Raw genomic sequence first — 57,671 nt, 5'->3', positions numbered from 1 at the left:
AAACGCGAAGTAAGGATGTGGCCGACCTTTTATGAGGTCGGCCCATTTTTTTGAGGAGGCATAACAATGGAATGGTTATACGTAGGTAAGATCGCCAATACCCATGGCTTGAAAGGGGAACTGAAGTTGCTCGCCGCGACCGATTTCCCGGCCGAACGCTTCAAGAAAGGCGAGACGCTCTATTTGGACGTCGATGGCAAGAAGCTCCCGTTCGAGGTGACGACGTATCGTCCGCATAAGCAGTTCCATCTCGTCACGTTCAAAGGACTTGAGCATATCAATCTCGTCGAGAAGTATAAAGGGATGAAACTATACGTTCACGTCGAGCACGTCCACGAGTTACCGGAGCATGAGTTTTACTATCATGAGATCATCGGTTGCGAGGCCGTCGTCGACGGTGAGGTCATCGGTGTCGTCGACGATATCTTCGAGACTGGTGCGAACGACGTCTGGGTCATCAAACGCCCTGGCAAGTCGGACGCCCTCATCCCGTACATCGAATCGGTCGTGAGCGACATCGATGTCGAGGCGAAACGTGTCGTCATCACCCCGATTCCGGGAATGATCGACGATGAAGATTGATGTTTTAACGTTATTCCCCGAGATGTTCGCCCCGCTCGATCATTCAATCGTCGGACGGGCCCGCACGCTCGGACAAGTCGAGATGGCGTTCACGAACTTCCGTGATTTCTCGACGAACAAACACCACAAAGTAGACGATTACCCGTATGGGGGAGGGGCGGGCATGTTGCTCACTCCGCAGCCGATCTTTGATGCGATGGCGTCACTTGATGCGATGAAACCTCGTGTCATTTTGACGACACCGACCGGAAAACCGTTTACGCAGAAAATGGCAGAGGAGTGGGCGAAGGAAGACCACCTCATCTTTTTATGCGGCCATTACGAAGGATTCGACCAACGGATCCATGACGAGCTTGCGACGGACGAAGTGTCAATCGGTGATTTCGTCATGACCGGTGGTGAGCTCGCGGCGATGGTCATGATCGATGCGACGGTGCGGCTCATCCCGGAAGTGCTCGGCGATCAGGCGAGCCATGAGGATGACTCGTTTTCGACGGGGCTCCTTGAATACCCGCACTACACGCGGCCGGCGGACTTCCGTGGCTTTAAGGTACCTGACGTCCTCTTGTCTGGCAATCACGCAAACATCGAGACGTGGCGTCGTGAACGGTCGCTCGAACGCACGTATCGCCGGCGGCCGGAACTGCTCGAGCGGATTGACCTGTCGAAGGCGGATAAAAAATTCATTGAATCATTGCGCGATTGACCAAATTATGCTATGTTTGAGCATGTGGGTTAACCCCACCGATTACCGATGTTCCGCTATTGGATGCTTGGGCAGATGAAGATATGAACATTGAAGAAAAAGGAGAACAATTCATGAACACACAAAAACTGTTCCGTGAAATCACAGAAGAACAATTCAAATCGGACGTACCTGCTTTCCGTCCTGGTGACACAGTACGTGTCCACGTTAAAGTCGTAGAGGGAACGCGCGAGCGTATCCAGATCTTCGAAGGCGTAGTCATCAAGCGTAAAGGTGGCGGCATCAGCGAAACATTCACAGTCCGTAAGATCTCTTACGGCGTAGGTGTTGAGCGTGCATTCCCGCTTCACTCACCGCGTGTCGCGCAAATCGAAGTCGTTCGTTACGGTAAAGTCCGTCGTGCGAAACTCTACTACCTCCGCAACCTTCGCGGTAAAGCAGCACGTATTAAAGAAATCCGTCGTTAAGATGGGGATTAAGCTTGTCGCTTGCGACAAGCTTCTTTTTTTCTAGTACAATAAGTTCAAACGGACAGAGGAGTGAGGCAAGTTGAAAGAAGTGTTCAGTTGGCTTAAGGCGATCGTCGTGGCGCTCGTCATCGCGTTCGTGATCCGGACGTTCATCTTTGTACCTGTCATCGTCGAGGGAGAGTCAATGATGCCGACGCTCCAAAATGCCGATCGCATGATCGTTAGCAAAATCTCGAATTACGTCGGTGAGCTCGACCGGGGCGATATCATCGTCTTCCACGCGACGGAATCGAAAGACTATATTAAACGCGTCATCGCCATTCCTGGCGACACGCTCGAATATCGGGACGATACGCTTTATTTGAATGGTGAGGCGGTCGAAGAACCGTATTTAGAAGATTTTCAGGCGCAGATGAACGGCTTTCCTCTTACCGAAAACTTTACGCTCGAACAAGTGACGGGCGAAACGGTCGTCCCTGAAGGTTCATTCTTCGTGATGGGTGACAACCGACAAAACTCGAAAGATAGCCGAGAAATCGGTTTTGTCCCGAAAGAGGACGTCGTCGGCAAAACGAACTTCGTATTCTGGCCGCTCGGCGATTTCGGGACCGTACAAGAATAAGGTGGTGTTTTTTTGGCAATTCAATGGTTCCCTGGCCACATGGCCAAGGCACGAAGACAAGTAACAGAAAAGTTAAAGCTCATCGACGTCGTCATCGAACTCGTCGACGCACGCGTCCCACAATCGAGCCGTAACCCGATGGTCGATGAGATCACGGAAGGCAAACCGCGTCTCATCGTCTTGAATAAAGCCGATATGGCCGACCCGGTCGTCACTGACGCCTGGCTACGCGCCTTGAAGCGCGATGACATCGAGGTCGTCGCCGTCGACGCAAAACATAGCAAAGGCTTGAAACAGCTCATGTCGGGCGCCGAGAAGCTCATGCAAGAGAAGCACGACCGTATGCGTGAGAAGGGCCGGAACCCCGGTCCGATCCGCGCTCTCATCATCGGCATCCCGAACGTCGGCAAGTCGACGCTGATCAACCGTCTCGCCGGACGCAATATCGCTGTCACAGGCGACCGTCCGGGTGTCACGAAGCGCCAGCAATGGATCAAGATGAAGGGCGGCGAAATGGAATTGCTCGATACGCCTGGGATTCTATGGCCGAAGTTCGAGGACCAGATGGTCGGCTATCGCTTGGCGGCGACCGGTGCCATCAAGGATGATATCTTGAACCTTGACGATATCGCGCTCTATACGGCCCGTGAGCTGTCGGCTCGCTATCCGGAACAGTTGAAAGAGCGATTCAAAATCGATCAACTGCCGGAAGATGCCGTCGAACTGCTCGAATTGATTGGGAAAAAACGTGGACTCGTCAGCGGCGGCTACGTCGATTTCGAGAAAGCGAGCGAGTTACTATTGAACGAACTGCGTCATGAGAAAATCGGACGAGTCTCCCTCGAGACGCCGGCCGACCATGACATGGCGTGAAGTCCTGTGCAAACAGGGCTTTTTTGAATAGGAGGAACGGAATGACGATTCAAGCGATTAAACAACGGCTACAGACGGTCCGATATGAAGAGTGGGAACAAGTCCGAGACGAGTTGAAAGACGACCCACGTGCGGGCGTGCGGACGCTCATCCAACAACGAGAGCGGCAGTTCGAACAAGAACGTGCCTTACGTGCCGATTATATGGCCCGTCACGCGTTTGAGAACGATTGGAAGGCCCAAGGGTTCCATCTCATCGGTGGCGTCGATGAGGTCGGCCGAGGGCCGCTCGCGGGTCCGGTCGTCGCGGCGGCCGTCATCTTGCCGGAAGGATTTTATCACCCGGGCCTGAACGATTCGAAAAAAATGTCGAAAGGGGCGCGGGAAGTCGCGTATCGCGCCCTCATGGACGAGGCAGTAGTCGGTGTCGGCATCGTTGACGCTGACGTGATCGACGAGGTCAATATTTATGAGGCGACGAAATTGGCAATGGTAGAAGCGGTCCGGCAACTCGGAGCGGTCGATGCGCTGTTGATCGACGCGATGCGGCTCGACCTCGATGTTCCGCAACAGTCGCTCATCAAAGGGGACGCGCGGAGCGTCTCGATCGCGGCGGCGAGCGTCGTCGCCAAAGTCATTCGCGACAATATGATGGAAGATTATGCCGTCCTCTATCCCGGTTACGGGTTCGAGAGGAACGCGGGATATGGTACGAAAGACCATTTGGCCGGGCTCGCGGAACACGGGATCACACCGATTCATCGGAAATCATTCGCGCCGATTAAACATATGTAGGAGGGGAAACGATGCGTATCGATCACCAAGGCGTTCTGCCGTTCAAAGTCACCGAACAGAATTCACGGCAACTGCTCGTCGGCAATACGGTCGTCGGTCGGGTGCTCCAGCTGTTACCGGGCGGGGAGGCGGTCATGCAACTGCCGCAAGGCATGTTTCGGGTTGGGGTGAACGCGGACGTCAAAGAGAACGTGACGTACAAAATGGTCGTCACCGAGCTTGAACCGAAGCTCGTCTTGAAAGTCGTGCCGCCACAAGCGGAGTCGCTCGCGCAGGCAGCACGGTCACCGCTCGTCCTTTTAGGCACAGAACTCGGGCGGCTCGCCCGTCAGCCGTTCGACACGCCCGAATCGCTGCAAGCGCAAGGCCGTCAACTGCTCGAGAGCGGAGCCGGGTCGGATGTGAAACAACTCATCGGCGAGTTGTTCAAAGCGAAAGGAGACCCGAAATTCGAGCAGTTCGTTCGGGCTCAGGAGACGTTCAACGCCCTCCAGACCTCGCCATATGTCGCTCAAGCATTTCACATACCGCATTTAGGACCGTTTGAACAAGTACGGTTCCGTCTCGAGGCACCGAAAGGCGAAATGATCGACGCCGACCACGCACGCATCGTCTTATTTCTAGAGACTCCGAAGTACGGCGAGACGGGCATCGACCTGCTCGTCCAAAAGCGGCACGTATCAATCAAAGTGTTCAACGAGCGGCATGACCTGAGCCCGTTCGTCAACGCCTACGAACCACTGCTCGGCAAGGCGCTTGCAACGAGTGGTTATGAACTGTCGCGCTTCTCGTTCGAACCAAAACAGGAAGCAGTGATACCGGACACGTTCGCCCCGCTCGGAAAGGTGGACCAACGCGTATGACTGATCGTAAACAAGCCATCGCCTTGTCCTATGAGCAATCGATGGAGGCCCCGCGTGTCGTCGCCAAAGGAGGGGGCCTTGTCGCCGAGCGCATGCTCGCACTCGCCCAGGCGAACGGGATACCGATCCATGAGGATCCCGCACTGTTATCGCTATTGTCTGCTTTACAGATCGAAGAGCACATCCCGGACGACCTGTATCAGGTCATCGCCGAACTTTTCGTGTTTCTTTATCAGATGGAACAAGGAAAAATCGAGGATGTCTAGGGGTAGATGTGAAAAAAAGATGAAAACTTAAAGCAAGAACGATAGACAGCGCTTTCAGTTTTTCGTTACAATAGACATGCCGATATTAAAGGGGACTAAGGGGGAAACGAAATGAATATCCATGAGTATCAGGCGAAAGAATTGCTTCGGGCGTTCGGAGTGGCCGTACCTACGGGCTATCCGGCGTTCACGGTTGAAGAAGCAGTCTCAGCCGCCGCCAAGCTAGACGGTGAACTAAAAGTTGTCAAAGCCCAGATCCACGCAGGGGGCCGCGGGAAAGCCGGCGGTGTCAAACTTGCGAAGACGGATGAAGAAGTCAAACAGTACGCGTCAGAGATTCTCGGCAAGACGCTCGTCACGCATCAGACTGGACCTGAAGGGAAAGTCGTGCAACGCCTATACATCGAAGAAGGTTCTGCGATTGACCAAGAATTTTACTTAGGACTTGTGCTTGACCGTTCGATCGGCCGAATTGTCATCATGGGTTCATCAGAGGGCGGTATGGACATCGAAGAAGTCGCTGAACATACACCTGAAAAGATTCATAAAGAAGTCGTCGACCCGGTCGTCGGACTCCGTCCGTTCCAAGCACGCCGTCTTGCCTTCAAGATGGAAGTGCCGACTAAGCTCGTCAATAAATTTAGTGACATGGTCATGAAGCTATACAAAGTATACGTCGAGACGGACTGCACAATCGCGGAGATCAATCCGCTCGTCACGACGAAAGACGGAAACGTCATCGCGCTCGATGCGAAACTCAACTTCGACAGCAACGCGCTCTATCGTCATACAGACATCGTCGATCTTCGCGATACGACGGAAGAAGACCCGCGTGAAGTCGAGGCGTCGAAACACGATCTCAGCTACATCGCACTCGACGGCAATATCGGTTGCCTCGTCAACGGAGCCGGCCTTGCCATGGCGACGATGGATATCATCAAGCATTACGGCGCCGAACCCGCTAACTTCCTCGATGTAGGCGGCGGTGCGACGAAAGAAAAAGTGACGGAAGCGTTCAAATTGATTTTGTCAGATGACCAAGTCAAAGGCATCTTCGTCAACATCTTCGGTGGTATTATGAAGTGTGATATCATCGCTGAAGGAATTGTCGCGGCGACGAAAGAAATCGGTCTCGATTTACCGCTCGTCGTCCGTTTAGAAGGCACGAACGTGGATGCGGGACGACGCATTCTCGATGAATCTGGACTTGCGATCACTTCGGCGAGCTCGATGGCTGACGGTGCAGAAAAAATCGCGGCACTCGTTCGATAAGGGGGAAACGACATGAGTATTTGGGCGAATCAAGATACAAAAGTGATCATTCAAGGGATCACGGGGAAACAAGGTCTGTTCCACGGCGAACAGATGCTGGCGTATAACACGAAGTTGGTCGGAGGCGTGACACCTGGGAAAGGTGGCACGACCGTACTTGACGGCGTACCGGTCTTCAACACGGTGTCTGAAGCCGTTGAAGTGACTGGTGCGAACGCATCGATTATTTACGTACCACCGGCCTTCGCGGCTGATTCGATCATGGAGGCGGCCGATAGCGGGATCGAACTCATCATCTGTATCACAGAAGGTATCCCGGTTATCGACATGATTCAAGTGAAACGGTACCTCGAGGACAAGCCGGCCCGTCTCATCGGACCGAACTGCCCGGGGATCATCACACCAGGGGAAGCGAAACTTGGGATCATGCCAGGCTATATCCACACGAAAGGCCACGTCGGGATCGTCTCGCGTTCAGGGACGCTCACGTATGAGGCGGTTCATCAGTTGACGACGGCCGGAATCGGTCAATCGACAGCGGTTGGAATCGGTGGCGACCCGGTCAACGGGACGAACTTCATCGATACGCTCCAAGCGTTCAACGAAGATGAGGACACGAAAGCGGTCATCATGATCGGGGAAATCGGCGGAACGGCTGAAGAGGAAGCCGCTGAATGGGTGAAAGCGAATATGACAAAACCGGTCATCGGATTCATCGGTGGACAAACCGCTCCTGAAGGGAAACGGATGGGCCATGCCGGTGCCATCATCTCTGGCGGAAAAGGAACGGCTGCCGAGAAAATCAAGACATTGAACGCCAACGGGATTGAAGTCGCCGAGACGCCAGCCGTCATCGGGGAGACGCTCATCCGGGTGTTGAAGGAAGAAGGTTTGTATGAAGCTTGCGTGACGGGTCAACCGACCACGTAAACCATTCGGAATGAGGGATGCATGCCATCCCTCATTTTTTTAGAGGTGATTGTGATGAATCAAACAATCGCTCGATTTGCGGCTGAACGCTTGCCAGTCGAGTTCGTCCATCATTACTTGTCTCAACCTGGTTTAAGCTCTCGTCAGTTTTCTCCGTACGTCTGGAACAAGGCGAAACGGGCGCTTCGTTCAACGGTCACGTATGACCGTTTTTTGACGTGGGAAGACGAGGCGTTCCCGCGCGCATTGCTCGACATTCCGAATCCGCCATATTGTTTGTTTTACCGAGGTGATTTAGAGGTACTACAACAACAAACGACCGCTTTGGTCGGAAGCCGCGAATTGAACCGGATCAGCCATCGGCTCGTCGAGCATTTCTACCCTTTAATAGAAGAAACTGTATCGGTGTCGGGCGGGGCACTCGGCATCGATGGGCTCGTCCATGAGTTGTCACTGCGACACAACCGTCCGACGATCGCCGTCCTCGGGGCGGGTTTTTCGCACATGTATCCTCGAGCACATCATCCGTTGTTCGAACAGATTTCGAGACACGGGTTACTCCTCAGTGAATATCCGCCGGAAACACCTGTCAAAAAAAATCAATTTTTAGAACGGAATCGTCTCGTTAGCGGACTCGGCGATCAGCTCGTCGTCATCCAGGCTCGTCAGAAAAGTGGGACGATGAACACGGTCGGACATGCGCTCGAGCAAGGAAAGACGGTGTTTGCGGTGCCCGGAAGCCCGCTTGATCCACTCGCGGCAGGTCCGAATCAATTGATTGAGGACGGGGCGATTCCTTTGACGACTTCCGATCAAATTCTAATACGCTCAAGGATTGGACGTTGACAAACGAGCGACAACATGAATATTATGGTAGGGATTTAAATGACCTCTAAAAGGGGAGCAGATGTATGGCAAAATATTTGGTGATCGTCGAATCACCGGCGAAAGCAAAAACAATTAAACGTTATTTAGGATCAAATTACACGGTCAAAGCGTCAATGGGTCACGTCATCGATTTACCGAAGAGTCAACTCGGTGTCGACGTAGACCATGACTTCGAACCGAAGTACATTACGATTCGTGGAAAAGGTCCCGTTTTGAAAGAATTGAAGACGGCAGCTAAAAAAGCGACGAAAATCTTTCTCGCGGCTGACCCGGATCGCGAAGGGGAAGCGATCGCCTGGCATCTAGCACGTGCGCTCGGTGTCGACGAAACGACCGAATGTCGGGTCGTCTTTAACGAGATCACGAAAGATGCGATCAAGGAGTCATTCAAACACCCACGTAAAATCAATCACGATCTCGTCGATGCCCAACAGGCACGACGAATTTTGGACCGTCTCGTCGGATACGGGATGAGCCCATTATTATGGAAGAAAGTCAAAAAAGGATTATCGGCCGGACGCGTTCAATCCGTGGCCGTTAAAATGATTATCGACCGGGAGCGAGAAATCAACGCCTTCGACCCAGAAGAATATTGGACGATCAAACTCATGCTTAACCATGAAGGCGAATTGTTCGAGACATCGTTTTATGGGAAAGACGGGAAGAAACTGGAGCTCAAGAGCGAGGCAGACGCCGACGCGGTACTCAAAGCGATCGACGACTCGTTCAAAGTCATCGATGTCACGAAGAAAGAGCGGAAGCGGAACGCCTCGCTCCCGTTTACGACAAGTTCGCTCCAACAGGATGCGGCGCGTAAGCTCAATTTCCGTGCCAAGAAGACGATGATGCTCGCGCAACAACTTTATGAAGGGATCGACCTCGGGAAGAAAGAAGGTACCGTCGGTTTGATCACGTATATGCGTACTGACTCGACGCGGATCTCAGATTTGGCGAAAGAAGAAGCGAAATCATACATCGAGTCCACGTTCGGAGAAGAGTATGTCGCCTTGCAGAAACAAAAAGAGAAGAAGGCGGCGAACGCACAGGACGCCCACGAAGCGATTCGTCCGACGTCGGCGTTACGTGACCCGGCCTCGGTCAAAGCGTACTTGTCACGCGACCAACTTCGACTGTACAAGTTGATTTGGGAGCGTCTTGTTGCGAGCCAAATGGCGCCGGCCATTCTCGATACGGTAAAAATCGACGTCGAGTCGAACGGCATGATTTTCCGTGCCAACGGATCGACCGTCAAATTCCCAGGTTTCATGAAAGTGTATATCGAATCGAAAGATGAAGATATCGAAGATACGAATCCAGAGAAAGAAGGATTACTGCCACCACTTGAAGTCGACGACCTCGTCAAGTTCGACACGATCGAGCCGAAACAGCATTTCACCCAACCGCCGCCGCGTTACAGCGAGGCACGGCTCGTTCGGGCGATGGAAGAACTCGGAATCGGTCGTCCGTCGACATATGCACCGACACTCGATACGATTCAAAAGCGTGGATACGTCGTCCTCGAAGAGAAGAAGTTTGTACCGACGGAGCTCGGTGAACTCGTCATCGAGATGATCGATGAGTACTTCAACGATTTCATCACCGTGCAATTCACGGCCGACATGGAGACGCTCCTCGACTCGATTGAGAATGAGGAAGTCGCTTGGACCGATGTCGTTGCCCCGATTTATCGCAGTTTCGAGAAACGATTGAAACGGGCCGAGTCCGAAATCGAGAAAATCGAAGTGAAAGACGAACCGGCCGGCATCGATTGTGAAGTATGCGGCGCACCGATGGTCATCAAGATGGGCCGCTACGGGAAATTCATGGCGTGTTCGAACTTCCCGAACTGTACGAACACGAAACCGGTTCAAGTCGAGATTGGCGTCCCATGTCCGAACTGTAAAGACGGACAAGTTGTCGAGCGACGCAGTAAAAAAGGTCGTCTGTTCTATGGTTGCTCGAACTATCCAGATTGTGAGTTCGTCTCTTGGGACAAGCCGGTCGCGAAACCATGTCCGGAATGTGATAAGATGATGGTCGAGAAAAAAATCAAAGACGGCGTGAAATATCAATGTACGAACTGTACCCATGCCGAGGTACATCAGTTAGAGGAGGATTAACTTTGCAGCAACGTGTAACTGTGATCGGAGCGGGCCTCGCCGGCTCCGAGGCGGCTTGGCAACTCGCAAAACGCGGGATTCAAGTCGATTTGTATGAAATGAGACCGGTTCGAAAAACACCAGCACACCATACGGACCAATTTGCGGAATTGGTCTGCTCGAACTCGCTCCGGGCGAACGGGCTTCAAAACGCGGTCGGTGTCTTGAAAGAAGAAATGCGCACGCTCGACTCGCTCATCTTGAAAGCGGCGGATACGGCAAGTGTACCGGCTGGCGGCGCTCTCGCCGTCGACCGTCACGATTTTGCTGGATTCGTAACAGACACGTTGAAGAACCATCCGAACGTGACTGTGCACAACGAAGAGATTACGGCGATTCCGGACGGGATTGTCATCATGGCGACCGGGCCGCTCACATCACCGGACCTCTCGGCTTCGCTCAAAGCGTTCACAGGTGAAGATTACCTGTACTTCTACGACGCGGCCGCTCCAATTTTGGACGGCGAGACGATCGACCGGGACAAGGTGTACTTGAAATCACGTTACGACAAAGGTGAGGCGGCGTACCTCAACTGTCCGATGACAGAAGAAGAGTTCGACGTGTTCTACGACGAACTCGTCAAAGCCGAAGTCGTTCCGCTCAAAGAGTTCGAAAAAGAGATTTACTTCGAAGGCTGCATGCCGTTTGAAGTCCTCGCCCAACGCGGGAAGAAGACACTCTTGTTCGGACCGATGAAGCCGGTCGGCCTCGAAGATCCGAAGACGGGCAAACGTCCGCATGCGGTCGTACAGTTGCGGCAAGATAACTCGGCCGGGACGCTCTTCAACTTGGTCGGTTTCCAGACGCACCTCAAATGGGGCGAACAGAAACGAATCATTCAGTTGATTCCAGGTCTTGAGAACGCCGAGATCGTGCGTTACGGTGTCATGCACCGGAACACGTTCATCAACTCACCGAGTTTGTTGAAACCAACTTACCAGGCCCGTACACGCGACACGTTGTTCTTCGCCGGTCAGATGACCGGAGTCGAGGGCTACGTCGAGTCGGCGGCGTCAGGACTTCTCGCCGGGATTAATGCAGCGAAGCTGATTGCAGGTGAAGAGCTCGTCGTTCTTCCCCGAGAGACGATGCTCGGTTCAATGGCACACTACATCACGACGACGGACGGCAAGCACTTCCAGCCGATGAATGCGAACTTCGGTCTCGTCCCGTCGCTTGAAGATGCCCCGAAGAAGATGAAGAAACAAGAACGGTACGAGCGCTATGCGAACCGTGCCCTCGAAACGATTCAACAGTATAAAGAGATTTAAAGGGAAAAGAGCCATTTTTTGGCTCTTTTTTTATGAATCTAAATTTCAATTGTGTAATTTGTACAACACTTTGAAAATTTTCAGATTATTGAAGAGGTATCTATTGTCACCTCTGACTGTGTATGCTATGCTAATTTCGATTTGACGGGAACATGCGTTTTTAAGCTGAAAACGGGGAGGCGAGAGGATGGGATTCGTTGTCGATCAACAATCATTTTTACGCTATTGCCAAGTCGAACGCCGACTGTCTCCTCATACGAAACGCTCTTACGAGCAGACGCTCGACCAGTACGCCGCTTATTGCCAGACGACACATCAAGATCCATATGATGTGCAGTCGGCGCGGCGTTATTTATATGCCCTTTATGAGGCAGACACCGCCACGACGACGGTCGCCCAAAAAGTATCGTGCCTCAAACAATTCGGGAAATTTGTGGCACGTGAAACGGGCGGTGAACCGTTGTTTCATGGGCTGACGTCACCGAAACGGCGCAAGACGCTACCAACGTTCGCCGTGCCGAGCGAGGTCGAACAGCTCCTAAAGGCAGCAGAGGGACAAGACGACCCATTCTTGCGGGCCCGCGATGTCGCCATCGTCGAGATGTTATACGGGACAGGCATGCGTGTCGCCGAGTTGTGCGGCATGGACGTGTCGTCTTATGATGCGGGTCTTGCGTTCGTCCATGTCGTCGGGAAAGGGAAGAAAGAACGTTACATCCCAATCGGACAGTTCGCCATCGAAGCGCTCGACCGTTACTTCAACGTGCGGCAAACGTGCGCAACGCCTCAGGAAACGGCATTATTTCTCAGTCAAAAAGGGAATCGGGTGACAACGGACCAAATTCGCTACGTCATGAAGCGTCTCCGGAAGCTCGGGGGCCTTCACAAGCCGTTGACGCCTCACTCGCTGCGTCACAGCTTCGCGACCGACATGCTCGAACGCGGGGCGGACCTGCGCGCCGTGCAGGAACTGCTCGGGCACGAGTCGCTCTCGACGACGGGGCGTTACACCCACGTCTCGACCGAGCGTCTGCGAGCGGTCTATCAAGCTACACATCCGAGAAAGTAGGAGGTCATCAGATGTTTCATGCAACCACGATTTTCGCGGTCCGTCATAACGGACACGGCGCGATGAGCGGAGATGGACAAGTCACGTTCGGGAACGCCGTCATCATGAAAAATAAGGCCAAAAAAGTAAGGCGTCTTTATGGTGGTAAAGTCGTCGCCGGATTCGCCGGCAGTGTCGCCGACGCATTCACGTTATTCGAAAAGTTTGAATCGAAACTTGAGATGTACAACGGCAACTTGCCACGTGCGGCCGTCGAACTGGCCAAGGAATGGCGCGGAGATAAGATGCTCCGCCAACTCGAGGCGTTGTTGATTGTCATGGACAGTGACCACTTATTGCTCGTCTCTGGGAACGGAGAAGTGATTGAACCGGACGACGGCATCTTGGCCATCGGTTCGGGCGGGAATTACGCGCTCGCCGCCGGCCGTGCGCTCGTGCGCCATTCACCTGAGAAATCAGCTGAGGACATAGCCCGTGCCGCACTCGAGATTGCCGGGGAGTTATGCGTCTATACGAACGACCAAGTTATCGTAGAAACGATCGGAGGCGATTCTGAATGAAACGTGAACTGACACCACGCCAAATCGTAGCAGAGTTAGACCGCTTCGTCATCGGACAAAAAGATGCGAAGCGCGCGGTCGCGATCGCACTCCGCAATCGTTATCGTCGGCAAAAACTGAGCGCCGATTTACGCGATGAAGTGACACCGAAGAATATCTTGATGATCGGACCGACCGGTGTCGGGAAGACGGAAATCGCACGACGGTTGGCCAAACTTGTCGGCGCGCCGTTCGTCAAAGTCGAAGCGACGAAGTTCACGGAAGTCGGTTATGTCGGCCGTGACGTTGAGTCGATGGTCCGAGACCTTGTCGAAGACTCGGTCCGTCTCGTGAAGGAAGAGAAGAAAGAAGGCGTGAAAGAACAAGCCGAGGTCGCAGCGACCGAACGCATTCTAGACGCGCTTCAAGGGAAAGCCAAAGTCGAGCCGACTGCATCGAACCCGTTCGAGGCGCTGTTCGGGGGACAAGGTCAAAAGACGGAGGAACCAACGAATACGCAAACTTCTGATCGCGCGCAACTGCGGCGCTTACTTGATCTCGGTGAACTCGAGGAGCGGTTGATCGAGGTCAACCTCGAAGAAAAACAGACCGTCGACTTGTTCCAAGGCCAAGGTATGGAAGGGTTATCGAATCTTCAAGACATGCTCGGCCAAATCGTTCCGAAGAAGCGGAAAAAGCGGAAGCTCCCAGTTCGAGAAGCTCGACCGCTTATCGTAGCGGAAGAAGCGGAAAGTTTGCTCGACATGAATGAAGTGCATGATGAGGCGGTACGACGTAGCGAACAGATGGGTATCATCTTCGTCGATGAAATCGACAAGATTGCGACGAAATCGCAAGACCATGCCGGCGTCTCGCGGGAAGGGGTGCAACGTGACATCCTCCCAATCGTCGAAGGGTCGACCGTCGTCACGAAGTATGGACCAGTCAAGACGGACCACGTACTCTTTATCGCCGCCGGTGCGTTCCACATGGCGAAACCGTCCGATTTGATTCCTGAACTACAAGGTCGTTTCCCGATTCGCGTCGAATTGAGCAGCTTGACCGAAGAGGACTTCGTCAAGATTTTGACCGAGCCGTCACAGGCGCTCATCAAGCAGTACACGGCTCTTCTCGAGTCTGAAGAGATCAGTGTCGAGTTCACGCACCCAGCCATCGAAGAGATCGCGCGTATCGCCACGCACGTCAACCGAGAGACGGACGACATAGGGGCCCGCCGCCTGTATACGATTATGGAACGCGTGCTCGAGGACTTGTCGTTCGAGGCGGCCGATATGCCGCAGACACACGTGCAAATCACACCGGCTTACGTCAAAGAAAAAGTCGGATCGATCGCGGAAGATCGAGATTTGAGCCAATTTATACTATAAGATTCTGTATGCACATACAGGGAGGAAAATAAGAATTATGAACTTACTAGACAAAACACGCCAATTGAACACGATGCTTCAACAAGAGGCAAGCGCACACGTTGATTTTAAAGAAATGGCGGACAAAATGCGCGAAGTACTCGAAGCGAATACGTTCATCGTGAGCCGTCGCGGCCGCTTGCTCGGTTTCGCAATCAAACAACAGATCGAGAACGAACGGATGAAGGCGTTTTTAGTTGATCGCCAATTTCCAGAGCCGTATGCCTCAAACTTGTTCAACGTGAAGGAGACGACAGAAAATATCGGGATTGACAGTGAATATACAGCTTTCCCGGTCGAAAACCGTGAATTGTTCCTCGACTCGATGACGACGATCGTTCCAATCATCGGGGGCGGTGAACGCCTCGGCACACTTGTCCTCGGCCGTCTCAACAACGAGTTCACAGAAGATGACCTCGTCTTGGCAGAATATAGTGCGACGGTCGTAGGGATGGAGATCCTTCGTGAGAAAGCGGCGGAAGCCGAAGCGTCAGCGCGGAAGAAAGCGGTCGTCCAAATGGCAATCAACTCGCTCTCTTATTCGGAACTCGAAGCGATTGAACACATCTTCGAAGAGCTCGGTGGAAATGAAGGGTTGTTAGTGGCTTCCAAAATTGCCGATAGAGTGGGAATCACTCGTTCGGTCATCGTCAATGCTCTCCGCAAGCTCGAGAGTGCAGGCGTCATCGAATCACGGTCGCTTGGTATGAAAGGAACATATATTAAGATACTGAATGATAACTTCTTGTTTGAACTTCAAAAGTTGAAATCGAATTGAAATATAGACAATTCAGTATATGAATCATAAGAAAGTCTATTAAGTTAGGACTTTCGACTTACAAAGTCGCTTCCGTTATGTCGGAGGCGACTTTTTTTAGTACAAAAGTAATTATTTTCAGAATTCGCCGTAAATTCGACAAAAAGAGAAGATAGCATTTACCTGTTTTAACAAAAATATCTTTCAACACTGTTACAGATTTGTTTCAATGTAATAGTAGATTTTCCAAATAAGGTATATACATGCATTCTTTTGGTGAAAGTGAGTGAAACGCATGAATTGGATTGGCAGCGACTATCAATTAATGAAACAAGCGATCAATCATTCGGTCGTAAATCAAAAAGTCATCAGTCATAACTTGTCAAATATCGATACCCCGAACTTTCGAGCGAAACAGGCGGTGTTCGAGCAGACGTTGAACAACGAGATGCGTCTGAAACTGGCGGGTGGCCGTCCGAGTGAGCGCGCGGCGACGACGATCACGGACCGGGCTGGAGGGGCGATGCGAAGTGACGGGAACAACGTCGACCTCGACTATGAAATGAGCGAGTTGGCCCGGAACCAACTCCAATACGAAGCGATGATGGAACAATTGAACCGCCGGCTCGGCGGACTCAAGACCGTCATTAGAGGAGGACGTTAACGATGGGGATGTTTGATAGTTTTCATATCTCGGCGACGGCATTGACGTCACAGCGGCTTCGGATGGACACGGTATCCGCAAACATCGCGAACGCCCAGACGACACGAGGCAAACTCGTCGACGGAGAGTGGCAACCGTATACGCGGAAAATGACCGTCTTGCAGGAAGCACCGTTTCGACAACAGTTGTCCGCCGTCAGCGGCGGCGTCGAAGTATCACAAATCGTGGAAGACGAGAGTCCGTATAAGCTAGTCTATGACCCAAGCCATCCAGATTCGGATGACCGCGGCTACGTTCAAATGCCGAACGTCGACTTGTTGAAAGAAATGGTCGACTTGATGGGGGCGACTCGGTCGTACGAGGCCAACATCGCAGCAATGAACGCCACGAAGGCGATGCTCGTCAAAGCGATGGAAATCGGTAAAGGATAAGGAGTGACACACGATGCAGATTAACCCGATACAGTTTATGGGTACACAACCGACGGTCACGCCGACGGTGAAAGAGACACCGTCCCAGTTCGGCACGTATTTGAACGAGGCGATGCGATCGTTGAACGATGTCCAACAAGCGACGAGCACAGCACGCGCTGACCTTGCTGTCGGTAAAGCGGATTTACATCAAGTCATGATTCAAAGCGAAGAGTCGTCGATTGCGATGCAACTCGCCATTGAGGTGAGGAACAAAGCGGTCGAGGCCTATCAAGAAATGATGCGAATGCAAGTTTAAAGTAGAGGATGACGAGTTGCGATGAATGAAAAGTTAAAAGAACGATTCGGTTCACTGACCGGTTCCCTTCAGACGATGAAGACAAACCGTAAAATCTTTTGGGGCCTCATCATCGCCGGCGTACTTCTCGTCGCGGTGGTCTTGACCGTCTGGCTGTCGCGCCCGAACATGGCTCCGCTTTATACGAACCTGTCCGCCCAAGAAGCGGGCGAGGTGACGGAAAAGCTGACAGCTGACGGTGTGAAAGCTGAAATTAAAGCGACATCGAACGGCGTGAGTGTATACGTACCGAGCGAACAAGTCGATCAATTGAAAGTCAGCCTCGCAGCAGCGGGCATCCCGAAATCAGGAGCGATCGATTATAGCTTCTTCAGTGAGAACGCCGGCTTCGGGACGACCGATCGCGAGATGGCCGTCATCGAACGGAGTGCGATGCAGACCGAGCTCGAGCGGTTGATCACACAAATCGAAGGAATCAATCAGGCGAAAGTCATCATCTCGATTCCTGAGAAATCGGTCTTCTTGGCAGAAGACCAAGGGGAGCCGACGGCTTCGATTGTCTTAAATTTAGGAGCAGGTACGAATCTAGAACCGGCGACGGTAAAAGGGCTCTACCATTTGATTAGTAAGAGCGTACCGAACTTGAAACCAGAAAACATCTCGGTCATGGACCAATATTTCACATATTACGATTTAGACCAAACGACGACGGCAGGAGGATCATCCACCGATCCACTCGTCTTGAAGCGCCAAGTCGAAAAAGATGTCCGTCAACAAATTCAACAGATGCTTTCAGTCCTCTTAGGTGAACGGAGCGTCCTCGTCTCGGTCACGGCCGACATCGACACGACGCAATCGGCGGAAGAGCAAAACCTCGTGACACCCGTCAACGAGGAGAGCATGGAAGGGATCGTCACATCGGCAGAACGAATCGCTGAAGCGTACACCGGTGGTACCGGCGCGGCGACCGCGGCGGGCACGGCCGAGAACGACACGGTCAATTTCCCGGCCGCCACTGGCACCGGGGAAGAAGAGAGCGAAAAGAATCATGAAATCATCAATTATGAAGTCAACCGCATCACGAAACAAATTCAAAACGCACCGTACTCGATTCGCGACCTCGGTGTTCAATTGATCGTCGAACCACCGAACGGGGCAACGACAATCGACCCGCAACTCGAGGGTGACCTTGAGACGATGATGTATTCGATCATCCGGACGTCGCTCGCCAAAACCGGTGAGGCGCTCACCGAGGCGGAACTTGAACAGAAAGTTGTCGTCGTATCGCGTCCGTTCGCGGAGACGGAAGAAGCGGCTGCGGTCGAACAACCGACCCAGTGGTGGATGTATGCGGCAGCAGCAGGTGCCGTCGTCTTGCTCGCGCTATTGTTCTTCGCCATGCGTAAACGCAAACGGGAACCAATCGCCGAGTCGAATGAATGGGAAGTCCCATATGAGGACGAAGTACCCGACCTCGACCTTGAAGAACGAGGCGAAGGGGCCGTCAAGAAGAAACAGTTGGAGAAATTGGCAGAGAGCAACCCTGAAGAGTTCGCCAAACTTCTCCGTACATGGATGTCTGAGGAGTGAGTACTGTGAATTACGCAAAACAAGCGAACCGGGAAAAAGCGGCCATGCTCATGATCTCGCTTGGACCTGAGGTGGCTGCGAACGTCTACAAACATCTGTCGGAAGAAGAGATGGAACAGTTGACGTTACAAATCTCGGCCTTGAAGAAAGTATCATCCGAACAAAAAGAAGCAATCATGGGCGAGTTCCACGAACTCGCCATGGCACAGAGCTATATCACGCAAGGCGGAATTGGGTTTGCAAAAACGGTGCTCGAGAAAGCGGTCGGGGAAGAGAAGGCGATGGCCCTCATTCACCGGCTCACATCGACGCTCCAAGTCCGACCGTTCGAGTTTGCCCGCAAGGCCGATCCAAAACAGTTGCTCAACTTCATCCAGAACGAGCATCCTCAGACGATTGCCTTGATTTTGGCGCATCTTGAACCAGTCAAATCAGGACAAATTTTATCGGAATTACCGCCGGAGATTCAATCGGAAGTCGCCAAGCGGATCGCGACGATGGACCGGCTCAACCCTGACGTCATTCATGAGATCGAACAGATCCTTGAGAAAAACTTGTCCCAGACCGATATGCAAGACTACGCCCAGTCCGGCGGGATCGAAGCGGTCGTCGAAGTGCTCAACGGCGTTGACCGTACGACTGAACGCACAATCCTTGATGCTCTTGAAATCGAAGATCCGGAACTGGCCGAGGAGATCAAAAAGCGGATGTTCGTCTTCGAAGATATCGTTACACTCGACTCGCGGGCCATTCAACGCATCATCCGCGAAGTGGCAAACGACGACCTACTGCTTGCCCTCAAAGTATCGTCCGAAGAAGTCAAACAGATCATCTTCAAAAACATGTCACAGCGAATGGTCGAAACGTTCAAAGAAGACATGGAATTCATGGGGCCTGTCCGGTTGCGTGATGTCGAAGAAGCGCAAAGCCGTATCGTCGGCATCATCCGTCGCCTAGAAGACGTCGGAGAGATCGTGATCAGCCGCGGCGGAGGAGATGACATCGTTGTCTAACGTAATCAAACGCCACTATGCGACACCGCTCGAGCCGCAACGGATCGACTCGAAGCCGTTCCTTGAGCCAGTATCGTTGGAACACTACGACCAAGAAAGTGACCAGTTGGAACAAAAGCGTGAACAACTCCGTTTAGACGAAGAAGCGCTTCGTGACCGCCGTGCCGCGATGGAACAACAACTCGCGGTGCTGCGGGAGGAAGTGTTGACGTCAGCCAAGCAAGAAGGGTTCGACGCTGGATTTGACCACGGTAGACGAGAAGGCAAGGCAGAGTATGACGAGTTGACGACGCGGCTGAACACCGTCGCAGTTGAACTTGAACAGCTGTTCGATGCGAAGTGGCGGGACGCGGAGCGGCAACTCGTCGCCCTCGCCCTCGAGGTCAGCGCCCATGTCACGACCGAGCTTGTCCGAAAAGATGAGGCGCTATTCGCCGATCGGATTCGAGAACAGTTGCTCCGTCAGCTCGATGCCGAATCATTGACGGTGTATGTCCATCCGACCCGCCTCGCTTCGATTCAACGTTTCGAAGCGGAGTGGGTGACACCGGACGGCCCACCGTTGAAGTACCGGGCAGATGCCGGTTTAAGCGAGACGAGCGTACGCATCGAGACGCCGTACCACGGTGATGAACTTGATTTGAATTACAGTTTTGAACGCATCCAGTCCAAAATCGAGGAGGTTTTGGCCGATGGCGCTTATTGACCACGTCCTTGAGACGATCACAGCGTCCGCCGAGGACGAATATGTTCGGAAAGTCGGACGGGTGTGTCGTGTCGTCGGGCTGATGATTGAATCGACGGGGCCGAGTGCCTTCATCGGAGAGAGGTGTTTGATCGCACTTCCCTCGGGCCAACACGTCGAGGCGGAAGTCGTCGGGTTCAACGAGGCGCGTGTGCTCCTCATGCCCTACGGGGAGACGACGCAAATCGCGCCGGGATGTATGGTCAAAGGCACGGGACGGATGCTTCAAGTACCGGTCGGTGACGAGCTGATCGGACAAGTACTCGACGGTCTCGGCCGTCCTTTGTCCGGCGAAACAGCCTCTCCGGGAAAACGTTATGATGTTCTTCGGAAGCCACCCAATCCGCTCGAGCGACCGCGGATTTTAGATGTCTTGTCGACGGGTGTCCGCGTGATTGACGGCCTGTTGACGGTCGGTAAAGGACAGCGGGTCGGATTGTTCGCCGGTTCCGGTGTCGGAAAATCGACACTGCTTGGGATGATCGCCAAACGCTCGTCGGCCGATATTAACGTCATCGCCTTGATTGGCGAGCGTGGTCGCGAAGTGAAAGAGTTTATTGAGAAAGAACTCGGACCGGAAGGAATGGCCCGCTCGGTCGTCATCGTGGCGACGAGCGACCAACCACCGCTCGTCCGATTGAAAGGAGCCTATACGGCAACCGCCATCGCCGAGTACTTCCGGGACCAAGGCAAGGAAGTCGTTCTCATGATGGACTCGGTGACCCGCTTTGCCATGGCGCAACGGGAAATCGGACTCGCCACCGGTGAACCTCCGACATCAAAGGGTTATACCCCATCCGTGTTCGCGATGTTGCCACAACTGCTAGAACGAAGCGGAACAGCCGTGACAGGCTCGATTACTGCTTTTTATACCGTCCTCGTCGACGGTGACGATATGAATGAACCGATTGCGGACGCGGTGCGAGGTATATTGGATGGTCACTTCGTCATGGACCGTTCGCTCGCGAACCGAGGCCAATTTCCAGCCATCCACGTCTTAAAGTCGATCAGCCGCGTCATGAACCAAATTGCTGCGCCGATGCACCGCGAGGCCGCTCAAACGTTCCGCGGCTGGTTGGCGACGTATTTGGACGCCGAGGACTTGATTAATATCGGGGCCTATAAAAAAGGGACGAACCCGGCAATCGATACCGCCATCGAACAGTATCCGGACTTATTAACATTTTTAAAGCAATCCATCGAAGAAGAGGCCCCGCTCGAGCAATCGCTTGAACGCTTGGCCAAGATCGTGCGAGGTGAACCATGAACAGACTATTGTTAGAACGCATCATGCCAATCGCGGAACATGAGAAAGAAGAGTCCGCGACGGAGATGAGACAACAGAAGGCAAGGTTCGAGACGGAGATGGAGGCGCTCTACCGGCTCGTGCTGACGTACGAGTCGCTTATGAAGAGTCAAGATGAACAAGACGGTTTCATCGACCTGCTCATGTCGCAATATCGTGAGCAGACGCGCGAACGGTTGAAACGTCAAATCGAGACGCAACAGCTCGTCGTCCAGCAGGCACGAAATCGATATCATTTGTCGCAGGAGCGCCTGCTTGGAAAAGTCGTCGAGGAAAAGAAATATGTAACGTTGCATGAAAAAGTAAGTCAACATGAAGTGGCTGCGACAAAGCTCAGCGAGCAACATTTCATCGATGAGCTAGCAGTGATTCATCACGGGAAAGGGAAGTAAACCGATGGAAAAAGACAACTCGAAGCGGGGAAGACAGCTACTGGTCGCGCTCGTTCTCGTCCCGGCCATCTTTCTGCTTGTTGGAGGGATTGTCGTCATGAACTACGCGATGGACCGTCCGTTGTTATCGGTCCCGTTTCTAGAGATCGGTGCGAAACAAGAACCGGAAGAAAAAGTGAAAACGAATGTGAACGTGACCGGAATCGATACCGATGCCGCGAATCGTTTGAAAGTGGCGAACGCCGAGATTGAGAAGCTTCGGGCGGACAACGTCGAGTTGACGAATGAAGTGAAGGCGCGCCAAGAAGAAGTATCAAAGTTGATCAAAGAGCGAGACCGGCTCGTTGCGGAATTGGCGTCGGCAAGTGCGGTGGAAGAAGAAACATCGGACGTCTCTCGCGTCTACGAAGAGATGTCGGCCAAACAAGCCGCTGCTATTATGAACGAGCTCGAAAGCCCACAAGTGGCCAACTTGTTGAAAGAATTGTCGCCGAAGCAACAAGCTGACATTTTAGGACGGATGGATGCCCAACAGGCCGCTGTCGTGACCCAGTTGCTCCAGTGACAAGAAAGGAGGACATGATGATGAATATCGCCTTACTCGCCCAATCGGTACAAGGGACAACTCAGAAAAGCGGGGAAGCGAGTGCGACCCCGACTGGACAGTTTTTGGAGTTACTCTCGACGATGCTCGGGACATCGACGCCATCCCCTGAGATGACAGTCGCTGCGGAAAACGAGGAAGCCCTCCCGCTCGAGAATGTGTCGAACCGATTGGAACAATGGCTCCAACAGCCCGATAGCCTGCATTGGTTGAAGTCGTTGCCTGCAGATGCGTATCGGAAGTTTATGGATGCATATATCGCCATCTTGAATCAAGTCGCCCCGGAACAGTCGGCAGGAACAACCGATGCCGCATCGGCCGTGACGCCTGCGCTCCTTAACGGTCAAGTGGCAGCGCCGTCGATTTCGTTCACGCTGACGAAGAAGGAGACGGAAGCACTCATTAAACCAGTGCCGACCGACCAAGTCGAAGAGAACGTGCGCATCATCCAGCAAGTCGTTGCGCAGTTTAAAGGAACGCTCGGACAGACCCCAAAATCTATACCCGGTCTTACTCAAACCGAAACAACGGTTGCACAATTGCAACCGCCGGTGAAAGAGAGCGACTGGATGCCAAAAGGAATGACCTGGTCGAAACCGCAAATCGATTCGGAAATGGTGATGTATGCCTCGAAAGGTTCATTACCGGAAAATTTGCAAGCCCGAATCGAAGCCGCTTTGCAACGTGCGCCGTTCAAGAGCGGGGCCGATGGGTCGAAAGTGTTCACGGTCCGGCTCTATCCTGAACAGTTAGGCGAACTCGTCGTTAAACTCGAACGTCAAAATGGGGAACTCGTCGTCAAACTGTTCGCGAGCAACCAAGAAGCGAAGCAGTTGCTTCAGTCACAAGTCCAACAGTTGCAACAGACGTTACAACCGCTCACACAAAACGTCCGTGTCGAGATCAACTTGACACAACAGGCGCTCGAGGCGAAAGGATCTGGCTTCAACGAGTTTGACCAACCGGAACCAGAGCAACAGGAACAACCGAAAGGAGAACAAGAAGATGACGACCATCCAGCCGAAGACGAGTGACTATACGTTGCCGGATCAATCGATGCCGAAAGCCACGAACCAATATGATCAAAGCATGTTCTTGAAACTGTTGCTCGCGCAACTCGCCAACCAAGACCCGATGTCACCGATGGAAGATCGTGAGTTCATCTCTCAGATGGCCCAGTTCTCTTCTCTCGAACAGATGCAGACGATCTCGAAACAACTCGATTCCGCGCTCGTCGATCGGCAAATGGCTTCGATTTCGGAATTCAGCAATATGATTGGTCAAACGGTCGATTATACGACGGAGACGGAAACCGAGACAATCAAAGGCTCGGGTCGTGTCCTCTCGATCTCGAAGACCGAAGCCGGCTATGTTGCCGATCTTGAAGACGGGACGTCCGTCAACGTGTATAACATCACTTCCATCAAACAAGCATAGGAGGATTCATCATGTTAAGAGCAATGTACTCAGGAATCAGTGGTTTAAAGAACTTCCAATCCAAGCTTGACGTCGTCGGGAACAACATCGCCAACGTCAACACGTTCGGCTATAAAAAAGGGCGCGTCACGTTCAAAGACCTCGTCAGTCAGCAAGTCGGTAGTGCGACAGCGGCCAACGGGGTCAGCGGCGGGGTCAACCCGAAAGAAGTCGGTCTCGGGGGCACGATGGCGACCGTCGACAACGTATATAACCAAGGAGCCATGCAAAACTCAGGGCGAGCCCTTGACGTCGGGATCTCAGGAGAAGGGTTCTTCGCGTTAGACGTGAACGGTCAGACACAATACACACGGGCCGGTAACTTCTATACGGATAACACGGGCGATCTCGTCAACGGAGACGGTGCCTACGTCCTCAGTACGACGGGTGCACGGATCAACATCCCGGCCGGTGCGAAGTCACTCTCAATCGGGAAAGACGGACAAGTCAGCTATGTCGATAATGCCGGAGCCTCGACGGTCGTCGGTCAAATCCAAGTCGTGACGTTCGCCAACAACGCCGGGTTATCGAAAGTCGGCGCGAACAACTTCATTCAATCGCAAAACTCAGGTGCGCCGAACGTTGGTATTCCTGGACAAGATGGACGCGGAGAACTCGTCTCGGGCGCACTCGAGATGTCAAACGTCGACTTGTCGGAAGAGTTCACAGAAATGATTGTCGCCCAGCGTGGGTTCCAAGCGAACACCCGCATCATCACAACATCGGACGAGATTCTCCAAGAACTCGTTAACTTGAAACGCTGATGATTCGCGTCACGACACTCCGGGGTGAAGAACTCGTGCTGAACGCCTTATTCATCGAGACGATCAAGGCCGAGCCTGATACAATCATTCACTTGTATAACGGAAAAACGTATATCGTCAGTGAGACGAAACAACAAATCATCGATCGCACGACGGCATTTTATGCCTCGATCGGTCTGATTGGAACGACAGGCATACGAGGTGAAGAAGATGAGTGAAGAAAAACAAAAACAAAAAGGCGGCGCCATGAAGATGGTGCTCATCTTGCTAGTCGTCCTGCTCGTCATGGGCGGGGCCGGGTTCATGACTTATAAATATTTATTCGGTGACAACGTGACGGCGAAGACAAAGCCGGTCACCGCCGAAGAATTAGCTGAACGAAGCTTCACAACGGACGACATGACGACGAACATTCAAGATGAACGTTTCATCAACGTCCAGTTCACGATCGTGACCGATGCCGCCGAAACGAAAGAAGACCTCGAACTTCGGAAGTTCCAAGTGCATAACGTCATCCTCGGTGATTTGGCCGGTATGACGAAAGCCCAGCTCACGACAAAAGAGGACATGCAGAAGTTTGAGCAGTCGCTCCGAAAACAACTAAACGGACTGTTGGAGTCAGGTGAGGTCCAACGAGTCTATATGACGAAGAAAATCATACAGTGAGGTGGCATCATGGGAGAAGTCTTATCTCAACAAGAAATTGATGCCTTGCTATCAGCGTTAAGCAGCGGCGATGTCGAAGCCGACTCGTTTTTAAATCAAGAAGAAGAGCGCAAGGTTCGGCAATATGACTTTAAACGGGCGGTCCGCTTCTCGAAAGACCAAATCCGCAGTCTGACCCGAATCCATGAACACTTCACACGCATGTTGACGACGTTCTTTTCGGCCCAGCTCCGGACGTACGTGCAATTCACAGTCAACTCCGTCGAACAGCTCCCGTACGATGAATTCATTCATTCCATCCCGAGTATGACGATGATCAACTTGATCGAGGCTCCGCCACTCAACGGCCGCTTCATCATCGAGGTCAATCCGAATATCTCATACGCGATGCTCGATCGCCTGCTCGGTGGTCCCGGGGTCGAAATTGAAAAAGTCGAGAGTTTCACAGAAATCGAGATGCGTATCTTGACCCAGTTGTATAAACGAGCGTTTGCCGGATACGGGGAGGCATGGGAATCGATTGCCGAGATTAAGTCAGAGATGACCGCGGTCGAAGTCAATCCACAGTTTCTTCAACTCGTCTCGCCAAACGAGACGGTCGTCCTCATCTCAATCGGGGTCACCATCGGCGAAGTGAGCGGTACCATCAACGTCTGCTTGCCGTTCGTGACGATTGAGCCGGTTTTATCCAAACTGTCAAGTCATTACTGGATGCAAGAGGCCAACCGCCGCAATGCGAGCGGCAACAGTAAGGAACCGCTCAAAGCCCAATTGATGAACTCGACGGTTGAAGTCGTGTCCCTGCTCGGAGAGACGACGATCACGTTCGGTGACTTGTTGCATTTAGAGGTCGGCGATTGTTTGACGCTCGATCAATTAGTGAAAGACCCGTTATCCGTCATGGTAGGGGAAAATAAAGTGTTCAAAGGGCAAGTCGGTGTGAGCGGGAAACGAATGGCGGTTCAAGTGCTCCACCGGGTGAAGGAGGAAGAGCAATGAGTGAGATGTTGTCACAAGATGAGATAGACGCGTTATTGCGAGGGACGAGCGAGTCGTCGCAACCAGAGGCGAAGCCCGAAGAGCATCTTGACTCGATGGAGAGCGACGCTTTAGGAGAGATCGGGAATATCTCGTTCGGAAACTCGGCGACGGCGTTATCGACGTTACTGCAACAAAAAGTAGAAATCACGACCCCGATCGTCAGCGAAGTCACGATCGATGCGCTCCGTGAGCGTTATCCGACACCGCACGTGGCGCTTCGCGTCGGTTACACAGAAGGCTTGAAAGGCGAAAACGTCCTCGTGTTGACACGTGAGGATGCCGCCATCATCTCGGACTTGATGCTCGGCGGAAACGGGATCGATGTCGATCCAGAAGGGTTGGATGAAATTCGACTCTCGGCCGTACAAGAAGCGATGAACCAAATGATGGGGGCAGCAGCGACGTCATTGTCGACTGTGTTCTCAAAAAAAATCGATATCTCACCGCCGCTCGTCGAAGTGTTCGATGCGACGAAGACCCAGACGATTATCGATCGTCTTGAACTTTGGGAAACGATGGTGTTGATTGAGTTCAACTTGAAGGTCGGCACGTTAATCGACTCGAAAATTGTTCAAATTGCACCGATTCAATTTGGCAAGCAGCTCGTCAATGAATTGATGACGGCCACCTCCCCTCAACCGGTCGCACCGGCTGCGGCCGCACCGAAGCCAGAGGCACCAAAAACACCGGCCGCTGCGGCTCCACAGCAACAACCTGTACGTCAGGAAGTGAAGTCGGCTCCTGAAGTCGCTGTCAGTCAAGCCGAATTTATGCCTCTGCACGCACCGTCGACGAACGACTCGATTCCGGCGAACCTCGGTCTGTTATACGACGTTCCGCTGAGCGTGACGGTCGAACTCGGACGGACAAAACGTTCGGTCCGTGAAGTGCTTGAATTGTCGCAAGGCTCGATTATCGAACTCGACAAGCTGGCCGGTGAGCCGGTCGATATTTATGTGAACCAACAGCGGATCGCCCGCGGCGAAGTCGTCGTCATCGAAGAGAACTTCGGGGTCCGTGTAACAGAAATTATCCAACCGCACGAGCGGATTGGCATCGTTTAAGGAGGAAGAACAAATGAGTGCAAAAATTTTAGTGGTAGATGATGCGGCGTTCATGCGCATGATGATTAAGGATATCTTGACAAAGAATGGATTTGAGGTTGTCGGCGAAGCAGAGAACGGCGTCGATGCGGTCGCAAAATATCGCGAACTTATGCCAGACCTCGTCACGCTCGACATCACGATGCCGGAGATGGACGGGTTGGCCGCGTTGAAAGAAATTCGTGGCTTCGATTCGAACGCGAAAGTGATCATGTGTTCTGCGATGGGACAACAAGCGATGGTCATCGATGCGATTCAAGCAGGCGCAAAAGACTTTATCGTCAAGCCGTTCAATGCGGAACGGGTCGTCGAAGCAGTTTCGAAAACGGTCGCACAATGAACAAGTGGTGGTTGATTATCCTTCTCGTGGTCGGGCTAAGCGTCCCGACCACGGTCGAGGCCGCCACCGTCGATCAACAGTTCGAGCAACAACAGCCAGACACGAAAGAGGAACCCGTCAAATCGGCCGTCTCAACGGTCGGGACAGCGATCAAGCTCATCTTGAGTCTGGTCGTTGTCATCGGCGGTTTTCTCGTTCTCGTTCGTTGGTTGAACGCACGTACGCAAGGCGTCAAAACAGCTCAGCATTTGACACATCTTGGCGGGGTCCCGCTCGGCAAAGACCGATCGGTTCAACTCGTCAAACTCGGTGAACAAGTTTACGTGCTCGGTGTTGGCGACTCGATTCAACTGCTAGACCGGCTCGATGCCGAAGCGATGGATGAGGCGACACACGATGCGCCTGCCTTAAACAACTCGAACACGTCGGCTTTTCTCGACACGTTCAAACAGCAATTGGCCCAGATTGAAGAAGTGAGGAAGAAACGATGACGACGATTGAACAACTGATCAACCTAGAGACGCCAGACAGTACATCGACCTCGATTAAACTATTGGTCGTGTTGACACTGCTTACGCTCGCGCCATCTTTCCTTATCTTGATGACTTGTTTTACACGCGTCGTCGTCGTACTTTCCTTTATCCGTCCGGCGCTCGGTACGCAGCAAACGCCACCGAACCAACTGATTATCGGTCTTGCCCTGTTTATCACGTTGTTCGTCATGTCGCCGGTGCTAACGGAGTTAAACGATAAGGCACTCTCGCCATACATGGACGATCGAATCAGTCAAGACGAGGCGTTCGAAGAGGCGGGGAATACGATGAAACGGTTCATGGCCCAATATACACGCCAAGAGGATTTGCAATTATTCATTAAATATGGGAACTATGAGCAACCAGAGTCGGTCGAAGACGTCCCGCTCCTCGCGATGGTTCCGGCCTATGCGATCAGTGAGCTGAAGACGGCGTTTCAAATCGGATTCATGATCTTCTTGCCGTTTTTGATCATTGATATGGTCGTGGCGAGTGTCCTCATGTCGATGGGGATGATGATGCTTCCTCCGGTCATGATCGCTTTGCCGTTCAAACTGTTATTGTTTGTGTTGGTGGATGGATGGCACTTGATTGTGGAGTCCTTGCTTAGAAGTATGTAGGAGGAACGAATATGACGCAGGAAATGGTCATCTATTTGGCGACGGAGAGTGTGTGGACGTTATTGAAAATCTCGATGCCGCTCTTATTGATTTCACTCGTCGTCGGTCTCGTCATTTCGATTTTACAGGCGACGACACAAATTCAAGAGCAGACGCTATCGTTCGTCCCGAAGATCGTCTCGGTCTTTATCGGGCTTGTCATCTTTGGGCCTTGGATGTTGCAACAGATCGAAGGGTTCACCCGATTGATTTTTGAACTGATGGTCGAGGTCGCCTCGAAATGAATGCGGTCGATTTTATTAGTCTATACGGTTTGACGTTCGCACGTCTGTCCGGTTTCTTCGTGAGTGTCCCGTTGTTTTCATCTAGACAGCTGCCGGTCATGCATCGCGTCGCCTTCAGCGCCTTTTTAGCGTATTACGCGATGTTCACGGTGACGGAACCGCTCGAACTCGGTCAAGCGTACATCTTGCAAGTATTGTACGAAGTCTTGATCGGCTTGGTACTCGGTATTTTAATCAATATCTTATTCTTTGCTCCCCAAATCGCGGGAGGGGTCATCGATTTGCAGCTTGGACTCGCGATGGCATCGGCTTACGACCCGATGTTCGGAGGACAGTCGCCCTTGATCGGACGATTTTATTACATCTTTACATTGTTTATCATGTTGTCGAGCAACTTGCATTTATTGCTGATCGATGGCATCTATTACAGCTTTCAAATTTATCCGCCAGGCCAGCCGATCATCGACTTCAGTGAAGCATCGCTCATGATGGCCGTGAAAGTCGTCACGATGACGATGATGGTCGCCTTGCAGCTCGCCTTTCCGCTCATGGCGTCGCTCTTACTCGTCGACATGGCGCTTGGGTTCTTGGCAAAATCGGCCCCGCAGTTCAATATTTTTGCAATCGGGTTCTCTTTCAAGCTGATTGCGGGATTCTCGGTCATGGTCGTCATGATGGGGCTGACCTTAAACGGAATCAGCCAGTTCATCCCGGTGTTACAAGAAGTGTTACGTGATTTTATGACTTTGCTAGGAGACGCCTCATGAAGCCTCTATACACCTTATCGGTCGATCTTCAATTTTTTGCAGGAGAAAAAACCGAAAAAGCGACCCCGCGTAAGCGGGAGGACTCGCGCAAGAAAGGACAAGTCGCCAAGTCAGCCGATTTGACCGGCGCCTTCGCCTTGTTCGCGATGTTTCTCATGTTATCGTTTTTGGGACCATATCTCGGCAAGCAACTATTCGGCTTGACGAAAGATTTGCTTGGTACGAGTTACTTGTTATTCGATCTATCAAACGGATTGTCTGGAATGCTCACCGATTTGTTGCTTCGAGTCGGCCTGATTGTAGGTCCATTCTTCGTCGTCGCGGTCGTGTTCGGGGTTTTGATCAACTACCTTCAAATCGGGACGTTGTTCTCGGCAGAGGCGATTCAACCGAAACTCGAACGCATCGATCCCATCAAAGGGGTCAAACGGATTATTAGCATGAAAGCGGTCGTCGAATTTTTAAAGTCCTTATTCAAATTATTGATTATCCTGACGACTGCTGTTGCCGTGCTCTGGCAAAACCAAAAAGAGCTGTCCCGGATGGCGGTCGAACATGTTCGTGAATCGGTCATCGCGCTCGCGAGCATCACGATTGAACTCGGACTATGGGTGAGCGTCGCCTTGCTCGCACTCGCTCTGCTCGATTTCTTCTATCAACGATTCGATTTTGAAAAATCGATTCGCATGTCGAAACAAGACGTAAAAGACGAGTATAAAAACAGTGAAGGTGACCCGCTCATCAAGTCGAAAATCAAACAACAACAACGGGAGATGGCGATGCGCCGCATGATGCAAGAGATTCCAAACGCGGACGTCGTCATCACAAACCCGACCCATTATGCCGTCGTCATTCGCTATGACGATACGAAAGACTTTGCGCCGCTCGTCGTCGCGAAAGGCGTCGACCAAGTCGCCTTCAACATCCGCGATGTGGCCAAAGAACATGACATCCCGATTGTGGAAAATAAGCCGTTGGCCCGTGCGTTGTACGCCCAAATGGAAATCGGAGAAGTCGTTGACGAGTCGTTTTATCAGGCGATCGCCGAAGTGCTCGCGTTCGTCTATCAATTGAAACAACCGTCTTGAGGAGGAGTATGTGTTGGCTGTAAAAGCGAAAGATTTCGCGGTATTGATCGGCGTTCTCATGATCGTCGTCATGCTCGTCATCCCGTTACCGGGGTTCATATTAGATTTTTTAATCATTGTTAATATACTGATCGCCTTGATGATTCTACTCGTCGCGATGAACGCCCGCGAGGCGCTCGACTTCTCGGTCTTTCCTTCTCTTTTACTGATTGTGACGCTGTTCCGGCTCGGATTGAACGTGTCGACGACACGTTCGATTTTATCGACCGGATACGGCGGGGAAGTCATCGAGACGTTCGGGAACTTCGTCGTTGGCGGGAACGTGCTCGTCGGGTTCGTCGTCTTCCTCATCCTCGTCATCATCCAATTCGTCGTCATCACGAAAGGGGCGGAACGTGTATCGGAAGTCTCGGCCCGCTTCACGCTTGACGCGATGCCTGGTAAACAGATGGCGATCGATGCCGACTTGAACTCAGGATTGATTGACGACAAGGATGCTCAAATCCGCCGAAAAAAAATTCAAAGTGAAGCGGATTTCTACGGATCGATGGACGGGGCCTCGAAGTTCGTCAAAGGGGACGCTATCGCCGGAATCATTATTGTCGTCATCAACTTGATTTTCGGAATCATCATCGGAACCGTCCAAATGGGCCTTCCGGTCGGACAAGCGTTCCAGACGTTCTCGCTCATGACGATCGGGGACGGACTCGTCGGTCAAATCCCGGCGCTCCTCATCTCGACAGCAACCGGGATTATCGTCACGCGTGCCGTGTCAGATGGAAACTTAGGGGAAGACGTCGTCGACCAACTCGGTCAAAATCCAACGCTTCTCTACATCGCTGGCTCGATTGTCATCATGCTCGGGTTTATCTCACCGAGCCTGCTCCCGGTGACGCTCATCATCGCAGGTGTTGCTTTCTACGGGGCATACACGATGCGTCGCAACATGAAACGGGTGATCGATACACCGTTGCCGGAAGAAGAACCATCGGCGCCGACAGAGACCGTTGTGTCGCTCTTACAAATCGATGCCATCGAGTTCGAGTTCGGTTACGGGCTCATCCCGCTCGCCGATGAATCGCAAGGCGGTGATTTGCTTGACCGGGTCGTCATGATTCGTCGTCAACTCGCACTTGAACTTGGCTTCATCTTGCCAACGGTTCGAATTCGAGATCATTTACAGCTGTCGCCGAACGCATACCGGATCAAAGTGAAAGGGAACGTCGTCGCCGAAGGGGAGCTCTTGCTCGATCATTACTTGGCGATGAGCCCTGGCATCGAGGATCCGGAAGTATACGGGATCGAAACGACGGAACCCGCGTTCGGTCTCCCGGCCCTTTGGATTGATGAAGAGACGCGGACGCGTGCTGAAATGAGCGGATACACCGTTGTCGATCCGCCTTCGGTCGTCGCGACGCATTTGACCGAGACGCTCAAAAAGCACGCGGCCGACCTTCTCGGCCGCGAAGAGACGAAGCAGCTGGTCGAACACTTGAAAGAGACGCATCCGGTGCTCGTCGAAGACGTGACGCCGTCGGTCCTCTCGATCGGGGACATTCAAAAAGTACTTCGTCATTTATTGAAAGAGCATGTCTCGATTCGCAATTTGCCGCTCTTGTTCGAGACGATGGCCGACTATGGCAAGGTGACAAAAGATGCCGACATCCTCGGCGAGTATTGCCGCCAAGGCTTGTCTCGTCAATTGACAGACCAAGTCAGCCCGCCGGATGGACCGCTCTACGTCGTGACGCTCGGTGGCCAGACCGAACAGCTCATTCAAGACGCCGTTCAAAAAACCGAGTTCGGCAACTATTTGGCGCTCGACCCAGAACAGGCACGTGAAATCATCGAACGCTCCGGTGAGCAACTGTCGATGTTCGAACGCTACGGGGCCTCGGCCGTCATTCTCTGCTCGCCGACGATTCGCCTGTTCGTGAGACAACTGCTCGAACGGTATTATCCGGACGTACCGGTTCTCGCCTACAACGAACTGCTCAGCTCGATTGAAGTGAAAAGTATTGGGGTGATTTAAATGCAAATCAAAAAATATACCGGCAAGACGATGACGGAAGCGATGGCGAAAGTCAAACAAGAATTTGGCGATGAAGCGGTCATTTTGAACTCCCGTCAAGTGAAAAAAGGATGGTTCGGTCTGTTCGCCTCACAACACGTCGAAGTCATCGCCGCGCTTGAAAAAGCACCGCTCGCCGTCAAACCGCGGGCCGCGACGAAGCCTGTCGAACCATCGAAGCCGGTGAAGGCTCCAACGCGTCCACCGCAGCAAACGAACGAGTCTAGTCAAGCGGCGGGCGTGTCGACGTCGAGACGGTTGCCAGCTCCACTAACGCATGTCGAATCACTGCTCGCCTCCGAATCGTTCCTCGGTGAGACGTGGGACGAAGCGATTAACGAGCTGTATTACACGACAAAATCGGTCGAAGTCGTCGAACGCTTCGTGCGTGATCAAATCCGGGCTTCCTTCTTGCCTGTACCTCAACCGAAACGGTATATGATGCTCGTTGGTCCGACCGGGGTCGGCAAGACGACGACGCTCGCGAAACTTGCCGCTCACTACAAGCTCGAGCACGGGCTCTCGGTCGGTCTCATCACGACGGACACGTACCGGATCGCGGCAATCGAACAATTGAAAACATACGCCGAGATTTTAGACATCCCGGTCGAGGTCGCCTACGATTTCGATGACTTCAAACGGGCGAAGCAACTGTTCGCTCGCAAAGACATCATCTTGATTGATACGGCCGGTCGCAACTTCCGCGACGAGGCGTACGTCGAGCAGTTCGAGCGGCATCACGATTTCTCGGAGACGAGCCTCTCGCTCGTCCTCAGCTTGACGTCGAAGATGCGGGATATGGAGATGATTTATCGTCAATTCGAGCCGTTACCGCTCGGGTCGCTCATTTTCACTAAAGCCGATGAGACGAGTGACATTCACGCGATGTATCGGATGGTCCGCGCGAGTGGGCTGCCCGTCGCTTGGCTGACGGACGGACAAGAAGTACCGGATGATCTCGTCGTCGGCGAGCCAGACCGATTGACGGATCGTTTGCTTGAGAAAGAAGGGTGGACCCAATGGACCAAGCAAGACGTCTAAGGGCGAAAACGGAGACCGCACCGACGACGATCGCTTTTGCGAGCGGAAAAGGTGGGGTCGGCAAAACGAACGTCTGCGTCAATACGGCCATCGGTCTCGTCGAGCTCGGGAAACGCGTCTTGATCGTCGACCTCGACATCGGGATGGCGAATGTGCACATCTTGTTGAACGCGTCGCGGTCACGGACGATGATGGATTCAGTGAAAGCTCGAATTCCGCTCGCTGCCTCTGTTCAGAAAGACGTGTTTGGTGTCGATATATTACATGGGGGAAGTGGGCTCGACGAACTAGTCCAATTCTCACATGCAGATATGCAATTTTTTATGCGTGAACTCGAAGTGCTGACCGAATACGATTATGTCTTATTCGACATGGGTGCCGGGGCGACAGACACATCGCTCCAGTTCATCGAGGGCTGCGATGAGATGTTTCTCATCTTGACGCCCGAACCGACCTCGCTCATGGACGGATACGCCTATACGAAGCTCGTCCATCGTCAAAGTCCGGACTTGCCGCTCGGTGTCATCGTCAATCGGGCCCAATCGGGTGAAGAAGCGCTGCAATGTTTTGAACGAATGGAAGTTGCATGTGAGCAGTTTTTAAAGAAATCGATTCGATTCCTCGGGTATTTACCAGATGACGCCACGGTCAGACGAGCGGTCATCGCCCAAGTCCCGTTTTACCATTTGGACCGGAAGAGTGACATCAGTTGGCGGCTTGAACGGATTTTAACGACATTGACCGGGACGCCACCGAAACCACGTCATTTCATGGACCGTTTGATGGGAAACTTGAAACGTCAGTGGAACCGAGTTTAACGACAGGGAGGCATTATAGATGGACGTGAACGAATACTTAGGGTTGTTTTTAGACGAATCTCAAGAGCATATTCAATCGGTTAACACCCAGCTGTTGAAACTAGAACAGACGGGCAGTCAGGAAGCGATTCAAGAGATTTTCCGCTCGGCACACACGCTCAAAGGGATGTCGGCGACGATGGGATACGAGAGTGTTGCCAACTTGACGCATGAGATGGAGAGCGCGCTCGATTTGGTGCGGGCTGGAAAGAAAGAGAGCAACCAATTGTTGCTCGACACGATGTTCTCGGCGATGGAGCAAATCGAAGAGATGATCGCGGATATCGAGACGGGGGGGAGAGGTGCAAACGTTGATGTCGCGGCGACGGTGTCCGCGTTCCAGTCGTTCATCGGTAGCACGCCGAAAGCCGTCGAGACGGTCGAAGAAACGGTCTTCACAGCCGACCTTTATACCGATTCTGTCATCACGCAAGCAAAAGAGACAGGCTTCGAAGCATTTCAACTTCATGTGAAGCTATCGGATGCCGTCGTCTTGAAAGCGGCTCGCGCCTATATGGTGTTCGATCGTCTCCAAGAACTCGGAGAAGTCGTCCGAACCGTTCCGGAGACCGAGGCAATCGAGCAAGAACAGTTTGATCTCTCGTTTGACGTCTTATTCGTGACTCAAGAGTCGGCAGACGTGATCGAGCATGCCGTGTCCCAAGTGTCTGAAGTCGAGCACGTCCACGTGACGCCTTACACAAGTGCGGAAGCCGGTGCGAAGGAAGTCGCTGTCAGTGCCGAGAGCGTCGCCGTGGCCGAAGTGAAACCGAAAGCGGCAGAGACGGACGAACCGAAAGAGCAGGCCGTCGCGCAAGCGAAGACGATTCGCGTCAACTTAGAACGGATCGATCGTCTGATGAACTTGTTCGAAGAATTTATTATCGATCGTGGTCGTCTCGAGCGGCTCGCTGATGAAGTCGGCCAGCCTGAACTGAATGAGACGGTCGAGAAAATCAAACGCGGCACGAACGAACTCCAATCGCTCGTCCTGACACTTCGGATGATGCCGATCGAGCAAGTGTTCAACCGCTTCCCGCGCATGGTGCGTTCGGTCGCGAAAGATATCCATAAAAAAGTCCAACTCGATATCACCGGTGCTGAGACCGAACTCGATCGTACGGTCATCGATGAAATTGGGGATCCACTCGTCCATTTGATTCGTAACGCCATTGATCACGGGATCGAATTGCCGGAAGTCCGCCTCCAAGCTGGAAAACCGGAACAAGGACGACTCGCGCTTCGCGCTTACCATGGCGGAAACCGTGTCTTCATCGAAATCGAGGATGACGGGGCAGGGATCAACGTCGATAAAGTCCGCTCGAAAGCACTTGAGCGTGGCGTCATCACGACTGAAGAAGCGACGACGATGACGGACAACGAAGTGGCCATGCTCATCTTCGCACCTGGATTCTCGACAGCAGACGTCGTCACCGACCTTTCGGGTCGCGGCGTCGGACTAGACGTCGTCAAAAACAAGATTGAATCGCTCGGTGGGGTCGTCACGCTCGAGACGGTCGTTGGACAAGGGACGAAATTCCAAGTCAGCTTACCGCTCACACTCTCGATTATCTCAGCGATGCTCGTTCAAGTCGGCGATGAGACGTACGCCGTCCCGTTGTCATCGATTCTCGAAACGACGCTCCTTGACGAGGCCGACATTTTAACGGCTCATCGTGAACGCGTCTTCGACTTCCGAGGTCAGCTTGTCCCGCTCGTTTACTTAAAAGAAATGTTCGCGATTGAAACGGAAACGAAGACGCAATTCCCGGTCGTCGTCGTCCGCAAAGGAAACAAACTCGTCGGTGTGGTCGTCAATGACTTGATTGGCCAACAAGAGATCGTCATGAAGCCGCTCGGAACATACCTCGAGGGCATCCCGGCTATCTCTGGCGCGACGATACTCGGAGACGGGCGTGTCGCCTTGATTGTCGACAGCAACGATCTGTTCTAAGGAGGAAGAAGGATGGAACAAAAATGGGTAGTCTTTTCATTGGGATCGAACACATACGGGATCGACGTTCAATCGGTCCGCTCGATTGAGCGGGTACAACCGGTCACACGCGTACCGAACGCACCTGCTCACGTCAAGGGTGTCATCAATCTCCGTGGCGTCGTCACGCCGGTCATCGACCTTCGACTCCGTCTCGGTTATGAAGCGGTCGAACCGACCGAAGAAACACGGATTTTGATTGCTTCGCTCAATCAAGGCGATGCCGGCTTTATTGTCGACCGGGCCAACGAGGTCGTAGAAAGTGAAGACGTTCGCATCGAGCCGATTCCGGAGTCGAGTCGGGACATGTTATCGGCTCACTTGACGGCGATCGCAAAAGGTGAGGACAAACTGTTCTCGCTGCTCGATGCTAACGCATTGTTCGAGGAACAGCATGCTGAGTGAGTTCGAGCAAGATTTATTGAAAGAACTCGGGAATATCGGTTCTGGCCACGCGGCGACGGCGTTGTCCACGCTCTTGGCCAAACCGGTCACGATCACTGTCTCCTCGGCCGAGATGGAACCAATCACGTACTTGCCGGAACGTGTCGGCGGGCCGGAGCGTCATGTGGCGTCCGTCTTGTTAGAACTCGGCGGTGACATTAGCGGCATGATACTCATCTTGTTTCCGGTCGATGATGCCGAACGGATGGTGGCATCACTCATCGGAAGTACGTTCTCGTTCCGAACAGCGGATGAGCTCGGCCAGTCGGCATGGGAAGAGGTCGGAAATATCATGAGTGGCGCCTATGCCCGTGCGCTCGGAGATTGGCTCGATACACCGATTTCGATTCAAGTCCCGGCGACAGCGGTCGATATGGCCGGTTCAATCGTCGAGTTCGTCGTCACATCGGTCCAACCCGAAGAAGACGCAGCGCTCTATATCGATACGACGTTCCGCATCGATGAGAAAGTAAGTGCCGGACATGTGTTGTTCCTACCGACGCATGGTTCGCTCGAACGGATTAAACAGCGGTTGATCGGCCATGGCTGAAGTCATTAAGATCGGCATCGCGGAATGGAAGCAGACGACCGCGCCGAATAAGTTGCGAACGGCAGGACTCGGTTCGTGTGTCGGTGTCATTTTATATGACGTTCGGCTCCAAGTCGCGGCAATGGCCCATGTCATGTTGCCAGATTCGGCAATTGCCCGGAAACACCAAACGATCGAAGTAGGAAAATATGCGGATACGGCCATCGATGCGCTCGTCGCTTCGTTGAAACGGGCCGGAGCCGGTCGACTTCAAGCGAAGATGGCCGGTGGCGCTCAAATGTTTCAATTCAAATATGAGAACGAGGCGATGCGGATCGGTGAACGGAACGCCGAAGCCGTACGCAACGCTTTAAAAGCGCACCGAATTCCGCTCATCGCAGAAGATTGCGGCGGGCATAACGGACGGACGATTGAATTTGATGTGGCGACTTGCGCCCTGTCGATTCGAACGGTCAGCGTAGGAACTAAGGAAATCTAGGGGGGATCGACATGACGACTCAGCTTACCGAGTTGTGGGATCGTTGGAACACTGACCGCGATATGGATACAGCGAATGAATTATTGGCGCACTATGAGTTCCTCATCCATTATCACGTGCAACGAATGATCGTGACGCTCCCAAAGAGCGTCGAACGCGACGAATTGAAAAGTTTGGGTTACATGGGATTGTATGATGCCCTCATGAAATATGATCCAGAACATAACAACAAGTTTGACACGTACGCTGCGTTTCGCATCCGCGGCGCCATCATCGATGGGTTGCGGAAAATCGATTGGTTACCACGGTCGGTGCGCGAACGCGTGAAAAAAATCGATCACATCGCCGAACAGCTCGAGCAGAAGCTGCACCGGGCCCCGACGAAAGAAGAGCTCGCGAGCGCCTGCGAACTACCGGTGTCTGAAATCGAGAAGGCGATGGCGGAAGGATATTTCGCAAACATGTTGTCAATCGACGAGGCGGTGACGCTTCAAGAAGAAGGCAAGGTCATGTCCGTCACGTATTTCGATCCTGACTCTGAGAAACCGGAAGACACACTGTTGCAGCGCGAGCTGCTCGATGTGCTGACGAATGAAATCGAACACTTGTCCGAGAAAGAACGTCTCGTCGTTTCGTTGTTTTACTTCGACGAGTTGACATTGACGGAGATCGGCGAGGTGTTGGAGCTGTCGACGTCCCGCATCTCCCAAATCCATTCCAAAGCGTTGAAGACGTTAAAGCTCGCACTCGGACGTTCATATTTAGAAGAGAAGACATCGTGAAGGAGGGATGGAGATGACCGTCGCATACGTGGCCATCGCATGTATCGTCGCATACGGACTGCTGATTTTATTTCGACAAGTCCAGGCGTTGACCGCTCGTGTCACGCAACTCGAGCACGAGAAACGTGAGACCGAGGCCCTCCTGTTGTCGTTCATGGAATCGATGAATGATGTCGTAAAACAACCGTCGTCTTTAATTGAAGAGGTTGACAAGGCGCAGGCGGTCCATGTAGAGCCGGATCGAGAGGACTTGGCCGATGAAACACAATCAGCCCCGCACGTGGAGGATGTGTTATTGCACCATTCGGTCCGGGAGACGGCCCGACTCCTTGGGAAAGGCGAAGGAGAAGTCGCCTTATATGCCAAACTTCGTAAAAAGTGAGAGTTGCCGGATTGGCGGACATATGCTATAGTATTTTTTGGTGTTAAACACATCACACACGTCTCGGGATGGTATTCCTCGGTGCCGAAAGGTCGGAATACAACGATGAACGAGGCGGAGGACTTTTTTAAACCACAAGGAGGAAATTTATCATGGCAGTAATTTCAATGAAACAATTGCTCGAAGCTGGTGTACACTTCGGTCACCAGACACGCCGTTGGAACCCAAAAATGGCGAAATACATCTTCACGGAGCGTAACGGAATCTACATCATCGACCTTCAAAAGACGGTCAAAAAAGTAGACGAAGCGTACAACTTCGTTCGTGAACTCGCGGCAGAAGGCGGAAACGTCCTCTTCGTAGGTACGAAAAAACAAGCTCAAGACACAATCAAAGAAGAAGCACTCCGTTCAGGTATGTACTTCATCAATGAGCGTTGGTTGGGTGGAACACTCACAAACTTCTCAACAATCAAAAAGCGTATCAACCGCTTGAAGCAGCTTGAGAAAATGGAAGCTGACGGTACGTTCGAAGTACTTCCTAAGAAAGAAGTCATCATCTTGAAAAAAGAAATGACACGTCTTGAGAAGTTCCTCGGCGGAATCAAGGACATGCCAGGTGTTCCTGATGCCCTCTTCATCGTTGACCCACGTAAAGAGCGTATTGCGATTGCAGAAGCTCACAAATTGAACATCCCAATCGTTGCGATTGTCGACACAAACTGTGACCCAGACGAAATCGACTACGTCATCCCAGCGAACGACGATGCGATTCGTGCGGTTAAATTGCTCACTTCTAAGATGGCTGATGCGATCATCGAAGCGAAGCAAGGCGAAGAAGAAGTAGCTGAAGAAGCGGTAGCTCCAGAAGCTGAAGCGACAGAAGCTGAGTAATCGGTCAGACAACAGGTGATAAAGGGAAAGCCTTTTATCACCTTTTTTTAGGACATAGTATATCGAAGCCTAGCGCTTTTATCTTAAAAATTTGTAAGTTTTACAAGGAGGAATTTCCGATGGCAGTTACAGCAGCAATGGTAAAAGAACTTCGTGAAAAAACAGGAGCAGGTATGCTCGATTGCAAAAAAGCACTCGTTGAAACAGATGGTGACATGCAAGCAGCAATCGACTTCCTTCGTGAAAAAGGGATTGCTAAAGCAGCAGCTAAAGGCGATCGCATCGCAGCTGAAGGCTTGACAGCGGTAGCCGTTGAAGGCAACAAAGCTGCGCTTGTCGAAGTCAACTCAGAAACAGACTTCGTCTCGAAAAACGAGAAGTTCCAAACGCTCGTAAGCGACGTGGCAAAAGCAGTTCTCGCTTCAGGCGCGACTACAGTCGAAGCGGCACACGCTTCTGAATTCGTCGCTGGCAAGACGCTTGAGACACACATTCAAGAAGAAGCATCGACAATCGGAGAGAAAATCTCACTCCGCCGCATCGCTATCCTTGAAAAAGCAGACGACGCTGTCTTCGGCACATACCTTCACATGGGTGGCCGCATCGGTTCGGTCGTCGTTATCGATGGCACAACGGATGAGTCAGTAGCGAAAGACGTAGCGATGCACGTAGCGGCAGCAAACCCGCTTTACGCGACACGCGACGAAGTTTCGGCTGAAGAAGCAGAGCGCGAGAAGAAAGTCTTGACTGAGCAAGCCCTCAACGAAGGCAAGCCTGCCAACATCGTCGAGAAGATGATCGCGGGACGTATGAACAAGTACTTCGAGGAAATCTGCCTCGTTGACCAAACATTCGTTAAAGACGCTGACTTCAAAGTTGGGAAATACGTAGAGTCTAAAGGCGGCCGTATCAACTCATTCGTACGTTTCGAAGTTGGAGATGGTATGGAAAAACGCGAAGAAAACTTTGCTGAAGAAGTAATGAACCAACTTAAAAAATAATCTGCATCATTCACATGGTGCAATCAAAATTGGGAACACGTCTGTATAACCTTGAGTTAGTTCGTTAAGGGAGCGTGTTCCCTTTTTTCAAGCAAGAGGAGGCAAAGTATGGAACCGAAATATAAGCGAATTGTGTTAAAATTGAGTGGGGAAGCGCTCGCAGGAGATCAAGGGTACGGGATTGATCCGGCCATCGTCAATTCGATCTCTGGGCAGATTAAAGAATTGGTCGCCATGGGCGTCGAAGTCGCCGTCGTCGTGGGCGCTGGAAACATCTGGCGCGGCAAGACCGGAAGCGAGCTCGGCATGGACCGGGCGAATGCGGATTACATGGGCATGCTTGCCACGGTATTGAACTCGCTCGCGCTACAAGATAGCCTTGAAACGAACGGTGTCCAAACACGCGTCCAAACCTCAATCGAAATGCGCCAAGTGGCTGAACCGTACATCCGCCGTCGGGCGATGCGTCACCTTGAAAAAGGTCGTGTCGTGATTTTCGCGGCAGGGACGGGGAACCCGTACTTCTCGACAGACACGACAGCGGCTCTCCGTGCAGCGGAGATTGAAGCTGATGTGATCTTGATGGGAAAAAACAACGTCGACGGCGTCTATTCGGCCGATCCGAAACTCGTTCCGGATGCAGTCAAATACGATACGCTTACGTACTTGGACGTCTTAAAGGACGGTCTCCAAGTCATGGATTCGACAGCCACGTCACTATGTATGGACAACCATATCCCACTGATTGTATTCTCATTGCTTGAAGAAGGAAACATCAAACGTGTCGTACTCGGGGAACATATCGGTACGGTAGTAGGAGGAATCAATTCATGAGTGTAAATGACGTATTGAAAACTGCTGAAGAGAAAATGGAGAAAGCCGTTACTGCGCTGAAGCGTGACTTCGGGACACTTCGGACGGGACGCGCGAGCGCATCGATTTTGGACCCGGTTCAAGTCGATTACTACGGCGTACCGACACCGCTCAATCAAGTAGCGAACATCAATACACCGGAAGCACGCCTTCTCTTGATTCAACCATGGGACAAGTCGATGGTGTCTGATGTTGAAAAAGCGATTCAAAAAGCTGACCTCGGCCTCTCGCCGTCTTCTGACGGGACCGTCATTCGTCTCGCCATTCCTGCTTTGACAGAAGAGCGTCGGAAAGAGCTCGTGAAAGTGACGAAGAAATATGCGGAAGAAGCGAAAGTCGCGGTCCGTAACGTTCGTCGTGACGCAAACGAAAACTTGAAGAAGCTTGAAAAAGATGGGGACTTGACTGAGGACGACCTTCGCGGTTACGCGGATGACGTTCAATCGTTAACGGATTCGTATATCAAAAAGATTGATGAATCTGCAGCGACGAAAGAAAAAGAAATCATGGAAGTGTAATCACGGAAGTGGTATACCAAAAAGCTGTGTGGGGACCCTTTTACTGAGAGGGTCCCTCTTTCATACAATCAGGAGGATAGAGTATGTTTAAATGGGTGAATCCTAAAACGAAGACCGAGGCGGAACTGAGCATTCCCGAACACGTCGCCATCATCATGGACGGTAACGGCCGTTGGGCGAAGAAACGTGGGCTCCCTCGCATCATGGGTCACCGGGAAGGGATGAAATCGGTCCGGGAAGCGGTGCGCACCGCTCAAGAACTTGGTATTCGTTCATTGACGCTGTATGCATTTTCGACGGAGAATTGGACACGTCCCGAAGAAGAAGTCAACTTCTTGATGAAATTGCCAAAACAATTTCTAGAGACCGATTTAAAAGAGCTGGACGAACAGAACGTTCGCGTCCTCGTTGCAGGCGATGTGTCAAAACTGCCACGCGGCACACGGGAGGCGGTCGATGAAGCCCGGACACGTACAGCGACGAATACGGGGTTAGATCTCGTTTTCGCCTTGAACTATGGCGGGCGCGACGAGCTCGTACGAGCGATGCGACTCATCGCCACCGACGTAGCTGCAGGGAAAATTCGTCCGGACGAGATTGATGACGACTTGATTGGACAGCGTCTGATGACAAACATGCAAGATGTTGATTTGATTATCCGGACGAGCGGTGAACAGCGCCTCTCGAATTTCTTGCTGTGGCAAGGGGCATACGCCGAACTACATTTTACGGACGTGCTATGGCCTGAGTTCAAACGGGACCACTTCGTCGAGGCGATTGAAGCGTATAACGCGCGGACGCGCCGGTTTGGTGGGGTGTGACATGAAAACTCGAATTATTACCGGCCTTTGGGCCGGAGCCATTTTTGTCAGCTTGATCGCCCTTGGCGGCAGTCCGTTCGTCATCTTGATGGGTGTGCTCGCCTTAATCGGACTGAGCGAGTTCACGATGATGCGGAACCACAAGTTGATGGCGTTCCCGTTCCTCGTGACGTCGCTCCTTGTGGCATTCCCGTTCGTATTGATGTTGCTCGAGCGGCAGCTTGTCATGGGCGAGTTACCGATGTCGACGAATCAATGGATGGTTCTCGGATTGATGCTCCTCCTGTTTTGGACGGTCGTCACGAAAAATCGATTTACGTATGAAGATGCGAGCTTTTATTTCGTATCTGCCGTCTATCTCGTCATCGGTTTTTCCAGTTTTGCCCTTGTCCGCCTCTCGGAAGATGGGCTCGTCAAAGTGCTACTCGTCCTCTTCATGATTTGGGCGACCGATTCGGGTGCTTACTTTACGGGGAAAGCGATCGGCAAAACAAAGCTGTGGCCGTCCATCAGCCCGAACAAGACGATCGAAGGGGCGGTCGGCGGAATCATGTCCGCCATTGTCGTCGGTCTCGTCTATGTGCTCGTCGAACCAGTGCTGCCGATTCTCGAAGTACTCGTGCTCGCGGTCGTCGTATCAGTCGTCGGCCAACTCGGAGACTTGGTGCAGTCGGCGTATAAACGTCAATTCAACGTGAAAGATTCGGGTCATCTGTTGCCGGGACACGGTGGCATTTTGGACCGGTTTGATAGTATGATCGCGGTATTCACGGTCATCTGGGTATTTAATTTGTTATAAAGGAGTGTCAAGATGAAGCGAATCAGCTTAATCGGGGCGACTGGATCGATTGGCGTACAGACATGTGACGTCATCGAACAGCACCCCGACTTGTTTGAACTTGAGGCCTATGCCTTCGGAACAAATGTAGACGTAGCCGAGGAATGGATCAACCGCCTGCGGCCGAAATACGTGTCCGCTAAAGATATCGAAGTACTCGAACAGCTCAAGCCACGACTTACATACGAACCACTCTTTTTTATCGGACTTGAAGGGTTGATCGAATGTGCGACCGCAGAGCGGGCCGATGTCGTCGTCACAGCTGTCGTCGGTGCAGTCGGTCTTGAACCGACACTCGCTGCAATCGAGGCAGGGAAAGATATCGCCTTGGCAAACAAAGAGACACTCGTCACGGCGGGTCATCTCGTCACAGCGGCCGTCAAGAAGCATGGTGTCAGTCTGCTTCCGGTCGACAGTGAACATTCGGCCATTTATCAATGCTTGAACGGTGAACGCCGAGAGGACGTCTCAAAAATCATTTTGACGGCGTCAGGAGGAAGTTTCCGAGACAAGTCGCGTGATGAATTAGAAGGCGTGACCGTCGCAGAGGCACTTGCGCATCCGAACTGGTCGATGGGCGCGAAAATCACGATCGATTCGGCGACGATGTTCAATAAAGGACTTGAAGTCATCGAAGCGCACTGGTTGTTCGATATCGATTATAATGATATTGAAGTGGTGCTTCATCGCGAGTCGATTATCCATTCGATGGTCGAATTTAAAGATGCCGCCGTTATGGCGCAACTTGGGAATCCAGATATGCGAGGACCGATCCTCTATGCGCTTTCTGGTCCGAAACGTCTTGAAATCGACGGGAACAAGCGGTTAAACTTGAGAGAAATCGGAACGCTTCACTTCGCAGAAGCGGACTTGACGCGTTATCCGGCCTTACGCCTCGCGTATGATGCCGGTCGCGCGGGTGGTTCGATGCCGACCGTGCTCAATGCGGCCAACGAGGCGGCAGTCGCACTGTTCTTGAACGGGGGAATCGCATTCCTCGATATCGAACGAATCGTCGAACAGGCGATGGAGACACATACGGTAATTGCAGAACCGACGCTCGAGGAGATCCTTCAAGTCGACCGAGCGGTTCGAGAACAAATTCAGCAAGGAAAGTGAAGGTGGGGAATAGACAATGACGACTTTTATCGCCATCGTTTTGATGTTTGGGGTACTCATTTCGGTTCATGAATGGGGACACCTCGTCATGGCGAAACGGGCAGGGATTCTCTGTCATGAATTTGCAATCGGATTTGGACCGAAAATCCTTTCGTTCCGAAAGAATGAGACGCTATATACGATCCGCTTATTGCCAATCGGTGGATATGTCAAAATGGCCGGGGAAGATTTTGAACCGATCGAAGTGAAAGCTGGTCAACACGTAGGCTTGCGCCTGACGAGTGCCGGCACGGTCGATCGTGTCTACTTCCAGCCGGACCAGGCAAAAGACGTGCATGTCGTCGGCACGGTCGATAAGTTCGATTCGATTCGTGAATTGAAAATCCAATTGCTCGTCGATGATGAGGTCCGTGTCTATTCACTTGAACGGGACACGCTCCTCGTCGACCAAGGTATGGAAATTCAAATTGCCCCGTACGATCGTACGTTCGGAGCGCAATCGGTATGGAAACGCGTGCTCGCGATTGCAGCCGGCCCGGCGATGAACTTCGTCCTTGCCTTCATCTTGCTCGTCATCGTCGGTCTCGTCCAAGGGACACCGACGGACGATGGACAAATCGGGACCGTGCAGCCGGATTCGGCTGCCGATCAAGCGGGACTCATGACGGGTGACGAAATTGTCTCCATCGAAGGACAACCGATCGATAATTGGCTCGACCTCCGGACGGTGCTCGCTGACCGGGCTGATACGCCAACGGAAGTAACCTATATTCGGGATGATGCGGAGCAAACCGTGACGCTCACTCCTCAAGCAATCGAACAAAACGGTGAGACCGTCGGGATTTTAGGCGTGACGAACGCGCTCGAGCGTTCACCGACGAAAGCTTTCACGACCGGGGCCGAGACGACGTGGACGATGTCGACGCTCATCTTCTCAGCGGTCGGTGATTTGGTGACGGGACAAGTCGGCGTCGATCAATTGGCCGGACCGGTCGGAATCGTCCGCATGACCGACGAAGTGGCGGCGAGCGGGCTGATCATGCTCCTCAACTGGACGGCACTTCTATCCGTCAACTTGGCCATCTTCAACTTGTTGCCGCTCCCGGCGCTCGATGGAGGACGACTCCTCTTCCTCTTGTTCGAAGCGGTACGCGGACGGCCGATGGACCCGAAAAAGGAGGGCTTCGTCCACTTTATCGGGTTCGCCTTGCTCATGCTGCTCATGTTGATTGTCACCTGGAATGATATCCAATCATTCTTTAAATAATTAGATCCAATCGAGTTACAGAAGGGAAACGTTGATACCTATGAAACAATCGAGACTGTTCATGCCTACATTAAGAGAAGTGCCGGCCGATGCGGAAGCCATTAGCCATCAGCTTCTCGTCCGTGGGGGCTTCATGCGCCAAAACGCCGCTGGGATTTATTCATATCTCCCACTCGGCCATCGCGTATTACACAATATCCAAACGATTATCCGCGAAGAGATGAACCGGGCCGGAGCGCAAGAGTTGCTCATGCCTGCGATTCAACCGGCTGAACTATGGGAAGAAACGGGACGCTGGGGCATTTATGGTCCAGAATTGATGCGATTGACGGACCGTCATGACCGTCGTTTCGCACTCGGTGCGACCCATGAGGAACTCATCACGTCAATCGTGCGTGATGAACTCAATTCTTACAAAAAGTTGCCGGTCAACTTGTATCAGATTCAAACGAAGTATCGCGACGAACGTCGTCCGCGTTTCGGATTGCTCCGGGGCCGTGAGTTCTTGATGAAAGACTCGTACTCGTTCCACGCGACACAGGATGATTTGGACGAAGAGTACAAAAATATGTATAACGCCTACTCCAACATCTTTGACCGCGTCGGCTTGAAATATCGTCCAGTCGTGGCCGATTCGGGTGCCATCGGCGGAAAAGACACGCACGAGTTTCAAGCGCTCGCCGAAATCGGTGAAGACACAATCGTCTACACGGACACGTCGAACTATGCGGCCAATATTGAGATGGCGGAAACGCTCGACCGCTATGAGGTGCAGGCGGGCGAAGTACAGGCGCTCGATCAAGTCGATACGAAAGATAACAAGACGATTGAAGACGTGGCCCGCTTCTTAAACATCGATCCGAAGACGACCATCAAATCTGTCCTCTTCAACGTCGATGGGGAAACGGTCATGGCGATCGTTCGCGGTGATCACGAAGCGAACGACGTCAAAGTGAAGAACGCCCTCGGCGGTCTCGATATCCAAATGGAAGAAGAAGCGACGATTATCGACTTGTTCGGCTGTGAGCCGGGCACGCTCGGACCGATCCAAGCACCAGTCAAAGTCGTCGCCGACTATGCCGTCAAATATTTGGTCGACGCGGTATGTGGTGCCAACAAGGCGAACACCCACTATACCCACGTCAACGCCGAGCGCGACTTGTCGCACTTGACGTATCATGACTTGCGTTTCGTCGTCGAAGGCGACATGGCACCTGACGAGTCGGGTCCGGTCCGTTTCGCACGCGGGATCGAAGTCGGACAAGTGTTCAAGCTCGGCACGCGCTATTCAGAAGCGATGGGCGCGACGTTCTTGAATGAAGAAGGTCGGGCCGAACCGCTCATCATGGGTTGTTACGGCATCGGCGTCTCGCGGACGCTATCGGCTGTCATCGAGCAACATCATGACGATCGCGGTATCGTCTGGCCGAAGAGCATCGCTCCGTTCGACGTACATTTGATTGCGATCAACACGAAAGACGAGGCGCAACTTGAACTGGCGAACCGCTTGTACGATGAACTGTCGTCGACGTACGATGTGTTGTATGATGACCGTAAAGAACGGGCCGGCGTCAAGTTTGCCGATGCTGACTTGATTGGTCTCCCGATCCGCATCAACGTTGGGAAAAAAGCGAACGAAGGCATCGTCGAAGTGAAACTACGTGCCACTGGCGAAGTTCTTGAGACAACGGTAGATGAGTTGCCACATGTGATTACGGCGCAACTGAACGAGGCAAAATGATCGATGAAGGTGACGGTTTCTTGCCGTCACCTTCATTTTTCGACATCGAATGATAAAAGGGGGGACTTCTTACCCGTGGAAGCTAATCAAAAAATGCAATTGCTCTTGACCGATCTCGGCATCACGACCGAAACGGATCAGTTCGACGGCGCGGAGTTGACGCGACTCGTCGTCAACAAGCAACGCCGGACGTGGACGTTTTATTTTCAACTTGAGCGTGTGTTGCCGTATGAAGTGTATCAACTGTTCATGAGCCGCATCGAGAGCCGTTATGCGACGTTCGCGGACGAGGTATACGCACGTTTCACGACGACGTCAGGCGGCGGCGAACAGGACTATATCGACTATTGGCCGCGCATCGTCAGTGAACTTAGTCAAGTGTCGGGTGCGATGCGTAGTTATTTCGCATCGGTCGCACCGCGCTTCGAGCAGAACAAATTGCTCATCCCGGTGCGCTCGGCCCCTGAGGCGAACTATGTCGATAAAGAGTTATGCCAAGAAGTCCAGGCGCTCTATAGCGCTTATGGGTTCATGAAGAAACCTTGTCAAGCGCTATTCTCGGAGAATGAAGAAGCGAACCAAGTGCTCCGTGAACAAGTCGTCCAAGAAGATTTGGAACAGGCGAAACTCGCACTCGCGGCGCAATTTGCCAAGGCGACCGAGACGAACGACGAACCGGTCACCGAGGTCCGGATGGGCGCGTTGATTAAAGACGAGATCGTCCCAATCAAGACGATTATCGAAGAAGAACGACGCGTCGCCATCCGTGGTCTCGTCTTCTCGGCCGAACGGAAAGAACTGAAGAGCGGGAAAAAACTATTCACATTCAAGATGACCGACTATACCGATTCACTCATCGTCAAAGTGTTCGCACGTGATGACGACGATGACCGAATGCTGAGCGCCGTCAAAAAAGGGATGTGGATTCAAGCGGCCGGCCGGGTCGAGGATGATAGCTTCATGCGCGAACTGTGCATGATGGCATCGCAACTGCAAGAAGTGAAAGTCGAACCGGTCCGGGACGAGTGGGCCGGTGAGAAACGCGTCGAACTGCACGCCCATACGCAGATGAGTCAGATGGACGCGGTCACGAACGTATCAGCGCTCGTCGCCCGGGCGGCGAAATGGGGCCATCGCGCCATCGCCATCACTGATCACGCGGGTGTCCAGTCGTTCCCAGAGGCGTACTATGCCGGGAAGAAAAATGACATCAAAGTGCTTTTTGGCGTCGAAGCGAACGTCGTCAATGATGGGGTTCCGGTCGCGTATCATCCGACCGATGTCCCGCTCGACGATGCGACATACGTCGTCTTTGACGTCGAGACGACGGGGCTTTCGGCCGTCTACAACAAAATCATCGAACTCGCCGGCGTCAAAATCAAAGATGGTGAAATCATCGACCGGTTCGAGGCGTTCGCCGATCCAAAGCATCCACTCTCGGCCACGACGATCGAATTGACGGGCATCACGGACGATATGGTCCATGGCCAGCCCGATCCTGAAGTCATCGCCAAACAGTTCGTTGACTGGTGCGAGGACGGCATTCTTGTCGCCCACAATGCGTCATTCGATATGGGTTTCTTAGAAGCGACACTGCGGAGCGGTGGGCACGAGCCGGATGACTATCCGGTCATCGATACGCTTGAGCTCGCCCGGACAATTTTGCCGACGCTCAAGAATCACCGTCTCAACACGCTCGCGAAGCGATTTGATATCGAGTTGACGCAACATCACCGGGCCATCTATGATGCCGAGGCGACAGCGTACCTGCTCATGAAACTGCTCGAACTTGCCAAACAGATGTTTGAGATGCAGACGCATCGCTCGTTGAATGCGAAAGTCGGGAGCGACGTCTCGAAGATCCGTCCGTTCCATGCGACAATTTATGCGAAGACGAAAAAACCGGGGCTGCGTCATTTGTACGAGTTGATCTCGTTGTCCCACATCGATTACTTGTTCCGGATGGCCAGGATGCCACGTTCGGAGATTATTAAACGTCGTGAGGGTCTCTTGATCGGTTCGGCGTGTGACAACGGTGAGATTTTTGATGCCGCCCTGAACAAGTCAGACGAAGAGCTTGAGAAGATGATGGCGTTCTACGACTTCATCGAGATTCACCCGCCGGCACTCTATATGCATCTCATCGATAAAGAGATTGTCGCCAACGAGCTCGAGTTGCGCGAAATCATTAAGCGGATCATTCGCGTCGCCGGTCAAGCCGGTCTCCCGGTATGTGCGACCGGAAACGTCCACTACCTTGACCGGACGGACCGGTCGTACCGAGAGATCTTGATTCGGACGCAAGGTGGCGCCAACTTCATCAATACACGGAAAGAACTGCCGCACGCCCATTTCCGGACGACGAAAGAGATGATGGAAGAGTTCAAGTTCCTCGGTGACGACCTCGCTCGCGAAATCGTCATCACGAACCCGAATGCGATCGCCGATCAAATCGAGTCGATCCAAATCATTCCGGACGATTTGTACACGCCGAAGATTGAAGGCGCAGACGATGAGGTCCGGAACATGAGTTACGACATGGCCCGTTCGATTTACGGGGAAGAACTGCCGGAAATCGTCGAGGCCCGGCTCGAGAAAGAGTTGAAATCGATTATCGGTCACGGCTTTGCGGTCATCTATTTGATTTCGCATAAGCTCGTCAAGAAATCGCTCGACGACGGTTATCTCGTCGGTTCACGCGGTTCGGTCGGTTCAAGTTTCGTCGCGACGATGACCGAGATCACCGAGGTCAATCCGCTCCCGCCGCATTACGTCTGTCCGAAGTGCCAACATTCGCATTTCTTCAATGACGGTTCGGTCGGGTCCGGGTATGACCTTCCGGACAAACAATGTCCGGAGTGTGGGACGTGGTATACGAAAGACGGACATGATATCCCGTTCGAGACGTTCCTTGGCTTCAAAGGGGACAAGGTCCCGGATATCGACTTGAACTTCTCGGGTGAATATCAACCGCATGCCCACGCTTATACGAAAGTATTGTTCGGGGAAGATTACGTGTACCGTGCCGGGACAATTGGAACGATTGCGGACAAGACGGCGTACGGTTACGTGAAAGGGTATGCGACCGAGAACGATAAGATTTACCGGAACGCCGAGGTTGATCGGCTCGTCTCGGGCGTCACCGGCGTCAAACGGACGTCCGGGCAACACCCGGGGGGCATCATCGTCGTCCCGGATTATATGGACATCGCCGAAATCTCACCGATTCAATATCCGGCCGACGATAAATCGTCCGAATGGAAGACGACCCACTTCGACTTCCACTCGATTCACGACAACTTGCTCAAACTTGATATTCTCGGGCACGATGACCCGACCGCCATCCGGATGTTGCAAGATTTGTCGGGAATTGATCCGAAGACGATCCCGACGGACGATCCGACCGTGATGAAAATCTTCTCATCACCGGACGTGCTCGGCGTCACCCCGGAGCAAATCGAATCGAAGACGGGAACACTCGGTATTCCGGAGTTCGGGACGAAGTTCGTCCGCCAAATGCTAGAAGAGACGAAACCGTCGACGTTCTCTGAACTCGTTCAAATCTCGGGACTGTCCCACGGGACCGATGTTTGGATCGGCAACGCCAATGAGCTCATCTACAACGGCACGTGTGAACTGAAAGACGTGATCGGTTGTCGTGACGACATCATGGTCTACTTGATTTATGCCGGTCTTGAACCGTCGTTCGCCTTCAAAATCATGGAGTCGGTCCGGAAAGGGAAAGGCTTATCGGAAGATATGGAGACGGAGATGCGGGCCAACGATGTTCCGGAATGGTATATCTCGTCTTGTAAGAAAATTAAGTACATGTTCCCGAAAGCGCATGCCACGGCGTATGTGCTCATGGCCGTCCGCATCGCCTATTTCAAAGTCCATCACCCGATTTTGTATTATGCGACATACTTCACGGTCCGGGCCGGCGACTTTGATTTGTCGGCAATGATCAAAGGATCACAGGCCGTACGCAAGGCGATGTCGGATATTCGTGAAAAAGGTTTCGAGGCAACGGCTAAAGACAAAGGGCTTCATACCGTGCTCGAACTCGCGCTTGAGATGTTAGAGCGCGGCATGAAGTTCCAAAACATCGATTTGTATCGCTCGAGTGCGACGGAATTCTTGATTGAAGGGAACACGCTCATCCCGCCGTTCAATGCGGTCGATGGTCTCGGGACGAACGCGGCGAAAGCCATCGTCGAAGCGAGGGCGGAAGGGCAGTTTTTGTCGAAAGAAGACTTGCGCAAGCGGGCCAAATTGTCGAAGACGATCGTCGAGACGCTCGATACGATGAAATGTCTCGAAGGCTTGCCGGATGAGAACCAACTCTCGTTCTTTGATTTTGGGGTGTAAGTTGCGAAAAACCGGGAAAATATGATATATTGGTATCGAACAATGTTGGATACTACGACGGAAAGGAGTAGGGAACCCTACTCCTTTCTTGTATGTAAAAGCCAGAAGGAGGGATGAGAGTGTCCAAAATAACAGAAGTCGTCGAAGCGATCGCGTTGCCGATCGTGGAACGTGAGAACATGGAATTGGTCGATGTCGAATTCGTGAAAGAAGGACCAGATTGGTTCTTGCGCGTCTATATCGACAAGCCGGGGGGCGTCGATTTAGATGATTGCGTCAACATCAACGAACAACTCTCGGAAAAACTAAACGATAGCGATCCGATCGAACAAGCCTATTATCTTGACGTCTCGAGTCCCGGTGCCGAGCGACCACTGAAAAAGCCGACCGACTTTGAACGTGCGATTGGAAAGAACGTCTATATCAAGACGTTTGCCCCAATCGAAGGTGCCAAAGAGTTCGAAGGCATTTTAACGGAATATGACGGCGAGACTGCCGTCGTCGAGACGCGCATCAAGACAAGAAAAAAAGCGATATCGCTACCGGTAGACAAAATTGCACAAGCCCGCCTAGCGGTCACGTTTAGTTAAGGAGAGGTAAAGATGGGGCCACAATTACTCACAACAATCGAACAGATTGCTAACGAAAAAGGAATCGAGAAGGAGATTATCATCGATGCGCTCGAGCAGGCGCTCATTTCAGCATATCGCCGAAACGTCGCCAACCCGAATGAAAACGTAAAAGTTGAATTCGACCAAGTGACAGGTGATATTCGTGTCTTCGCACTTCTCGAAGTCGTTGAACGTCTCTCGCATCCCGAGCAACAGTTGTCGCTCGAAGAAGCGCATGAGATTGACCCGAACTACGAGCTAGGAGACTTCCATAAAGAAGAAGTCACACCGAGCGACTTCGGTCGTGTCGCGGCGATGACAGCGAAGCAAGTCGTCACGCAAAAGATGCGTGAAGCCGAGCGCGAGCGGATCTATAATCACTTCGTCGATAAAGAAGACGAGATCATGACGGGGATTGTGGAACGGTTCGACCCACGCAACTTGTATATCGGTCTTGAAAACAATATCGAAGCGGTACTTACTCCGAACGAGCAGATGCCAAATGAATCGTACCAGATTCATGACCGTATCAAGGTGTACGTGACGAAAGTCGATTCGACGACGAAAGGGTCTGGCGCAGCCATTCAAGTCTCGCGGACGCATCCAGGTCTGTTGCGTCGTTTGTTCGAGCTTGAAGTACCAGAAATCGCGAGTGGTACGGTCGATGTCATGTCGGTCTCACGCGAAGCGGGCGATCGCTCGAAGATTGCTGTTCATTCAGACATTGTCGATCCGGTCGGCGCATGTGTCGGTCCGAAAGGGCAACGTGTCCAAACAATCGTCGATGAACTCAACGGCGAGAAAATCGATATCGTTCGTTGGTCGAACGATCCGAAAGAGTTCGTGAAAAACGCACTCAGCCCGGCTCAAGTCGTTGACGTGTACGTCAATGAACCAAATAAATCGACGACTGTCGTCGTACCTGACTATCAGTTGTCACTCGCCATCGGGAAGCGCGGTCAAAACGCGCGTCTTGCTGCGAAATTGACAGGGTGGAAAATCGATATCAAGAGCGAGACGGATGCAGAAGGCATGGATTTGTATGATACGTACGCCGAAAAAGTTGAACCGGAGCCAGAAATTGTTCACAATGAAATGGAACAGACTGACTCGGTTGACGTCGCCCTTGAGCCGACAACGGTGAAAGAAGAGGAATGACCATGAAGCAAAAGAAACTTCCTTTGCGCAAGTGTGTGGTCACGCAAGAAATGTTACCGAAACAAGCGTTGATTCGTGTCGTTCGGACGCCGGAAGGCGATGTCGTCATCGATACGTCCGGTAAATTGAACGGACGAGGGGCGTATTTGTCGAAAGATGCGGATGTGATTCGTTTAGCAGAGAAAAAACGGACACTCGATCATCATTTAAAAGTCAAGACGAGTGACGCGCTTTATGAGCAGCTGCTTCAAGCTGTTACAGGTGCCGAATCATGAGTCAGTGGGAATCATTGTTAGGCCTCGCCGCACGGGCGAGGAAAGTAACGATGGGAGAAGAGTTTGTGTTGAAGGATGTGCGAGCTGGCCGAGCCAAGCTTGTCATCCTTGCCGGAGATGCGGGAGCGTCTACGAGAAAACGGGTTACCGACAAGTGTACATCGTATGGTGTTCCAGTGATTGAAGTAAGCGACCGATATACGATCGGGGCTGCTTTAGGTAAAGACATGCGAGTCGTCGTGTCTGTGACAGAATCCGGATTTGCGAACAAGCTTAAGCAACTTCTCTCTTAACTATTAACGGAGGTGGATGCTTTGGGAAAACGCGTCTATGAATTTGCAAAAGAACAGAATGTAACAAGTAAACAAGTCATTACTCAACTCGAGAAAATGAACAAGCCAGTGAAAAACCACATGGCTGTCTTAGATGAGGAATCGGTCAAGCAACTCGACCGTGTCTTCAATCCTGAGAAATACCGTTCGGCTGACAAACAAGAAAAACCAGCTGCCACGAAACCAGCTGAAACGAAGGCTGCCGAGTCGAAACCTGCTGCCAAGCAAGAAGCACCGAAAGCTCGCCCACAAGCGTCTAGCGGTCAAAGCAACCAAGCGGGCAACCGTGGTGGCAACCGCTTCGGTAACAACCGCAACGACAACCGCAACAAAAAGCGCGGTGGTAAATTCAAAGGCAAGCCTGCGAAAGCAGCCGTGCCATTAGAAGCGGATCCAAATTCGAAAACGAGTCAGCGTAAAGCAGCTCGTTTAGCGCAAGAGTCTGAAATGGGCAACGTCATCAAGTACGATGATGTCCTCAGCGTATCGGACCTCGCTGCGAAGATGGATAAAAAGCCAAACGAGATCATCATGAAGTTGATGGGTCTTGGTGTCATGGCGACAATCAACCAAACGCTTGATGACGAGACGATTGAGTTGCTTGCAACTGAATTCGGTTACGAAGTCGAGAAAGAAGTCCTCATCGACGAGACAGACTTTGAAGAAGTAGAAATCGACTTCTCTCCGTATGAGCTTGTTGAGCGTCCAGCTGTCGTCACCATCATGGGTCACGTCGACCATGGTAAGACAACACTTCTTGACTCGATCCGCAACACGAAAGTCGTTGCTGGTGAAGCCGGCGGGATCACGCAGCACATCGGTGCTTATCAAGTTGAAGTCAACGATAAAAAGATCACGTTCCTCGACACACCAGGTCACGCCGCCTTTACGACGATGCGTGCACGTGGAGCCGAAGTGACGGATATCGCGATTATCGTTGTCGCAGCGGATGACGGCGTCATGCCACAGACAGAAGAAGCCATCTCACACGCGAAAGCGGCAAACGTGCCGATTATCGTCGCTGTGAACAAAATGGATAAAGAGGGCGCAAACCCTGACCGCGTCAAACAAGAATTGACAGAGTTCGGTCTTGTACCGGAAGAGTGGGGCGGCGAGACAATCTTCGTGCCAATCTCAGCTTTGAAAGACGAGGGGATCGATGAATTGCTCGAGATGATCTTACTCGTTTCGGAAGTCGAAGAGTACAAGTCGACGCCTGAAATGCCAGCTCGCGGTTCGGTTATCGAAGCGAAGCTCGACAAAGGTCGCGGTCCTGTCGCTACGCTTCTCGTTCAACACGGGACACTCCGGATCGGTGACTCGATCGTCGTCGGTAGCACGTTCGGACGCGTCCGGGCCATGGTCAACGATATCGGTCGTCGTGTGAAAGAAGTTGGTCCATCGACGCCAATCGAGATTACAGGATTGAACGATGTCCCACAAGCCGGTGACCAGTTCATCGTGTTTGAAGATGAGAAGAAAGCACGTGCGATCGGAGAAAAACGTTACCAACGTTACCTCGAATCACAGCGTCGCGAATCGGCGAAAGTTAGTCTCGACGACTTGTTCAGCCGCATTCAAGAAGGCGAAGTCAAAGATTTGAACGTCATCATCAAAGCAGACGTTCAAGGTTCGGCTGAAGCACTCGCTGGTTCACTCCGTAAAATCGACGTCGCAGGCGTTAAAATCAACATCGTTCACCAAGGTGTCGGTGCCATCACAGAAGGTGACGTCATTCTCGCTTCGGCGGCAAATGCGATCATCATCGGATTCAACGTCCGCCCAGACGGTAACGCCCGGTCGATGGCCGAGCAAGAGCATGTTGAAATGCGTCTGCACCGCATCATCTATAACGCAATCGATGAAATCGAAAGCGCGATGAAAGGGATGCTCGACCCTGAGTTCGTTGAAGAAATCACAGGACAAGTTGAAGTCCGTGACGTCTTCAAAGTCTCGAAAGTCGGTACGATTGCCGGCTGTTACGTCACAGAAGGTAAAATCTCACGCGACGCCGGCGTCCGCATCATCCGTAACGGGATTGTTGT

Annotated in this window: 64 protein-coding genes (2 of these 64 cut by a window edge); all 64 read left to right on the top strand. The window is 52.4% G+C overall.

Annotated features, from left to right (window positions below; all coding sequences use genetic code 11):
• Positions 1-13 carry the final stretch of a 30S ribosomal protein S16 gene (gene rpsP / locus EVJ34_RS02105; protein ID WP_021067098.1) on the top strand. The gene continues 263 nt to the left of window position 1, outside the view, so the window shows 13 of its 276 coding nt (coding positions 264-276); the start codon falls outside the window, past its left edge; the stop codon is at positions 11-13.
• Positions 14-66: 53 nt separating this feature from the next.
• On the top strand, positions 67-582 hold the full coding sequence (gene rimM / locus EVJ34_RS02100; RefSeq protein WP_131433888.1) for a ribosome maturation factor RimM: 516 nt from the start codon (positions 67-69) through the stop codon (positions 580-582).
• On the top strand, positions 572-1,288 hold the full coding sequence (trmD, locus tag EVJ34_RS02095; RefSeq protein ID WP_131484580.1) for a tRNA (guanosine(37)-N1)-methyltransferase TrmD: 717 nt from the start codon (positions 572-574) through the stop codon (positions 1,286-1,288). Before rimM ends, trmD begins: the two co-directional genes overlap by 11 nt.
• Before the next feature lie 113 nt (positions 1,289-1,401).
• Positions 1,402-1,755 carry a 50S ribosomal protein L19 gene (gene rplS, locus EVJ34_RS02090; protein WP_015881369.1) on the top strand — a complete coding sequence of 118 codons (354 nt, stop codon included), beginning with the start codon at positions 1,402-1,404 and terminating at the stop codon, positions 1,753-1,755.
• Between the two features lie 82 nt (positions 1,756-1,837).
• Complete coding sequence (lepB, locus tag EVJ34_RS02085; RefSeq protein WP_131433892.1) at positions 1,838-2,380, top strand: signal peptidase I; 543 nt, start codon at positions 1,838-1,840, stop codon at positions 2,378-2,380.
• Between the two features lie 12 nt (positions 2,381-2,392).
• The gene (gene ylqF, locus EVJ34_RS02080; RefSeq protein ID WP_131433895.1) at positions 2,393-3,253 is read left to right on the top strand and encodes a ribosome biogenesis GTPase YlqF; all 861 of its coding nucleotides are present in this window, start codon (positions 2,393-2,395) and stop codon (positions 3,251-3,253) included.
• Between the two features lie 41 nt (positions 3,254-3,294).
• Entirely contained in the window at positions 3,295-4,047 is a 753-nt protein-coding gene (locus tag EVJ34_RS02075) for a ribonuclease HII (protein WP_131484579.1), read from the top strand.
• 11 nt (positions 4,048-4,058) lie between these two features.
• Positions 4,059-4,910, top strand: a complete 852-nt coding sequence (locus tag EVJ34_RS02070; protein ID WP_131484578.1) for a hypothetical protein — start codon at positions 4,059-4,061, stop codon at positions 4,908-4,910.
• Positions 4,907-5,176 (top strand): EscU/YscU/HrcU family type III secretion system export apparatus switch protein, encoded by a 270-nt coding sequence (locus EVJ34_RS02065; protein ID WP_131433901.1) that lies wholly within the window; start codon positions 4,907-4,909, stop codon positions 5,174-5,176. Before EVJ34_RS02070 ends, EVJ34_RS02065 begins: the two co-directional genes overlap by 4 nt.
• 111 nt (positions 5,177-5,287) lie before the next feature.
• Entirely contained in the window at positions 5,288-6,448 is a 1,161-nt protein-coding gene (gene sucC, locus EVJ34_RS02060) for an ADP-forming succinate--CoA ligase subunit beta (RefSeq protein WP_114165532.1), read from the top strand.
• 12 nt (positions 6,449-6,460) lie between these two features.
• Positions 6,461-7,378, top strand: a complete 918-nt coding sequence (gene sucD, locus EVJ34_RS02055; protein ID WP_131484577.1) for a succinate--CoA ligase subunit alpha — start codon at positions 6,461-6,463, stop codon at positions 7,376-7,378.
• A 54-nt stretch (positions 7,379-7,432) separates the two neighbouring features.
• Positions 7,433-8,224 (top strand): DNA-processing protein DprA, encoded by a 792-nt coding sequence (gene dprA / locus EVJ34_RS02050; RefSeq protein WP_131484576.1) that lies wholly within the window; start codon positions 7,433-7,435, stop codon positions 8,222-8,224.
• A gap of 65 nt (positions 8,225-8,289) precedes the next feature.
• Positions 8,290-10,386 (top strand): type I DNA topoisomerase, encoded by a 2,097-nt coding sequence (gene topA, locus EVJ34_RS02045; protein ID WP_131433907.1) that lies wholly within the window; start codon positions 8,290-8,292, stop codon positions 10,384-10,386.
• Positions 10,387-10,388: 2 nt separating this feature from the next.
• Positions 10,389-11,696: an FADH(2)-oxidizing methylenetetrahydrofolate--tRNA-(uracil(54)-C(5))-methyltransferase TrmFO gene (gene trmFO / locus EVJ34_RS02040; RefSeq protein ID WP_236636613.1), complete on the top strand. Its 1,308-nt coding sequence runs from the start codon at positions 10,389-10,391 to the stop codon at positions 11,694-11,696.
• Between the two features lie 187 nt (positions 11,697-11,883).
• Positions 11,884-12,765, top strand: coding sequence for a tyrosine-type recombinase/integrase (locus tag EVJ34_RS02035; protein WP_131484575.1), 882 nt, complete (start codon positions 11,884-11,886; stop codon positions 12,763-12,765).
• An 11-nt stretch (positions 12,766-12,776) separates the two neighbouring features.
• Positions 12,777-13,325: an ATP-dependent protease subunit HslV gene (gene hslV / locus EVJ34_RS02030; protein ID WP_131433913.1), complete on the top strand. Its 549-nt coding sequence runs from the start codon at positions 12,777-12,779 to the stop codon at positions 13,323-13,325.
• Positions 13,322-14,692: an ATP-dependent protease ATPase subunit HslU gene (gene hslU, locus EVJ34_RS02025; protein WP_131433915.1), complete on the top strand. Its 1,371-nt coding sequence runs from the start codon at positions 13,322-13,324 to the stop codon at positions 14,690-14,692. Before hslV ends, hslU begins: the two co-directional genes overlap by 4 nt.
• Positions 14,693-14,729: 37 nt before the next feature.
• Positions 14,730-15,509, top strand: a complete 780-nt coding sequence (codY, locus tag EVJ34_RS02020) for a GTP-sensing pleiotropic transcriptional regulator CodY (protein WP_016508279.1) — start codon at positions 14,730-14,732, stop codon at positions 15,507-15,509.
• Positions 15,510-15,783: 274 nt separating this feature from the next.
• A complete protein-coding gene (flgB, locus tag EVJ34_RS02015; RefSeq protein ID WP_131433917.1) occupies positions 15,784-16,152 on the top strand; it encodes a flagellar basal body rod protein FlgB in 369 nt (122 codons plus the stop codon).
• A gap of 2 nt (positions 16,153-16,154) precedes the next feature.
• The gene (gene flgC, locus EVJ34_RS02010) at positions 16,155-16,583 is read left to right on the top strand and encodes a flagellar basal body rod protein FlgC (protein WP_034777187.1); all 429 of its coding nucleotides are present in this window, start codon (positions 16,155-16,157) and stop codon (positions 16,581-16,583) included.
• Between the two features lie 13 nt (positions 16,584-16,596).
• Entirely contained in the window at positions 16,597-16,881 is a 285-nt protein-coding gene (gene fliE, locus EVJ34_RS02005; protein ID WP_131484574.1) for a flagellar hook-basal body complex protein FliE, read from the top strand.
• A 21-nt stretch (positions 16,882-16,902) separates the two neighbouring features.
• Entirely contained in the window at positions 16,903-18,471 is a 1,569-nt protein-coding gene (fliF, locus tag EVJ34_RS02000) for a flagellar basal-body MS-ring/collar protein FliF (RefSeq protein ID WP_131433922.1), read from the top strand.
• Positions 18,472-18,476: 5 nt separating this feature from the next.
• A complete protein-coding gene (gene fliG / locus EVJ34_RS01995) occupies positions 18,477-19,484 on the top strand; it encodes a flagellar motor switch protein FliG (RefSeq protein WP_034777193.1) in 1,008 nt (335 codons plus the stop codon).
• The gene (locus tag EVJ34_RS01990; RefSeq protein ID WP_131433924.1) at positions 19,468-20,190 is read left to right on the top strand and encodes a FliH/SctL family protein; all 723 of its coding nucleotides are present in this window, start codon (positions 19,468-19,470) and stop codon (positions 20,188-20,190) included. The genes fliG and EVJ34_RS01990 overlap by 17 nt, the downstream gene beginning before the upstream one ends.
• On the top strand, positions 20,177-21,496 hold the full coding sequence (fliI, locus tag EVJ34_RS01985; RefSeq protein ID WP_131433926.1) for a flagellar protein export ATPase FliI: 1,320 nt from the start codon (positions 20,177-20,179) through the stop codon (positions 21,494-21,496). The genes EVJ34_RS01990 and fliI overlap by 14 nt, the downstream gene beginning before the upstream one ends.
• Positions 21,493-21,927 (top strand): flagellar FliJ family protein, encoded by a 435-nt coding sequence (locus tag EVJ34_RS01980; protein WP_131484573.1) that lies wholly within the window; start codon positions 21,493-21,495, stop codon positions 21,925-21,927. The genes fliI and EVJ34_RS01980 overlap by 4 nt, the downstream gene beginning before the upstream one ends.
• A gap of 4 nt (positions 21,928-21,931) precedes the next feature.
• Positions 21,932-22,492 (top strand): MotE family protein, encoded by a 561-nt coding sequence (locus EVJ34_RS01975; protein WP_131484572.1) that lies wholly within the window; start codon positions 21,932-21,934, stop codon positions 22,490-22,492.
• A gap of 20 nt (positions 22,493-22,512) precedes the next feature.
• Positions 22,513-23,565, top strand: a complete 1,053-nt coding sequence (locus EVJ34_RS01970) for a flagellar hook-length control protein FliK (RefSeq protein WP_236636612.1) — start codon at positions 22,513-22,515, stop codon at positions 23,563-23,565.
• A complete protein-coding gene (locus EVJ34_RS01965; RefSeq protein WP_131433934.1) occupies positions 23,537-23,968 on the top strand; it encodes a flagellar hook capping FlgD N-terminal domain-containing protein in 432 nt (143 codons plus the stop codon). Before EVJ34_RS01970 ends, EVJ34_RS01965 begins: the two co-directional genes overlap by 29 nt.
• Before the next feature lie 11 nt (positions 23,969-23,979).
• Entirely contained in the window at positions 23,980-24,771 is a 792-nt protein-coding gene (flgG, locus tag EVJ34_RS01960; protein WP_131433936.1) for a flagellar basal body rod protein FlgG, read from the top strand.
• Positions 24,771-24,989, top strand: coding sequence for a flagellar FlbD family protein (locus EVJ34_RS01955; protein ID WP_131433938.1), 219 nt, complete (start codon positions 24,771-24,773; stop codon positions 24,987-24,989). Before flgG ends, EVJ34_RS01955 begins: the two co-directional genes overlap by 1 nt.
• Positions 24,982-25,437 carry a flagellar basal body-associated FliL family protein gene (locus tag EVJ34_RS01950; protein WP_131433940.1) on the top strand — a complete coding sequence of 152 codons (456 nt, stop codon included), beginning with the start codon at positions 24,982-24,984 and terminating at the stop codon, positions 25,435-25,437. The genes EVJ34_RS01955 and EVJ34_RS01950 overlap by 8 nt, the downstream gene beginning before the upstream one ends.
• Before the next feature lie 9 nt (positions 25,438-25,446).
• Positions 25,447-26,436, top strand: coding sequence for a flagellar motor switch protein FliM (gene fliM, locus EVJ34_RS01945; protein ID WP_131484570.1), 990 nt, complete (start codon positions 25,447-25,449; stop codon positions 26,434-26,436).
• On the top strand, positions 26,433-27,542 hold the full coding sequence (gene fliY, locus EVJ34_RS01940) for a flagellar motor switch phosphatase FliY (RefSeq protein ID WP_131484569.1): 1,110 nt from the start codon (positions 26,433-26,435) through the stop codon (positions 27,540-27,542). Before fliM ends, fliY begins: the two co-directional genes overlap by 4 nt.
• A 13-nt stretch (positions 27,543-27,555) precedes the next feature.
• A complete protein-coding gene (locus EVJ34_RS01935) occupies positions 27,556-27,921 on the top strand; it encodes a response regulator (RefSeq protein WP_021067131.1) in 366 nt (121 codons plus the stop codon).
• The gene (locus EVJ34_RS01930; RefSeq protein ID WP_131433946.1) at positions 27,918-28,412 is read left to right on the top strand and encodes a flagellar biosynthetic protein FliO; all 495 of its coding nucleotides are present in this window, start codon (positions 27,918-27,920) and stop codon (positions 28,410-28,412) included. The genes EVJ34_RS01935 and EVJ34_RS01930 overlap by 4 nt, the downstream gene beginning before the upstream one ends.
• Complete coding sequence (gene fliP, locus EVJ34_RS01925; RefSeq protein ID WP_114165557.1) at positions 28,409-29,074, top strand: flagellar type III secretion system pore protein FliP; 666 nt, start codon at positions 28,409-28,411, stop codon at positions 29,072-29,074. The genes EVJ34_RS01930 and fliP overlap by 4 nt, the downstream gene beginning before the upstream one ends.
• A gap of 11 nt (positions 29,075-29,085) precedes the next feature.
• Positions 29,086-29,358 (top strand): flagellar biosynthesis protein FliQ, encoded by a 273-nt coding sequence (fliQ, locus tag EVJ34_RS01920; protein WP_034777219.1) that lies wholly within the window; start codon positions 29,086-29,088, stop codon positions 29,356-29,358.
• Complete coding sequence (fliR, locus tag EVJ34_RS01915) at positions 29,355-30,125, top strand: flagellar biosynthetic protein FliR (RefSeq protein ID WP_131433948.1); 771 nt, start codon at positions 29,355-29,357, stop codon at positions 30,123-30,125. Before fliQ ends, fliR begins: the two co-directional genes overlap by 4 nt.
• The gene (gene flhB, locus EVJ34_RS01910) at positions 30,122-31,213 is read left to right on the top strand and encodes a flagellar biosynthesis protein FlhB (RefSeq protein ID WP_131433950.1); all 1,092 of its coding nucleotides are present in this window, start codon (positions 30,122-30,124) and stop codon (positions 31,211-31,213) included. The genes fliR and flhB overlap by 4 nt, the downstream gene beginning before the upstream one ends.
• A 13-nt stretch (positions 31,214-31,226) precedes the next feature.
• Entirely contained in the window at positions 31,227-33,245 is a 2,019-nt protein-coding gene (flhA, locus tag EVJ34_RS01905) for a flagellar biosynthesis protein FlhA (RefSeq protein ID WP_131484568.1), read from the top strand.
• Positions 33,246-34,325, top strand: coding sequence for a flagellar biosynthesis protein FlhF (locus EVJ34_RS01900; protein ID WP_131484567.1), 1,080 nt, complete (start codon positions 33,246-33,248; stop codon positions 34,323-34,325).
• Positions 34,304-35,143, top strand: a complete 840-nt coding sequence (locus tag EVJ34_RS01895) for a MinD/ParA family protein (RefSeq protein ID WP_131433956.1) — start codon at positions 34,304-34,306, stop codon at positions 35,141-35,143. The genes EVJ34_RS01900 and EVJ34_RS01895 overlap by 22 nt, the downstream gene beginning before the upstream one ends.
• Before the next feature lie 19 nt (positions 35,144-35,162).
• Complete coding sequence (locus EVJ34_RS01890) at positions 35,163-37,136, top strand: chemotaxis protein CheA (protein WP_131484566.1); 1,974 nt, start codon at positions 35,163-35,165, stop codon at positions 37,134-37,136.
• Between the two features lie 12 nt (positions 37,137-37,148).
• Entirely contained in the window at positions 37,149-37,580 is a 432-nt protein-coding gene (locus EVJ34_RS01885; protein WP_034777232.1) for a chemotaxis protein CheW, read from the top strand.
• Entirely contained in the window at positions 37,570-38,169 is a 600-nt protein-coding gene (locus EVJ34_RS01880; protein WP_131433960.1) for a chemotaxis protein CheC, read from the top strand. The genes EVJ34_RS01885 and EVJ34_RS01880 overlap by 11 nt, the downstream gene beginning before the upstream one ends.
• A complete protein-coding gene (locus EVJ34_RS01875) occupies positions 38,162-38,647 on the top strand; it encodes a chemotaxis protein CheD (RefSeq protein ID WP_131433962.1) in 486 nt (161 codons plus the stop codon). Before EVJ34_RS01880 ends, EVJ34_RS01875 begins: the two co-directional genes overlap by 8 nt.
• A gap of 11 nt (positions 38,648-38,658) precedes the next feature.
• The gene (locus tag EVJ34_RS01870) at positions 38,659-39,429 is read left to right on the top strand and encodes a FliA/WhiG family RNA polymerase sigma factor (RefSeq protein WP_131433964.1); all 771 of its coding nucleotides are present in this window, start codon (positions 38,659-38,661) and stop codon (positions 39,427-39,429) included.
• 13 nt (positions 39,430-39,442) lie between these two features.
• A complete protein-coding gene (locus tag EVJ34_RS01865) occupies positions 39,443-39,811 on the top strand; it encodes a hypothetical protein (RefSeq protein WP_131484565.1) in 369 nt (122 codons plus the stop codon).
• Between the two features lie 152 nt (positions 39,812-39,963).
• A complete protein-coding gene (gene rpsB, locus EVJ34_RS01860; RefSeq protein WP_021067146.1) occupies positions 39,964-40,704 on the top strand; it encodes a 30S ribosomal protein S2 in 741 nt (246 codons plus the stop codon).
• 119 nt (positions 40,705-40,823) lie between these two features.
• Positions 40,824-41,705: a translation elongation factor Ts gene (gene tsf, locus EVJ34_RS01855; protein ID WP_131433968.1), complete on the top strand. Its 882-nt coding sequence runs from the start codon at positions 40,824-40,826 to the stop codon at positions 41,703-41,705.
• Between the two features lie 108 nt (positions 41,706-41,813).
• Positions 41,814-42,539, top strand: coding sequence for a UMP kinase (gene pyrH / locus EVJ34_RS01850; RefSeq protein ID WP_034777246.1), 726 nt, complete (start codon positions 41,814-41,816; stop codon positions 42,537-42,539).
• Positions 42,536-43,096 (top strand): ribosome recycling factor, encoded by a 561-nt coding sequence (gene frr / locus EVJ34_RS01845; RefSeq protein ID WP_131433970.1) that lies wholly within the window; start codon positions 42,536-42,538, stop codon positions 43,094-43,096. The genes pyrH and frr overlap by 4 nt, the downstream gene beginning before the upstream one ends.
• Before the next feature lie 83 nt (positions 43,097-43,179).
• The gene (locus EVJ34_RS01840) at positions 43,180-43,917 is read left to right on the top strand and encodes an undecaprenyl pyrophosphate synthase (RefSeq protein ID WP_131484564.1); all 738 of its coding nucleotides are present in this window, start codon (positions 43,180-43,182) and stop codon (positions 43,915-43,917) included.
• A 1-nt stretch (position 43,918) separates the two neighbouring features.
• Positions 43,919-44,716, top strand: a complete 798-nt coding sequence (locus tag EVJ34_RS01835; RefSeq protein WP_131484563.1) for a phosphatidate cytidylyltransferase — start codon at positions 43,919-43,921, stop codon at positions 44,714-44,716.
• A 12-nt stretch (positions 44,717-44,728) separates the two neighbouring features.
• Positions 44,729-45,874, top strand: coding sequence for a 1-deoxy-D-xylulose-5-phosphate reductoisomerase (gene dxr / locus EVJ34_RS01830; protein ID WP_131484562.1), 1,146 nt, complete (start codon positions 44,729-44,731; stop codon positions 45,872-45,874).
• Between the two features lie 16 nt (positions 45,875-45,890).
• A complete protein-coding gene (gene rseP / locus EVJ34_RS01825) occupies positions 45,891-47,141 on the top strand; it encodes an RIP metalloprotease RseP (protein ID WP_131484561.1) in 1,251 nt (416 codons plus the stop codon).
• 40 nt (positions 47,142-47,181) lie between these two features.
• Positions 47,182-48,882, top strand: a complete 1,701-nt coding sequence (locus EVJ34_RS01820; protein WP_131484560.1) for a proline--tRNA ligase — start codon at positions 47,182-47,184, stop codon at positions 48,880-48,882.
• A 75-nt stretch (positions 48,883-48,957) separates the two neighbouring features.
• A complete protein-coding gene (locus tag EVJ34_RS01815; RefSeq protein WP_131484559.1) occupies positions 48,958-53,250 on the top strand; it encodes a PolC-type DNA polymerase III in 4,293 nt (1,430 codons plus the stop codon).
• Between the two features lie 119 nt (positions 53,251-53,369).
• Positions 53,370-53,840, top strand: a complete 471-nt coding sequence (rimP, locus tag EVJ34_RS01810; RefSeq protein ID WP_034777274.1) for a ribosome maturation factor RimP — start codon at positions 53,370-53,372, stop codon at positions 53,838-53,840.
• Positions 53,841-53,852: 12 nt separating this feature from the next.
• Positions 53,853-55,019 (top strand): transcription termination factor NusA, encoded by a 1,167-nt coding sequence (nusA, locus tag EVJ34_RS01805; protein ID WP_034777276.1) that lies wholly within the window; start codon positions 53,853-53,855, stop codon positions 55,017-55,019.
• Positions 55,016-55,294 (top strand): RNase P modulator RnpM, encoded by a 279-nt coding sequence (rnpM, locus tag EVJ34_RS01800; RefSeq protein ID WP_165569410.1) that lies wholly within the window; start codon positions 55,016-55,018, stop codon positions 55,292-55,294. The genes nusA and rnpM overlap by 4 nt, the downstream gene beginning before the upstream one ends.
• Entirely contained in the window at positions 55,291-55,587 is a 297-nt protein-coding gene (locus tag EVJ34_RS01795) for a YlxQ family RNA-binding protein (RefSeq protein WP_131484558.1), read from the top strand. Before rnpM ends, EVJ34_RS01795 begins: the two co-directional genes overlap by 4 nt.
• Positions 55,588-55,608: 21 nt before the next feature.
• Positions 55,609-57,671, top strand: partial view of a translation initiation factor IF-2 gene (gene infB, locus EVJ34_RS01790; protein ID WP_131433984.1) — the 5' portion only. Its footprint extends 157 nt past the window's final position; 2,063 of the gene's 2,220 nt are visible here — the first part of the coding sequence; it begins with the start codon at positions 55,609-55,611; the stop codon falls past the right edge of the window.

This window comes from Exiguobacterium sp. SL-9 (assembly GCF_004336985.1).
GTDB lineage: Bacteria > Bacillota > Bacilli > Exiguobacteriales > Exiguobacteriaceae > Exiguobacterium.
Note: the sequence above shows the minus strand (reverse complement) of the source record. Positions and strands in the feature narration are given on the sequence as shown.

Coding starts and splice junctions, on each gene's coding strand:
- sucD (WP_131484577.1), top strand. CDS start 6,461: ATGAGTATTTGGGCGAATCAAGATACAAAAGTGATCATTCAAGGGATC.
- hslV (WP_131433913.1), top strand. CDS start 12,777: ATGTTTCATGCAACCACGATTTTCGCGGTCCGTCATAACGGACACGGC.
- EVJ34_RS02035 (WP_131484575.1), top strand. CDS start 11,884: ATGGGATTCGTTGTCGATCAACAATCATTTTTACGCTATTGCCAAGTC.
- EVJ34_RS01950 (WP_131433940.1), top strand. CDS start 24,982: ATGAGTGAAGAAAAACAAAAACAAAAAGGCGGCGCCATGAAGATGGTG.
- EVJ34_RS01955 (WP_131433938.1), top strand. CDS start 24,771: ATGATTCGCGTCACGACACTCCGGGGTGAAGAACTCGTGCTGAACGCC.
- dxr (WP_131484562.1), top strand. CDS start 44,729: ATGAAGCGAATCAGCTTAATCGGGGCGACTGGATCGATTGGCGTACAG.
- EVJ34_RS01880 (WP_131433960.1), top strand. CDS start 37,570: ATGCTGAGTGAGTTCGAGCAAGATTTATTGAAAGAACTCGGGAATATC.
- EVJ34_RS02075 (WP_131484579.1), top strand. CDS start 3,295: ATGACGATTCAAGCGATTAAACAACGGCTACAGACGGTCCGATATGAA.
- rnpM (WP_165569410.1), top strand. CDS start 55,016: ATGACCATGAAGCAAAAGAAACTTCCTTTGCGCAAGTGTGTGGTCACG.
- tsf (WP_131433968.1), top strand. CDS start 40,824: ATGGCAGTTACAGCAGCAATGGTAAAAGAACTTCGTGAAAAAACAGGA.
- EVJ34_RS01965 (WP_131433934.1), top strand. CDS start 23,537: ATGACGACCATCCAGCCGAAGACGAGTGACTATACGTTGCCGGATCAA.
- pyrH (WP_034777246.1), top strand. CDS start 41,814: ATGGAACCGAAATATAAGCGAATTGTGTTAAAATTGAGTGGGGAAGCG.
- codY (WP_016508279.1), top strand. CDS start 14,730: ATGAACTTACTAGACAAAACACGCCAATTGAACACGATGCTTCAACAA.
- flhB (WP_131433950.1), top strand. CDS start 30,122: ATGAAGCCTCTATACACCTTATCGGTCGATCTTCAATTTTTTGCAGGA.
- fliF (WP_131433922.1), top strand. CDS start 16,903: ATGAATGAAAAGTTAAAAGAACGATTCGGTTCACTGACCGGTTCCCTT.
- flgC (WP_034777187.1), top strand. CDS start 16,155: ATGGGGATGTTTGATAGTTTTCATATCTCGGCGACGGCATTGACGTCA.
- EVJ34_RS01885 (WP_034777232.1), top strand. CDS start 37,149: ATGGAACAAAAATGGGTAGTCTTTTCATTGGGATCGAACACATACGGG.
- fliM (WP_131484570.1), top strand. CDS start 25,447: ATGGGAGAAGTCTTATCTCAACAAGAAATTGATGCCTTGCTATCAGCG.
- topA (WP_131433907.1), top strand. CDS start 8,290: ATGGCAAAATATTTGGTGATCGTCGAATCACCGGCGAAAGCAAAAACA.
- EVJ34_RS01835 (WP_131484563.1), top strand. CDS start 43,919: ATGAAAACTCGAATTATTACCGGCCTTTGGGCCGGAGCCATTTTTGTC.
- EVJ34_RS01895 (WP_131433956.1), top strand. CDS start 34,304: ATGGACCAAGCAAGACGTCTAAGGGCGAAAACGGAGACCGCACCGACG.
- EVJ34_RS01980 (WP_131484573.1), top strand. CDS start 21,493: ATGAACAGACTATTGTTAGAACGCATCATGCCAATCGCGGAACATGAG.
- fliI (WP_131433926.1), top strand. CDS start 20,177: ATGGCGCTTATTGACCACGTCCTTGAGACGATCACAGCGTCCGCCGAG.
- EVJ34_RS01875 (WP_131433962.1), top strand. CDS start 38,162: ATGGCTGAAGTCATTAAGATCGGCATCGCGGAATGGAAGCAGACGACC.
- flgB (WP_131433917.1), top strand. CDS start 15,784: ATGAATTGGATTGGCAGCGACTATCAATTAATGAAACAAGCGATCAAT.
- EVJ34_RS01930 (WP_131433946.1), top strand. CDS start 27,918: ATGAACAAGTGGTGGTTGATTATCCTTCTCGTGGTCGGGCTAAGCGTC.
- sucC (WP_114165532.1), top strand. CDS start 5,288: ATGAATATCCATGAGTATCAGGCGAAAGAATTGCTTCGGGCGTTCGGA.
- EVJ34_RS01990 (WP_131433924.1), top strand. CDS start 19,468: ATGACATCGTTGTCTAACGTAATCAAACGCCACTATGCGACACCGCTC.
- rimM (WP_131433888.1), top strand. CDS start 67: ATGGAATGGTTATACGTAGGTAAGATCGCCAATACCCATGGCTTGAAA.
- trmD (WP_131484580.1), top strand. CDS start 572: ATGAAGATTGATGTTTTAACGTTATTCCCCGAGATGTTCGCCCCGCTC.
- EVJ34_RS01890 (WP_131484566.1), top strand. CDS start 35,163: ATGGACGTGAACGAATACTTAGGGTTGTTTTTAGACGAATCTCAAGAG.
- hslU (WP_131433915.1), top strand. CDS start 13,322: ATGAAACGTGAACTGACACCACGCCAAATCGTAGCAGAGTTAGACCGC.
- EVJ34_RS01970 (WP_236636612.1), top strand. CDS start 22,513: ATGAATATCGCCTTACTCGCCCAATCGGTACAAGGGACAACTCAGAAA.
- EVJ34_RS01870 (WP_131433964.1), top strand. CDS start 38,659: ATGACGACTCAGCTTACCGAGTTGTGGGATCGTTGGAACACTGACCGC.
- EVJ34_RS01975 (WP_131484572.1), top strand. CDS start 21,932: ATGGAAAAAGACAACTCGAAGCGGGGAAGACAGCTACTGGTCGCGCTC.
- EVJ34_RS02065 (WP_131433901.1), top strand. CDS start 4,907: ATGACTGATCGTAAACAAGCCATCGCCTTGTCCTATGAGCAATCGATG.
- fliY (WP_131484569.1), top strand. CDS start 26,433: ATGAGTGAGATGTTGTCACAAGATGAGATAGACGCGTTATTGCGAGGG.
- EVJ34_RS01820 (WP_131484560.1), top strand. CDS start 47,182: ATGAAACAATCGAGACTGTTCATGCCTACATTAAGAGAAGTGCCGGCC.
- EVJ34_RS01935 (WP_021067131.1), top strand. CDS start 27,556: ATGAGTGCAAAAATTTTAGTGGTAGATGATGCGGCGTTCATGCGCATG.
- EVJ34_RS02070 (WP_131484578.1), top strand. CDS start 4,059: ATGCGTATCGATCACCAAGGCGTTCTGCCGTTCAAAGTCACCGAACAG.
- dprA (WP_131484576.1), top strand. CDS start 7,433: ATGAATCAAACAATCGCTCGATTTGCGGCTGAACGCTTGCCAGTCGAG.
- fliE (WP_131484574.1), top strand. CDS start 16,597: ATGCAGATTAACCCGATACAGTTTATGGGTACACAACCGACGGTCACG.
- EVJ34_RS01900 (WP_131484567.1), top strand. CDS start 33,246: ATGCAAATCAAAAAATATACCGGCAAGACGATGACGGAAGCGATGGCG.
- rpsB (WP_021067146.1), top strand. CDS start 39,964: ATGGCAGTAATTTCAATGAAACAATTGCTCGAAGCTGGTGTACACTTC.
- rseP (WP_131484561.1), top strand. CDS start 45,891: ATGACGACTTTTATCGCCATCGTTTTGATGTTTGGGGTACTCATTTCG.
- EVJ34_RS01795 (WP_131484558.1), top strand. CDS start 55,291: ATGAGTCAGTGGGAATCATTGTTAGGCCTCGCCGCACGGGCGAGGAAA.
- rplS (WP_015881369.1), top strand. CDS start 1,402: ATGAACACACAAAAACTGTTCCGTGAAATCACAGAAGAACAATTCAAA.
- flgG (WP_131433936.1), top strand. CDS start 23,980: ATGTTAAGAGCAATGTACTCAGGAATCAGTGGTTTAAAGAACTTCCAA.
- EVJ34_RS01865 (WP_131484565.1), top strand. CDS start 39,443: ATGACCGTCGCATACGTGGCCATCGCATGTATCGTCGCATACGGACTG.
- nusA (WP_034777276.1), top strand. CDS start 53,853: ATGGGGCCACAATTACTCACAACAATCGAACAGATTGCTAACGAAAAA.
- fliP (WP_114165557.1), top strand. CDS start 28,409: ATGACGACGATTGAACAACTGATCAACCTAGAGACGCCAGACAGTACA.
- frr (WP_131433970.1), top strand. CDS start 42,536: ATGAGTGTAAATGACGTATTGAAAACTGCTGAAGAGAAAATGGAGAAA.
- EVJ34_RS01840 (WP_131484564.1), top strand. CDS start 43,180: ATGTTTAAATGGGTGAATCCTAAAACGAAGACCGAGGCGGAACTGAGC.
- fliR (WP_131433948.1), top strand. CDS start 29,355: ATGAATGCGGTCGATTTTATTAGTCTATACGGTTTGACGTTCGCACGT.
- fliQ (WP_034777219.1), top strand. CDS start 29,086: ATGACGCAGGAAATGGTCATCTATTTGGCGACGGAGAGTGTGTGGACG.